The organism is Pararhizobium sp. LjRoot235, from assembly GCF_964254145.1.
Classification (GTDB): Bacteria; Pseudomonadota; Alphaproteobacteria; order Rhizobiales; family Rhizobiaceae; genus Pararhizobium.
The window spans coordinates 569,687-625,886 of record NZ_CAXUSP020000002.1; the positions used below are offsets into that span (position 1 = coordinate 569,687).

The window sequence follows — 56,200 nt, forward strand, 5'->3', positions numbered from 1 at the left end:
GCCCGTCATAGACGCCCAGTTGCAGGGTCTCGATAACCGAGAAGGCGAGCGCATGCGAGATATAGGCCTGCCACCAGCGGGCCGCAGCCGTCGCGACGATAGACGCAGCAAGCCCGAGGAAGACCGCGAACAATCCCCCCGGCGCCTCGCCTGCCATCACCCTTCCCGCCAGCCACCCGGCAATGCCGAGGCTGACCAGCATGGCACTGTGAGAGCAGACCGCCGAAAGGACAGTGAGGAAGAGCTTGAGGCGATGATCTTTCAGAAGTGGGATGAGGCCGAGGATGGATGCGGCGGAGCCAAGGAAATTCGCCTGGGAGGTGCTGTCCTTGCTCACTGTGACACCCTTTCCATTTCGGCTGCGAGAAGAGTGCCATAGGCACCTCCGCTTCGACCAAGCTCGGCCGGGGTTCCGGTCTCGACGAGCCGACCACCATCCAGGACAAGGATGCGGTCGGCGCGCGCGATTGTCGAAAGCCGGTGCGCGATGACCAGCATCGTCCGCTTGCCTGCGACGGCCTTGAGCGCGGCCTGTATCGCCTTCTCGCTCTGCGCATCCACATTCGACGTCGCCTCGTCGAGGATGAGGATGGGAGCATCCTTCAGGAGGGCGCGGGCGATCGAAAGGCGCTGCCGCTGCCCGCCGGAAAGATGCATGCCGCGTTCGCCGATTTCCGTATCGTAGCCCTGCGGCAGGCATTCGATAAATTCTGCGATATGAACCGCGCGGGCCGCAGCGCGTAGGTCGTCATCCGTCGCCTCTGGCTTGCCGAACCGGAGATTGTCCGCAATCGTGCCCCTGAAGAGGAACGTGTCCTGGGACACGACGCTGACTAGGGAGTGCAGGTCCTTCAGCGATAGGTCCCGTACGTCGACCCCCCCGACATAAATACGGCCGGATGAGGGGTCGAAGAAACGTAGGAGCAGCGCCATAACGGTGGACTTGCCCGCGCCCGACGCGCCGACCAGTGCTACGAATTCCTTCTCCCGCACGTGAAAGGAAAGAGAGGAGAGAGCAGTGCCGGTGCTTTGCGGATAGGTAAAGCTGACATCGGTAAACGCGACGTCGCCGGTGGAGGGCTTGTCAACCGATCTAGGTGGTTCGATGACTGCAGGGCTGAGGGCCAGAAAAGATTCGATCGGGGCGATGGCGCCACTCGCCGCCCAGGCCGTATGAAACTCCTTTTCGACGCGGCTCAGTGGCCGGAAGGCCTCGGGCGCAAGGAAAAACGTGACGAGCAGGACATGGGGTGCAAGATTGCCTGAATCGACTCGTAGCACATTGACGACGACCAGCAGGCCAATTCCCGACAGCATCACGAAGCCGGTCAGACCGCCACGCAACAGGCTGACCCGCAATGTAGCCATCGCCTGCTGACGCAACGCCGTTGCCTTCGCCGCCAGCACCGACCGGCGCGCGTCCGCGGCTCCGAAAGCCTTTATCGTAACGATCCCCTGCAGGCTATCGAGTAGATAGGCCGCGAACGCTCCCATGGCCGCAAAGACACCTGATCCCTTGGGCATCCGCCAGCGCATCCATGCCTCGTCTACCATCGGGAACGCAAGAAGAAAGAAGGCCAGCAGGAGAGCCGACACCCAGTCCAGGGCAGCAATCACGATCACGATGCCGGTACAGCCAATGATCGCGGTCGCCACCGCCGGAAGGTAGCGAGAGTAATAGCTCTCAAGTGCCTCCACGCCGCCGACGATCGTTGCCTGGAGCTCGCCGGTCTGTCGTACAAGCGTAACACCGGGACCGAGGATCAGGAGATGCGAGAAAAGCCTTTTTCTAAGATCGGTCTTGACTGCTTCGGCACAGGCCTGAGCGACCAACTCGGCGAGCCAGATCAAAACAGCCCGCAGGACCAGTATGCCACCAAGTCCGATTAGCAGGGGCGTGACGCTGGATGCGGTCGTATCGCTGAGCGCCTCGGCCAATATGGTGGCCAGAAGCATCGCCTGACCGGATCCGCTTGCCACGATCAGGAGACCGACCGCAACCGAAGCCAATGTCCAGCACGCAATTCCGCCGCTGCCACGAATTAGCTTCGCTCGCATCACGCGATCTCCAGGATTGTTACACCAATGTTGCTCGGCCGACTGATGCCGGTTGCGAGAGCGGGCGGACGGGGCGGAAAGTTAATAGCTTGCCACATGGTTGCGCCCTCCAGGAAGGCTTACGATGGCGTTTATGGCGAGCAAGGCAAGCAAGACGGCGACGGGCCAGGTCCATCCGCCGCTCCAGCCATGCAACGCCGCTGCAAGGACCGGCCCCGACGCCGCTATGAGATAACCGCCCATCTGCACCACACTGGACAGTTTGGCCATTTGCGCCGGGTCGACGGACCGCTTAGCGAAGAGAACGCTTGGAATGCCCTGCCCGGCCCCAAGGCCCAGGCCCAGGAGGATGACCCAGACCGGCGCCCACCACGGGGGCGACAACAACACACCCGCCAGGCCCACGATGCACAGACCAATGGAGGCGAGAATGTGCGAACGCTGGTCGTCATGCTTCGCAGCGATCATTGGCCCGAGAAAGCCACCCACCGCCACGGCGAAGATACAAATTGCAAGATTAAAGCCCGCGGCTGCGGCGTCCATTCCCTTGCTTACATAAATGGCTGGTAGCCACGCCAGGACGGCATAGAAGACGAGCGTCTGCACGCCGAAAAACGCGATCAGGCTCCAGACGATCCTTTTGCGGAGCATTGCACTCCAGTTTCTCCGCTGGGCAAGAACCTGAGTGGGCTTTGCGCTATCGAAAAGCGGAAGCAGAGCACCGAGCGCCATCAGGGCAGGCAGGACGGCGACCCCCAGAGCAAAAGCCCAGGAGTTGCCTGCGGCGTCGTAAAGCGGGATCGCAAATGCGGCCATGAGCCCGCCTCCCCCACCCATCATCATCGCATACACACCCATCATCACACCAATCCGCTCTGAAGCGAAATTATGGCGAATGAAGACAGGGGTGAGTACGTTGAGGGCCGCGATTCCGGCACTTGCGATAACCGTTCCGACAAGCAAGCCCGACAAGCCTGAGGAACGGACGAGAATACCCACGACGAGGATGAGCGTCGCCAGAAAAAGCGCTCGCGAATGACCGAACCTGCGGCTGAAAACGGGACCAAGGGGCGCGAAAAGTCCCATGCACAGCGGCGGGAACGCAGTCAAAGCGCTCGCGGTGGCAGCCGTCAGATGCATGTAAGGGATGAGAGGCCCCACACCCCCAAAGACGACCCGCAGGTTGAGGCATACAAGGACGACCGCGACGAGCACAAGAAAAGCGTGCCGCGGCCCCTGCCCGACTTTCTCTATTGAGACTAACATGATGCCCTCACGAACAGCCTAGCCACGCTGTTCCGCCGAATGCGACGGGAATTTCGACGGCGGCTGGGATCAGAATAAGGTCAGACTACAATTTGACTGACCGTCAGTCAATCGATTTCAGGAAATTTGAACAACGCCCCTCCGCATCGCGCACCGATCGTCCGCCGGCCGAGGCATGAACTCGAACTCGCTGGGGCGATGCCCGCATACCAAAACGGCGCCACTCTGGAAGAGCAGCGCCGAAAGGAGTGAATGTTGCATCGGCTCGCCGTGGGGGCGGCCCTCGGCTTAGTGTTCCGCGCGCTGGGGCAGACCATGCCGCTTGACCTGGGGAATCGGAATCCCAAGCGCGCGCAGTTGCTGATAAGGATTCATGAACTCCTTGCTCTGCTTGATCTTTCCATCCTCTAACAGGAAGAAGAAGATAAAGTGATTTTTGTAGTATCCGTCCGGATAGTCGGCAAAGAGTATCCGGCCCTCTCCGTCACATTCGACCCAGAATTTGTTCGGGTCTTGCGTCTCGTAGATCTCGACATTCTTCCATTCCCAATCCGGAAAGCACTTCAACGACCACTCTCCATGGGACTTCAATGCATCGCGCCCCTTTGCTACGATGGGATCGATGGTATCGGCGGTCCAGAGGCCACCCGTCCCGTCATCGGCAAACAACATATATCTTGTAAGCCGGCTCTCACCCTTCCGGCTCATGTAGTCTTTCACAACATTGCGGTTTTTCTCGCGCAGCACGCCATCATGTTCCAGAACGTTTTCCATTTTCCAGCTCTTCGAGTGTCCAAGATGCGTTTGGATTATGCCGACGGACGACGGTCGATCATGGCAATTTCAAGACGACCGATTGACTGACGGACAGTCATGTCGTAACATATCCACGATGAATTGCAACGTGAAAGGTTTAAAAACCTGAGGTAGAGCGCTCGCTGTCTCTCACCGGTTCAGCTGCAAGACGGCTTCCCGCCGAACATGGTTCGTCACCCCCATATCGCGCCGCAGGGTTGCAGCTCGCAGCGAACGCATGAGATCAGCCTGGATCAGGAGAGAATAGAATGCCTGCACGTTCCGCAAGCCGGAGAACCAAACCCGCAGGAGAGCGCCGCGAAGACTTGATCGCCGCGGCGGCCCAACTCTTTCAAACCAACGGGATCGAACCGACGACGGTCGAGCAGATCACGGCCGAAGCGGGCGTCGCGAAGGGAACCTTTTATCTCTATTTCTCGTCGAAGGACGACGTGGTCAACGCCCTGCGGGATCAGTTCGTTCACATCGTCCTCGCCGGCATCAACAGCGGCCTGAAGGGCAAACGCAAGGACGACTGGGACGGCAAGCTTGCAGGCTGGGTCCTTGGCTGTACGAAAGCCTATTTGGACGCCGCCCGGCTGCACGACATCATCTTCTCCGAGGGCCCGCCCCCGAGCCGGACGGGATTGAGCAACAATCCCATCGTGGACCAGTTGAACGAACTGCTCGCCGGCGGCGATGCCGCTGGCGCCTGGACGGTCAAGAATCCCCGTTTTACCGCGATCTTTCTCTTCAACGCGTTGCACGGGGTCGTCAACGACGCCAAAGTGTCATCCTCGCCGAACAGAACCCTACTGGTCCGCCAGATGCGTGAGCTGTTCGCCCGAACTGTCAGCAGCCGTGCCCAACAGCACGGTGTTCAGGATCAGCCTTAGTCCTCCCGCCGCAGCCGCGGGCCGTCTTGCAAGCAAGTACCGTGAGTTGCAAACGGCCTTCCCATGGAGTAAATGACTGTCCGTCAGTCATTTACTCCATGGGAAAGGGAGATGAACATGCCGCTGGAAATACGGCAGGCAGAAGTGGACGATGCCGGCACGATCGTCGAATTCGCGCGAGAGCTCGCACGTTACGAGGGGAGTCTCCAGGATGTCGTCGCGACCCCGGCCGATATCGCCTCTTCGCTTTTCTCACAGCGGCCGTCGGCCTATTGTGAGCTAGCCGAATGGAATGGCGAACCGGCAGGCTTTGCGATCTGGTCCTATAATTATTCGATCTTCCTCGGCAAAAGTTGCCTCTGGCTGGAAGATCTGTTCGTGGCGGAAAAGTTTCGCCGCAAGGGAATAGGCCATGCGCTGTTGTCCCATCTGGCCCGCAAATGCCGCGATGAGAGGCTGGGGCGAATGGAATGGTCCGTTCTGTATTGGAATGAGCCTGCCATCGGCTTCTACCGCGGGCTTGGCGCGAAAATCGATGAGGGACGCCATAAATGCCGCTGGACGGCTGCGGACATCGCCGCCGTCGCGTCATTGTGATAACTGTACTGGAGCAGTGCCGCGGCCAAGATGCCACGCCTACCGTAAGCGGGATTCCAATTCGGCTCCCGGGAACGAGGGTGGCGTCGGCGATCGTTGGATTGCCGATCATGTCGTGCCAGTGCTCGACAGGCTGGTTACAATGGTGGATCGTTTCTCATAGCGGTCCTCAACGATCTCCAGACAGGAGGTCGCGCCGCTGCTCGTCGCTGAGCTTCTATGGCCCCAGTCATCGAGAATGAGCAGGTCGGTTTTGGCAAGGGCCTGATCGAAATCGCGACCCAACCGGAGAGCAAGGGCGTCGGATTCCGATCCATTACCGAAAACATCGACACGACCCCTCCCGGCAGCCTTCCTCTTAGCTATCGCCGAGCACGAGCTCTCAGAACGAGACCGGCGTAGGATTGAACGTCATCTCGCTGAAGCAAGACTGCCGCCCGGCAAGACCATTGACAGCTTCGACTTCGATGCCGTGCCAATGATCTCGAAAGCCCGGGTCATAGCAATCACCGCCGGCGACGCATGGATCGCAAAGGGATGCCAATGTCTTGATGTTCGGCCCACCGGGCGGCGGAAAGAGCCATTTGGCTGCCGCCTGACGCTACAAGCTTAAGTATAATATCGATTAATAATTTCAACCATCTTGACATGAACGTACCAGATAGTACATTTTGCATGGCGAGCAGGCGTGTCTGGAAACCAGCCTGACCTCAGTATTCGGTCAGCCCCGGACGACGATTTATGTGGGCTATGCTGGCACACAGAACCGACACCGTAAGTATGCCTGGCCATTTTGCCGAACTCAGTTCTATCGCGGTGAGGAGCGCGGCTGAGCTCAAATTTTTTCAATCACAGACGACAAATGGAGGAGATATAAATGACAACCATCGGGACTTATTCACCAGGGCTGCAGGTAGAGGGATTAGAATCCCCCAACGTGAAATCGCCCAAGAAAGCCGCCCTCGCGAGCTGGATTGGTAGCGCCGTCGAGTACTATGATTTTTTCATCTATGGCACCTCCGCCGCGCTGATCTTCCCCAAGATATTCTTCTCTGCGGCGAATCCGCAGGTGGCGGCCGTTGCTTCATTCGCAACCTTTGGCGTCGCCTATATCGCACGACCTGTCGGGGCAGTTGCTCTCGGTCATATCGGCGACAAGTTCGGCAGGAAGAAGGTATTGACCTTCACGCTGCTGTTAATGGGCTTCTCGACATTCATCATCGGCTGCCTGCCAACCTTTGATCAGGTTGGCATTCTGGCGCCGATCCTCCTTGTGATTGCGCGCCTACTTCAGGGCATCTCCGCTGCGGGGGAACAGGCTGGCGCCAACTCAATGACTTTGGAGCACGCACCACCAAATCGGCGCGCTTTCTTCACCAGCTTCACGCTAAGCGGCACCCAGGCGGGGCTTATTTTAGCGACGCTCGTGTTCATTCCGCTAACCGAGTTGCCGGAAGCAGATCTTCTTTCCTGGGCCTGGCGTATCCCATTCTTCCTGAGCCTCGTCGTTGTCGTCGTCGGGTTCTGGGTGCGCCGCTCGCTGCCGGAAACGCCTGCGTTCCTTGACGAATCGAAGAGCCACGAAACTGCGAAAGTCCCGTTCTTGGCCTTGGTTCAAGACTACCGGGCTGACGTGGCGCGCGTAATCTTCGCCGCCCTCATCTCGGTGGTCAGCACGATCTTCACTGTGTTCACGCTCTCTTATGCGGTCAACACAATGCACATCGATCGCACCATGATGCTAACTGTTCTCGTTCTCGCCAATTTGGTAGCGCTCGGCGCAATTCCCGCCTGGGCGCTGCTTGCTGACCGTATCGGACGCAAGCCAGTCTTCCTCTTCGGTGCTGTCGGCTGCGCCATCCTGATTTGGCCCTATATGTGGGCGATCAGCCAGGGCAATCTCACGCTGATCTTTGTTCTTGGTATCCTGCTCTCCGGCGTGGTTTACAGCGCCTGCAACGGCGTCTGGCCAGCACTCTACGGCGAGATGTTCGACACTCGTGTCCGGCTCTCCGGAATGGCGATCGGCACGCAGATCGGTTTCGCCCTCGGCGGCTTCGCGCCGACCATCAGCGCAGCGCTTCTAGGCGACGGACCCAACGGCTGGGTTCCCGTCGCGGCTTTTACAGTGATGACCACGATCGTCGCAGCAGTCTCGGTGGCGACCGCAAGGGAAAACTACCGCACCCCGATGCATGAGCTGGGGAAGAAATAGACTCGACGCTCAATTCGATAGATGCAGGCTACCGAGCCTGAGCCGCGCTCCCTCTTCGCAAGCGGATAATCGCGTCAGCGATTCATCCGCTTGTTCTTCATTCGCCATCCGAGCTCACTCAGGTTGCTCTGAGGTCTGGCGGTCCGCGACGCTGAAGCACCGGCGTTGATCGTGGTGGGCATCACAGAACACCCGTCCATTCGACATGGCCTTGTGACGACGGTTCGGCCGCAACGTGTTTGGGCTGGCTATTTCCGGGCCAGATGAGCTGCAGCAGCGTTTCTCCAATCAGCTATCCGCTTGATTGATGTTCTCACGATCTCTGCGAGTCTCCCATAAATTCTCGAATGAGTAGATCATAAGCGCTATCCAAATCGCGCCATAACCGACGAGTTGCACATGGCCGAATGGCTCATCATAGACAAATACGCCCAATAGCAGTTGTAGTGTGGGTGTCACATATTGGAAAAGCCCCAGCGTCGACAACGGGATGCGACGTGCGCTGGCTGCGAATAGCAAAAGCGGTATCGCAGTCACGGGACCGGCGGCGGCGATCAGCAGCTGGATGCCGGCATGCACATCGCCAAAGTGGCTCTCCCCATGCGCTACGAGCCATAGCAGATAGAGAAACGCGACGGGAAAAAGGAGTATGGCTTCGAACGCCAGGCCCTCGAGCGGGCCGAGCCGCGCGGTCTTGCGCAGTAAGCCATATGCACCGAACGTGACGGCGAGCACGAGACTGATCCAGGGCGGCGAGCCGCTTTTCCACGTCAGCCACAGCACACCCGCTACGGCGATCGCGACTGTCCCCCACTGAAGAAGCCGCAGACGCTCGCGCAGGAACGCCAAGCCGAACAGGACACTGACGAGCGGATTGATGAAATAGCCGAGGCTGGCCTCAACGACGCGGCCAGTGTTGACCGCCCAGATATACAGGCCCCAATTCGCCGACAGTAGTCCGGCGCAGATCGCGAAACGAATTATGTTGCGCGGCTCTCGAACGGCAGTGAGGCACCAACGCCACTCACCACGTACCGCGAGCGCACTGGCTACGAAAACCAAGGACCACACCATCCGGTGCGCCAGCATTTCGAGTGGCGGGATGACCTTCAGCAATTTGAAATAGAACGGAAAGAGCCCCCAGATTGCGAAGGCAGCGAGCGCGTAAAGGGATCCTGAATTCATTCTATCCATCCGGTGAGGATTGCGTACCAGCATTCCTTCGGTCCGCAAATCCGTACCGGGTAGGCGCCAAGACCGGGGGCCTCCGCGATGATGTAGGCCCGCTTGGCTATCTCGCAGTCGTACCCATCATGGGGACTCCGACAGTCTGATCGATCGTGTTGCCATTTCCCGGTAGGCTCTTGCCGAACCAAATCAGGTCGGCGGGTCCCACTGCGGCGCGTACTCTGGGCTAACGACCCGCTGATCTTTCGGTAACGAAGCGATCACGGCACGATCGTCATCGTCGAGTTGCACGTTAAACGACGCCAAGTTGCTTGACTGGTTTGCCCTGCTGCTGGCCTTTGGAACGGCTGCAACATTCGGCTGCTCGAGCAGCCATTTAAGGGCTATTTGGGTTGGAAGCACACCATGCTTCTCGGCGATCCTGCGAATCGCGGGGATTTCGGCGGCTTTGTTGCGCATGAGAGGACTATAGGCAGTCAATGCCATGTCGTGTTCGCGGGCATATTGAAGCAGGGCTCGCTGAGCCAGTGAAACGTGATATTCGACCTGGATCACGGCCAAGGGGGCACCCATCACCTCAACAACTTCGCGGAGCAAAGGCAAGGGGAAGTTGGCAACGCCAATGTTGCGCGCGCCGCCTTGCTCTTTGATCGAGATCAGGGTCTCGATGGTGCGCACTAGGTCCCATCCCTTTCCCGGCCAGTGAATCAAAAACAGATCCACGTATTCGCTCTGCAAGGCCTGCAGCGTATTGTCGAATGATCGACGCATGTCTGACGGCGTCAATTTATCCCACCAGACCTTGCTGGTCACATAAATTTCCTTGCGCGGCAGGCCGGATTCGACGAGCGCTCGACCCACGGCATCTTCGTTTTCATAGGCCGCGGCGGTATCGATATGCCGGTATCCAAGCTCCAAGGCCTGCACTACGGCTCGGGTGCATTCGTCGCCTACCATAGGCCACGTGCCCAAACCAAGTTTCGGCATGTTCAGTTGGCGCGACTCGATGACGATATTTTGCATGGGCAGATTTTTCCCGTGGTTGAACTCAAACTTGGTTGGCTGATGGTTTGACCTTGGCGGCATGGGGCGGCTTGGTCAGGTCCTGCGCAGCTTCCATACCGGCAAGCGCTTGGCCCGCGAGATATCCGAACGTCATTGCAGGGCCAAGTGTTATGCCGCCGCTCGGGTAAAAGCCACCCATCATGCTGGCGCTGTCGTTCCCTACAGCGTAAAGGCCGGGAATGGCGCCGCTGTTCTTGTCCAGCACTCGTGCCTGCGCGTCGGTTGCCAGTCCCGCGAACGTGCCAAGGCTGCCGGGCAGCAGCTTGACTGCATAGAACGGACTCTTTTTAATCGGTGCAAGACAGGGATTCGGCTGATGTTCGGCGTCTCCCAGGACGCGGTCATAGAATGTCGAGCCCTTATGGAACTGGGGATCCGCGCCTTCTTTAGCGTTTTTGTTGTAGGCTTCCACCGTATTTTGCAACTCCTGCGGTTCGATGCCGCATTTCACAGCCAGTTCACCAAGGGTGGAGGCCTGGACGAGATACCCTGAGCGCCGATATGGCCAGACGGGAAAGGGAAATGGCTTCGAGAAGCCTAGGCCATAGCGTCGCTGGAAACGATGGTCGCAGATCAGCCAAGCGCACACTTCTTCGCCCGCTTGCGTGGCACTCAGCAGCGCAGAGATAAAATCCCGGTATGACGCTGCTTCATTGACAAAACGGCTGCCATTGCGTGTCACCGCAATCACGCCAGGCTTGGCACGGTCGATCAAATGCGGAAAGACTATGTCCGCAGCACCATTGCCTTGAGGGACCAGCGAGACGGGCGCCCATGCGGCAGGGGCGTCAAGTGCATTGCTGAAGTGACCGCCGACCGACTCCCCAAGTCGAATGCCGTCCCCGGTATTTGACCGTGGCGCTGCGGACCAATGATCGAGCCCGGAGGGAGTATAGGCGAAGGTCTGGGCTATTTTGGCAACGTCGTGTGGATATCCACCACAAGCAAGCACGACGCCGCGCGTTGCACGCACGTGGTGGATAATGCCGCCCGCGACTTCGACTTTTGCGCCCGTCAGGCGCCGGCCGTCCACGACCAATGACACAGCACGAGCGCAAGTCCGCAACTCGACTCCACGATTGACCGCCGACTTCAGCAGACGAGCGATGAGCGCATTGCCGTTGACCAAGTGCATTGATCGGCCGTGCCAAAGCCTGTGCCAAGCCAATGCGGTCAGTCGCCGGGCAACATAGAGGGCGGACCTCATGGAGCGCGTTGCACGATAGAAATGTGTGATATCCCGCCCAGCCGCAAGCCCCATGCCTTTTATCGTAATAACCGATAGGGGTTCACGTAGTTTGTCGATCAATGGACCGAGTTCGCGCCCATCGAACGGCATGGCACAAACCGACCGACCTCCCATCGCCGCGCCAGGCGTCGTATGAAAATCCGGGATGTGGTTGCCGTCAATGAAGCGCACCGAGGTGTGGTGTTCGAAGAACTCCACCATCTCAGGGCCGCGTTCAAGGAATGCGTCAATTTTCTCTGCGTCGAATCGCGCTCCTAGTTCGCTTTTCAGGTACGTGCGGGGCGTCTCAATGTCTTCTTGGAAGCCTGCCCGCACCGCGAGTGGGTTACGAGGAATCCACATCCAGCCTCCCGACCATGCGCTTGTGCCACCGAATACGCTTTCTTTCTCCAGGACTATCACCCGGAGGCCATGGGTAGCGGCCGTCACCGCTGCAGACAAGCCGCCTGCACCGGACCCAACCACCAACACGTCACATTCATCGGTTTTTTCGTGCTCCATGTCGTTCCATTCCAAGTTGCTTCAGCTTTCAACCGGTGGCCTGCACAGCCTGCTTATCAAGTTGCTATGGGGCGAAATCAGGCAAAGTTCCGCCTTACTGCAACAGTAGACGAATAACTGGTGGTACGCGGAAGGCCAATGATCGATCCAATACGCTTTATCTCAACTATTGGACAACTGATTTGTTCAGATAAAATTGTGTGTTAGATATTGCTTGGTAAATATATTCTCGAAATCCAATTTTTTTCACGGATTGTTCGCTGGGTATCTCAAGAGCATAGACAATGTCCTCTGGCAGGCATGCAAGAATACCTTTTATGTCTATTCCTCCTTGGCCAGGAAACAGTCTTTCGCAGCGTGCTGTATAGATCTGTATTTCGCGATTGATCGGCCGAATTGCCGGAGCGTCGCAGACATGCGCCCACTTGAACCAGTCCGGCGGCAGTCTTTTTAGAAATTCAAGGCTAGAAGCAGAGCGGTCAAAGTGCAGCGTGTCGAGCAGGATGCCGGCGTTCGGACGATTGACCGCGCGAAGGATGCGTGCCGCTTCAACTAGATTTGGCGTAGCAGTCCACGAGACAAACTCGAGACTGACGTTGAGATTAAGCGGCTTGGCCAGATCGCATAAAGAGCCGAAACGCTCAACCGCGCGGTTCCGCTCAGAATCGGGTAACTGGGCAAGTACATGCCGAGCTCCCAGCTCAGCACCGGCCTCCAAGAAAGCGCGATAGTGCAGATGGTCGCGCAGAGGATCCATTCGCGCGGCCTCAATGTCCCAGACCGTGACGCCGGAACCGGCAAGGCATGCCTTTGTTTCCCTCATCAGGGGTCGATCATTTATCAAATCATACAATGGCTCGTTTCGTGTCGTCCGGTTGAGCCGTAAACCTGCATATTGATAACCGGCATCGCTTGCAGCTTCGATTAGCTGGGGTGGAGTGAGTCCTAGGGCTGTCAGGTGTGCTATTGAATAGGAATTCTTCACGGTCGTTTTCCTGGATTAGCTAGCCCAGCACGGAGCGTGCTCGCTCCAACCGAAGTGTGGGAAACTCCAGCCTGAAGCGCTTCGTTGGTGCCGATGACCTTAGTCATCTGCTGCCACCACACGTAAACGTGGTATGTTGTGCAATCAACACTACTACAGCGTGCTTTGCAATAGCGAATGATTGCGCCGGTCAAATCAAATCAACTTTTAAGAGTGCCTCTTTTCGACCCTCGCCGACGTCGTCAACCTCTTCGATCCGGAGATCATCGGCGGCGGCGGCGAAGCGGTGCAATTCGGCGAGGCTTTGCTGGCGCCACCGACGAACGCGCCGCGGTCAATGGACAAATCCCGTCAGGAACGCCGTAAGATTGGCGCTTAACGCGTCGCAGAGATAACCGCCTTCCTGAACGATAACCGCCGGCAATCCGAGCCCGCTGATCGCCTCGGCGATCCGTGCAAAGCCGGACGTGGAAACGGAAAGCCCGCCGAAAGGATCGCCTTCGAAGGCATCGAGTCCGAGTGCGACGACCAGCGCGTCCGGCCCATAGGCCTCGATGCGGCGGTTGGCGGCCTCCAGCGCTTCCAAAAATCCTGCATCGGTCGTCTTGCGCGGCAGAGGCAGGTTGAAATTATAGCCGAGTCCTGGGCCTTCGCCACGCTCGTCCGCGTTGCCCCAGTAGAAGGGATAGAAGCGCACGGGATCGGCATGCAGCGACACCGTCAGCACGTCGTTGCGGCTGTAGAAAATCCCCTGCGTGCCGTTGCCGTGATGCAGGTCGACATCAAGGATCGCCACGCGCACGCGCTTGCACGAGCCTAGCAGATGTTGGGCGGCAATCGCTGAATTGTTTAGAAAACAGAAACCTCCGGCGACATCGGCAAAGGCGTGGTGACCCGGCGGGCGGCAAAGCGCATAGGCCGTACGCTCGCCGGCCAGCACGGCTTCCGCCGCCTCGACAGCACTCCAGGCGCTCCAGCAGGCGCTGCCCCATGTGTCGGCGGAAATCGGGCAAGCGGTATCGGCCATATGATAGCCGGCTTGACCGACGGCGGAGGCGGGATAGCGGTCAGTGCGGGCCAGCGGATGGATGTTCGGGATGACCTCTTGCGACGCACCCTCGATCCGCTGCCAGCGCAGGAAGATGTTTTGCAGGAATTCGATATATTCGGGCGTATGGATGGCGGCGATCGGCTTTACGCCGTGATCCCGCGGCCGGACGATCTCGCAGCCCGCAGCCTTGGCTCCGGCAAGCAGTCGCTCGATACGCTCCGGTTTTTCCGGATTTGGCTGCGCCGCGCCCGCAGACAGGAACATCTTCGGATCATGCTTCTTCTGTTCGTTCGCATAGAAAGTCCTCATGTCTTTCCCCTCGCCCTTCAGGTCGGCTTCGGCTTTGGCCCCCTGCAGATCCCCGTGGGCGCAGCCAGCGTCGAAGCGCGACTATTCCGGCAATTGCCGCGTTTGTGAAAACCCGCTTGTCGCCGATGTCTGCTCACACGGCGTCTCGCCCGCGGCAGCCGGCCCCGGACCATGCTCACCGCCGCCTGCCCGCCGCCATCGAGGTTGTGCCGCTCAGCGAGCGGAAGTGCCAGCTAGCCTGACGGGACCGGCGCACCGCCTTACTCCTTCGGTCAATGCGTCCAATGCCGGCTATTCCTCCTGGCCTCCCTTCTTGGCTGTCTCCAGCGCAGAAATGACCTCAGCGTCCGTGACCTGACGAAAGTCGTCATAAAAATACCCAACGGCGTCAAAGGCGAACGGCGCTTCCAGGCAGACGAACGCGTCAACACCTCTGCCCAGTTCCTCAAGCGATTCAGCCGGCGCAACCGGAACGGCGAGCACCAGTTCCTCCGGCTTCTGCTTTCGAATGGCCTGCAGCGCGGCCTTCACCGTCGACCCGGTTGCGATGCCGTCATCGACGAGAATGACCACGCGCCCGCTCAGCGGAATGTTGCTCCGGTTGCCGAGATAGATCTGCCTCCGCCGCTTGAGCTCCGCCTGTTCCGTTCGGCACATCGCTGAAAAATCCTGGGCGCCGACGCCCGCGAGCCGGATGACATTTTCGTTGCGAACGATCGTCGGCTCCGGGCCGTCCACGATAGCACCCATCGCCAGTTCCGGCTGGAACGGCACGCCGATCTTTCGAACCAGGAGAAGATCAAGCGGTGCGTCGAGCGCGTCGGCAATTTCGACAGCGACCACCACGCCGCCGCGCGGGAGTGCAACCACGATCGGGCGTTTCTCGCGATAGCTGGCCAATGCGTCGGCCAGCCTGCGTCCTGCGTCCTTGCGATTTGCAAATGACATATCGCACCCCTCCGTTTCGATCGCGGCCACACTCCGGCGCCAACGCGGAAATTGCACCGGGGCAGCTTACCTCATCCGAGACAAAGCCGCCATTTCAACGATAGACGAGCACCGGTATCTTGGAGTGAGTGAGCACTTTGGTCGTCACGCTTCCAAGCAGCAACGCGTCAATGCCGCGCCGCCCATGGGACGCCATGGCGATCAGGTCGCAGCCTTTGTTCTGAGCCGCATCGATGATCGCCCGGTAAGGCTCGCCGCTGCTGACCTGTATGGTATCGCAGCTGACGCCATAGCGGCTCGCCTTCCGTTCAGCCTCGGCAAGGTGCCTGACGGCGACGGCGCGCGCATGCTCTTCATATTCGTCGCGTGTGCTTGCAAGCTGCTCGCTGTCGGCCGTGAACAAATGGAATGGCTCAACGACCCTCAGATCCGTCACGCGCCTTCGCATCGCGAGCGAGCTCCATGCCAAGGTCGAGCGCCGTCGCCGACAGCTTCGAGCCGTCGATCGGGATGAGAATGTGTTGAAACATGAAATCCTCCTTCTGTTTTCGCGCAGCATAAGCGGTCGGGATTCGGCAACATTGATCGCGGTCAAACCGGCGCTTGGACTTTCGTCTGACGCGCCCGGCCCGTCTTCACTCCACCCACGTCACATCCCTTCAACGGGCTAGGAACCACAATGGCCTTGACGCGCCCGGCGTAATTTGTGTTATTGATCAGATGTCAGACCAATTATGGTGCCAGCCGGGATGCGGACGATGAAGCACATGGATGCAAGAGCGACCCTCATCCCCCTGCCCCCGGCGGACCGGGTCCGACAGGTGACATCAGCTCTTGCCGACTACATCCAGCGTTCCAATCTCGTTCCCGGCGACCGGCTTCCCGCCGAGCGCGAGTTGATGGCGGCACTTGCGGTCGGCCGCTCGACCATTCGCGAAGTCATCCGTCATTTCCAGGCGCTCGGCGTCGTCGAGGCCCGCAAGGGCAGCGGCACCTACCTCTTGAAGCCCATTTCAGGCGCCACCATCCACATGCCGCTGTCGCTCGAAACCACCCATCTGCGCGACGCGCTGCTGAAGACGCTGGAGGTCCGCCGCGGCATCGAGGCCGAGGCCGGCATGGTCGCCGCCCGCATGCGCACGCCGCAGGACCTGAAGACGATCGAGGAAAAGCTGAACGAGATGGAACGGGTGCATCTTTCCAAGGGCACATCCGGCCCGGAAGACCTTGCCTTCCATCTCGCCATCTACGACGCCACTCACAATCCGCTGTTCAGGCAGTTGCTCGAACAGATGCGCGAAGCCTTCGAGCGCTTCTGGGAAAGGCCCTTCGACCGGCCCGACTTCGCCCGCCGGTCCTTCCCATTCCATCGAACCCTCTTCAACGCGATCGCGGCGCAGAGCCCCGAGGCCGCGCGTGCAGAAACACTGAAAATCCTCGCCATCGTCGAGGAAGACATCAAGGAAATGTCCAAATGAGCAACGGGTTTGATCCGTTCGAAGATGCCTCCCTCATCGTCGCCCATGACGAGAGCAATGCCTATGACGCCGTCGTGCCGCCGATCGTGCAGACCTCGCTGTTCACCTTCACCGATTACGACGACATGATTGCCTCCTATCGCGGCGAGAAGATCCGGCCGATCTACACGCGCGGCCTCAATCCGACAGTGCGCATGTTCGAGGAGATCCTGGCCAGACTAGAAGGTGCGGAAGACGCGATCGGCTTTGCCAGCGGCATGTCGGCCATATCTTCCACGATCCTTTCCTTCGTCGAGCCGGGCGACCGGATCGTCGCCGTCAGGCATCTTTATCCCGACGCCTTCCGCCTGTTCGGCACGCTGTTGAAACGGATGCGCATCGAGGTGACCTATGTCGATGGCCGCGACGAGGAGGAAGTGGCAAGAGCACTGCCCGGTGCGAAACTTCTCTATCTGGAAAGCCCGACAAGCTGGATCATGGAAACCCATGACGTCGCAGCCCTCGCAGCCATTGCCAGGCGCCACGGCATCGTCACCACAATAGACAACAGCTGGGCGAGCCCCGTCTTTCAGCAGCCGATCTCGCTCGGTGTCGATCTGGTCATCCATTCGGCCTCGAAATATCTGGGCGGCCACAGCGACGTCGTCGCCGGCGTCGTGGCCGGCTCGAAGGAACTGATCGGCCGCATCCGTGGAGAGGCCTATCCCTATCTCGGCGGCAAGCTCTCGCCCTTCGATGCCTGGCTTCTGATCCGGGGCATGCGAACGCTACCGATCCGCATGAAGGCGCATGAACAGTCTGCCCTGTCCATTGCCCGGCGTCTGCAGACGCATCAAGCGGTCGAGACGGTCTGCTATCCCGGCCTCGCCAACCAGCTTCCGAATGGCCTCAAAGGCACATCCGGCCTGTTTTCCTTCATCTTCAAGGACGGCGTCGATGTCCGCGCGTTCTCGGATCACCTGAAGCTGTTCAAGCTTGGCGTGAGCTGGGGCGGCCACGAAAGCCTGATCGTGCCGGGCAATGTCGTTCTGGCGCAAAAAGCACAACCCAATTCCGCGGTCGCCTTCGGCATCAGTCCGCGGTCGGTACGGCTCCATGTCGGCCTGGAGGGAACGGAGGCCCTCTGGAGCGATCTCGAAGCGGCGATCGGCGCCGCTTCATCAGGCTGACGATACGGCAAGCAACCACCCAAACAATAAAGGGGATATGAAATGAGGAAACTGATTGCGGCGACATTGTTCGCCTCCCTGATGGCAGGCACGGCCCTTGCCGATACGAAGCTGAAGCTGGTCGAAGTCATCACCAGCCCGGAACGCACCGAAACGCTGAAATCGATCGTCGCCAAGTTCGAAGCCGCCAACCCCGGCACGACAGTCGAGGTTATTTCGCTGCCCTGGGGCGAAGCCTTCCAGAAGTTCGCCACCATGGTCTCTGCCGGCGAAATTCCAGACGTGATGGAAATGCCCGACACCTGGCTGTCGCTCTATGCCAATAACGGCATGCTCGAAAGCCTTGAGCCCTATCTCAAGGAATGGGAACACACCTCCGGCCTGACGGACCGGGCGCTCGAACTCGGCCGCGACGTCAAGGACACGGCCTATATGCTGCCCTACGGCTTCTATCTGCGCGCCATGTTCTACAACAAGAAGATCCTGGCCGAAGCCGGCGTCGAAGGCCCGCCGAAGACATTGGACGAGTTCGTCGCCGCCGCCGAGAAAATCAAGAAGCTGCCGGGCAAATATGCCTATTGCATGCGCGGCGGTCCGGGCGGCCTGAACGGCTGGATGATGTTCGGCGCCACCATGGCCGGCGACAATACCTACTTCAACGAGGACGGCACGTCGAAGTTCTCGGAAGAGGGTTGGGTCAAGGGCTTCACCTGGCTGACCGACCTCTACAAGAACGGCTACGCGCCGAAGGACAGCGTCAACTGGGGCTTCAACGAGATCGTCGCCGGCTTCTACACCGGCACCTGCGCCATGCTCGATCAGGACCCGGACGCGCTGATTGCCATCAGCGAGCGCATGAGCCCGGCCGATTACGGCGTCACCACCATGCCGAAGGGTCCTTCCGGCAAGACCTTCCCGACCATCGGCTATGCCGGCTGGTCGATGATGTCGGCAAGCGCCAACAAGGATCTCGCCTGGAAGCTGATCGCAACGCTCGAGGGGCCGGAAGGCAACATCGAATGGAACAAGCGCATCGGCGCCCTGCCCGCGCTCAAAGCCGCCGAGAAGGACCCCTTCTATGCCAGCGAGCAGTTCAAGGGCTGGTTCGAGGAGCTGGCCGACAAGGACGCCATTCCGACCGTCATGCCGACCTATCTCGAAGAGTTTGCCTTCTTCAAGGATTCGATGGCGATCAAGACCAGCCAGGAAGCCATGCTCGGCGATATCACGCCGGAAGAGATGGCCAAGCAATGGGCCGACTACATGACCAAGGCTCAGCAGAAGTACCTCGCGAGCAAATAGTCACAAGCCTTGAGCCGCAGGCAGCGGCCTCCCTTTCGCTGCCTGCGACTTCGTTCCTGACTGGAAACACGGCTTGTCCCGAAAGACACGCCGCGAAACGGATATCTTGACGATGGATTCACTCGCAGCCCGCAACAGCGACTCGCGCCGGGACCAACGGCCGCTGAAACAGCGCCTCGCCGACGCCTCCGCGCCCTACCTTTACAGCGCGCCGGCGCTGATCCTGATCGTCACCGTCATGCTGGTGCCGCTGTTGCTGGGCATCTCCTATGCCTTCCGCGATATCCAGCTGCTCAATCCCTTCTCCGGCGGCTTCATCGGGATAGACCACTTCAAGACGCTGTCTGAGGACCAGAATTTCTATCGGGCGCTGAAGAACACGCTGTGGTGGACCGGGTGGTCCGTCCTCCTGCAGTTCGTCTTCGGCCTCATCCTGGCGCTTCTGCTCGACAAGCCGTTCCACGGCCGCGCCATCGTGCAAGCGCTGGTCTTCCTGCCCTGGGCCGTCCCGAGCTTCCTTGCCGGCCTCAATTGGTCCTGGCTGTTCAATCCCGTCGTTGGTCCCCTGCCCCATTGGGCCTATGCACTCGGCCTGATGAGCGAGCCCACCAATATCCTGTCCGACCCGCAGCTTTCCATGTGGGGGCCGATCATCGCCAATGTCTGGTGGGGCATCCCGTTCTTTGCCATCACCCTTCTTGCCGCCCTCCAGGCCATTCCGCGCGACCTCTACGAGGCAGCGAGTATCGATGGCGCGGGACCGGTGCAGCGCTTCCTCTCGATCACGCTGCCGTTCCTCGCCCCGACGATTGCCATTACCGTTCTCCTGCGCACCGTCTGGATTTCCAACTTCGCCGACCTGATCATCGTCATGACCAATGGCGGCCCGGCCGACCGCAGCCAGATCGTTGCCAGCTACATCTTCACCCAGGCCTTCAAGCGATTGGATTTCGGCTATGCCTCGGCCATCGCGCTGGTGCTGCTGGTGCTCCTGATCACCTATTCGATGCTGATCGTGATCCTGCGGCAGTGGCTCTTGAGCAAGGATTGAGATCATGACCGCCAAACGCATTGTCTCCGTCCTCGCGCACCGACTGGCCATCCTCGCCTACGTCGCCTTCGCGCTGTTCCCGCTCTACTGGCTCTTGAAGGTTTCGGTGACGCCGAACAATCTGCTTTATTCCGAAGGCATCAGGATGTGGCCGTCGCGCACCAGCTTCGAACATTTCGAGTTCGTGCTGCGCCACAGCGAATTTCCAACCTTCTTCAGGAACAGCCTGATCGTCTCGGGTTCCACCGCCGTCATCGTCACGGTGCTTGCCTCGCTTGCCGGCTATGCCATGTCGCGCTTCAGTTTCCGCGGCAAATACTGGATCGTGACGCTGATGTTGCTGACGCAGATGTTTCCGCTGGTCATGCTGGTGGCGCCGATCTTCAAGATCCTCTCGCCGATGGGCCTGACCAACAGCCTGACCGGCCTCGTGATCGTCTATGCCGCCTTCAACGTCCCCTTCGCCACCTTCCTGATGCAGTCCTTCTTCGACGGCATTCCGAAGGATCTGGAGGAAGCCGCCATGATCGACGGCGCCACCCAGTTCGTCGCCTTCCGCCAGATCATTCTGCCGCTGACGCTGCCGGGCATCGCCGCGACGCTCGGTTTCGTCTTCACCGCCGCCTGGAGCGAGCTTCTTTTCTCGCTGATGCTGATCTCCGGCAACGATGCCGCCACCTTCCCGGTCGGGCTCCTGTCCTTCGTCTCGAAATTCTCGGTCGACTTCGGGCAGATGATGGCGGCCGGCGTCTTGGCGCTGATCCCCGCCTGCCTGTTCTTCCTGTTGATCCAACGTTATCTCGTGCAGGGCCTGACGGCCGGCGCCGTGAAAGGCTGATCCCATGGCATCCATCGACATCGCCCACGTCCAGAAGTCCTACGGCATCCATCCGGTGCTGCATGGCGTCGATCTTCAGATCAAGGACGGCGAGTTCGTCGTCCTCGTCGGCCCCTCCGGCTGCGGCAAGTCCACGTTGCTACGCATGATCGCCGGGCTGGAAGCTGTCACCGAAGGCGAAATCCGCATCGCCGGAAAACGTGTCAACGATCTCGCTCCGAAGGATCGCGACATCGCCATGGTGTTTCAGTCCTACGCGCTCTATCCGCATATGAGCGTGGCGAAGAACATGAGCTACAGCCTGCGCCTGAGAAAAACGGCCAAGGACAAGATCGCTTCCGTCGTCGCCGGCGCCGCTAGCAAACTCGGCCTCGATCCACTGATGGAGCGTCGCCCCAAGGCGCTCTCCGGTGGCCAGCGCCAGCGTGTCGCCATGGGCCGCGCCATCGTGCGGCAACCAAAGGCCTTCCTGTTCGATGAGCCGCTCTCCAACCTCGACGCCCGCCTGCGCGAGCAGATGCGCGCCGAAATCAAGAAACTGCACCGGGACCTCGGCGCCACCTCGATCTACGTCACCCACGACCAGATCGAGGCGATGACGCTCGCCGACCGGATCGTCGCCATGCATGCCGGCGTCATCCAGCAGGTCGGAAGCCCGCTCGAACTCTACGACCGGCCCGCCAATCTCTTCGTCGCCGGCTTTATCGGCTCGCCAGGCATGAACTTCTTCGAAGGCCGCTACAAGATAAGCGGTGAAACCGCGAACTTTTCCCTCACCGGTGGCATCGTCCTGCCGCTCGGCAGTACCGCCAATCTCGAAGATGGCAGCCGCGCCACGCTCGGCATCCGGCCGGAACACGTCGTTCTCGGCGCCGAAGGCCCGGATGTGCTGAAGGCAACCGTCGATCTCGTCGAACCGACCGGCTTCGGCATCATCATCCACCTGAAGCTCGGCCCTGTCGCCTTCAAGGCCTTCACGCTAGACCGCCGCTTCCTCGGCATGCACGGCGAGGTCGCCGTCCGGCTGCCCGTGGCCAATCTGCATTTTTTCAACGAGGAAGGCCGGAAGGTTTAAGGAGCGGCCATCAAGCCTCGACCGTATCAAGCGGCATCAGCGTGAACAGTTCCTGCGCCCGCTTGACGCCGCGCAGAGCATAGCGGCCGATCGAGACGACCTCGGCATTGCGTGGTGGTGGCGCTGCGGCGACGAATTGCGAAGACATGATGACGCTGCGATCGACAAAGCGGCACATGGAAGCGATGCGGCTGACCTCGTTGACGGCCGGGCCGATGACGGTGAAGTCCAACCGGTCGCTGGAACCGATATTGCCGTAAAAGACGTCGCCGATATGGAGGCCGAGATAGACCTCGGTAACCGGACGGCCTTGCGAGCGGCGCCGTTCGTTCAGCCCCTTCAGCTTTTCCCGCAACAGCTGCTCGGCGAGCAGCGCCCGGGCGCAGGCATCCTCGCTCTCTTCCGCCTTGAAGATCGCCAGCGTGCCGTCGCCGATCAGCTTGAGCACGTTACCACCCGCCTCGTGGATCGAGGAAATGACCGCGTCGGCATAGTCGTTGAGGAAGGGAATGATCTCGTCCGGCGGTAAGTTGTCGGAAATGCGGGTGTAGTTCTGCAGGTCGGAGAACCACAATACCGCCGAAATCCGCTCCGCCTTGCCGCGCGATATGCGGCCTTCCAGCACCTGCCTCGCTGCGTCCTCGCCGAGATAGACTTCGGCAATCGTGCGCGAGATACGGGTCAGCGAGCCCGACTTGATCGCCAGCGCCAGCACAGGCACCAGCTGCCGGAGCACCGAAAGGTCCTCGTCGCGAAAACCACCCTCGTCCGTCGTCGCCCAATGCGAATAGAAACAGTCCATGTCACCGATATGGCTGTCGTTGGCGAAGCGGTGGATCATCGCGAGGAAGTCCTTGTGGCCGGCGCCAAGGAGCGTATCGAGCGGGAAAAAATCGACGGGATCACCAAGGCCGATACGACGGCGAACTTCGTTCTGATTGTTTTCGCGCAGATAGAAGAACGCGGATCGCTCCCAGTTTTCGGCCGATACGCCTTCGTTGGTCGGGCCGTATTCGAACGCTCCCTTGCTCGGCTCGCGGCTATCCCATTGGAAGGCGCGGCCCTCGTAGACGGGATGCAGGGTGTCGATCAGTGCTAGACCACGATCGAGCCGCAGGCCGGCGGCGCGGGCGCGCTCGCAGAAGCCGTTGACGATCTCCATCTCGTCGGTGCCCTTGATGCCTTGAGCCGTCAGCCAGGCGGCGATTTCGCCGATATCATGTGCGTTCATGTTGATAGTCCTGAATCTTGCGCATTTTGCACCTCTAACGCATGGGCCCGCAACCCGGAACGGAACGAATCGCGGGTGGAGCCAAAGACATGCATCGGAAGCGTCCAGGAAACTGGACGACGAGGCTGGAGGCGCGGATGTGGGTAGCGGCAACCCGAAAGGCAACCCTGGATCCAGGATTTCTTTTTACTTTCCGTCAGGCCGCGCGGTAAATTCGCGTGAAAGCCAGTCGATGAAGACGCGCACACGCGGAGACAGCTGGCGGCTGCGCGGATAAAGCAGGGAAACCGGCGTGGGCGTCGGCGGATTGTCCGGTAGAATGACAACCAGCGTGCCGTTCCTCAGGTCTTCCTCCAGCGCATACCGCGGTGCCTGCATGATGCCGAGCCCCAGCCGCGCCGAAGCCGCCAGCGTATCGGCGCCATTGACCGATACGACCGCCGGCAGGGAGACATTGCGGATTGTTCCCGCTACCGTGAACTCGAGCGGCAATAATCCGCCGATAGCCGTCGACCAGAAGCCGATCATCTGGTGCCCGCCGAGATCGTCGAGGTTCTTCGGCATGCCGAATCGGGCGATGTATTCGGGCGAGGCGCAGGTGACTTCTTCCAGCAGCCCGACGCGGCGCGCGATCATCTCACTATCCTGCAGATCGCCGGCGCGCAGCACGCAGTCGATCCCTTCGCGGATCAGATCGACCAACCGGTCGCCCTCGCTCATATAGAGCTGGATGCCCGGATATTCCTTGAGGAACTCTGGCAATCCCGGCAGGACGAAGTGCCGCGCCAGCTTGCCGTGCACGTCCACACGCAACAACCCCTTCGGTTTGGCGCCGGCAAAGGCCCCCTCCGCATCCTCGATATCGGAAAGGATGGTCAGGCATCGCCGGTAGTAGGCTTCGCCGTCAAGCGTCGGACTGACGTGCCGCGTCGTGCGCTGCAAAAGCCGCACGCCGAGGCGCGCTTCCAGCTGCTTCACCGCATCGGTCACTGTTGACCGGGGAAGCCCTGTGTCCTCGGCGGCAAGCGTGAAGCTGCGCCGCTCCATCACGCGAGTAAACACCCGCATTGCCTCAAATCTGTCCATGATGATTGTTCGCCCTGGCCGAATAGTGATGTCGAAGAATGGATGATTATCCGAAGCAAGGAAAGGGTCATCTTCTCCTCATCGAAACCGCGCTGCGACGCAGAACATTCAGGAGAACGAAAGTGTCTAATGGCAATAACAAGGTAGCAATCGTCACCGGCGCCTCTCGCGGGATCGGCGCCGCCATCGCCCAACGTCTTGCCAAGGACGGCTTCACCGTCGTCATCAACTACTCCGGCGATGCCGCTCCGGCCGATGCACTGGCCCGAAGGATCGAAGAAAACGGCGGCCGCGCGCTTACCGCGAAGGCCGACGTCAGCGACACTGACGCCGTCCGCCGGATGTTCGACGCAGCGGAAGCCGCCTTCGGCGGCGTCGATGTCCTCGTCAACAATGCCGGTGTCATGACGCTTTCGCCGCTTGCCGAAAGCTCGGACACTTTGTTCGACCGCCAGGTCGCCATCAATCTGAAAGGCACGTTCAACACGCTGCGGGAAGCCGCAAAGCGACTGCGCGACTGCGGCAGGATCGTCAATTTCTCGACCAGCGTCGTCGGTCTGAAGCTCGAAACCTACGGCGTTTACGCGGCAACGAAGGCCGCCGTCGAAACGCTGACTGCCATCCTGTCGAAGGAACTGCGCGGCCGCTCGATCACGGTCAACGCGGTCGCTCCCGGCCCGACTGCCACCGACCTCTTCCTCAACGGCAAGTCGGATGAACTGATCGCCCGCATGTCAAAAATGAACCCGCTGGAACGCCTCGGCACGCCGGAAGACATCGCCGCCTCGGTCGCGTTCCTCGTCGGCCCAGACGGCTCCTGGATCAACGGCCAGGTCCTGCGCGCCAATGGCGGCATGGTCTGAACCGAAAAATCGCCACAGCGGAGCACAATCTCCGCCTCGGCCCGTCAAATGAATTTCAATAGCCTCATTCCCTCAGAAGGAACAGGACAATGTCCAAGCAAGTAATCCTCGTCACCGGTGCTTCCAGCGGCTTCGGGGCCATGACCGCCCGCGCACTGGCAACCGCCGGCCACATCGCCTATGCCGGCATCCGCGCCACGGAAGACCGCAACGCCAAAGCAGTTGCCGACGCCGCAGCCTTCGCTACCGAACACAATGTCGACCTGCGTTCCATCGAACTCGATGTCGCCAACGACGCCTCCGTCGAAGCAGGTATCGCGAAAGTCATTACCGATACCGGCCGCCTCGACGTCATCTTGCACAATGCCGGCCACATGTCTTTCGGCCCGGCCGAGGCCTTCACACCAGAGCAGTTCGCCGAACTCTACGATATTAACGTCCTCAGTACCCAGCGCGTCAACCGTGCGGCGCTCCCCCACATGCGCAGCCAAGGTAAGGGTCTGGTCGTCTGGATCTCCTCTTCCTCGACCCGCGGCGGCACTCCTCCCTATCTGTCGCCCTACTTCGCCGCCAAGGCTGCGATGGACTCGCTCGCCGTCTCCTATGCCGCCGAACTCTCCCGCTGGGGCATCGAGAGCTCGATCGTCGTGCCGGGCGCCTTTACCAAGGGCACCAACCACTTCGCCCATTCCGGCGCGCCGTCCGACCGGGCCCGCGCCGCCGAATACAATGACGGCCCCTACAAGGGTGTGCCGGAAAAGGCCTTGCAGGGTCTCGCAGCCCTTGAGCCGACCGATGCCGACCCGGCCTCCGTTGCCGCCGCCGTCGTCGATATCGTCAACAAGCCCTTCGGCACCCGGCCTTTTCGTATCCACATCGACCCGTCGCAGGATGGCGCCGAGATCGTCAACGGCGTCGCCGACCGCGTCCGAGCGGAAATGTTCCGCAACATCGGCTTGGCTGACCTGTTGAAGCCCGTCGACAACACCCGAGCTAAGATCGCCGCAGGCAATCGCGCCGAAACTGAGCAGAAACCTAAATAAAACACGTGTGTCCCAACCTGATTTTTTCGGGGTGACACGATAACCGAATGCTGTAAGCTGCCTGCAAACGACGCCGCCTGTTGGCCAGGCCAATGGGCGGCATGATTAATGATTTGAAACAATTGCAGCTTTCAACTACCGCAGCTTGGTCAAACCCGTGTCCCGACTGCCTGTAATACTTGACGTCCGATAAGGCTCGGCCACCTGCGCTCTCCACGAACCGACCCGTGCGCCAGCACGGAAATGATCCGCTTCATGCGCTTCAGAGGGCTTACACATGGCACGAAACTGGCTGATCCCGGCAATATTACTTTTTTCCACCGTTCTGTTTGCAACCTCTTCCCCAGCACAGCAACAACAGAAGCCTGCCGTCACGGTCGCCAAGCCGGTTGTCCGCGACGTCGTCGACGTCGATGAATTCATCGGCCGCTTCGAGGCCGTTGACGAAGTGACCATTCGCTCTCGGGTCGGCGGGTACCTCGATCAGGTGGATTTTACCGATGGCGCCATGGTGAAGAAGGGCGACCAGCTCTTCGTCATCGACCAGCGCCCCTTCCAGACCGCGCTGGACGTCGCCACCTCATCGCTTGAAGTTGCCAAGTCCACGCTGACGTTTGCCGAAGCGGAGTTCACGCGCACGGAATCGCTGGTGCAAAAAGGAACGCTTGCGGTATCCACGCTCGATGACCGTCGCCGAGAACTGCGGTCGGCGCAGGCCAATCTGCGCGGCGCGGAAGCGAGCCTCGCCAGAGCGGAACTCGATCTCGAATACACCAAGATCATCTCCCCGCTTGCAGGCCGCATCGACCGCCGGCTGATCTCCGTCGGCAACCTGGTGCAGGCCGACCAGACCGCATTGACGACGATCGTCTCGCTCGATCCCATCGACTTCTATTTCGACGTCGACGAACGCCGGGTGCTGAACTACGCTCGCGTGGCCCGTGAGCACGGCAGCGACCTGCAGGAGGGCGGCGGCTCCCTCGACGTCTTTGTGACCATCGCCGATTCCACCGAGAAACCCTTCAAGGGCAAGCTCGACTTCGCCGAAAACCGCGTCGACCGTGAGACCGGCACGATGCGGGTGCGCGCCCGGTTCGACAATCCGGATTTCGTGCTGCAGCCGGGCCTTTTCGGCCGCGTCGAGGTGAGCGCGTCCAACACCTACAAGGGCATCCTCGTTCCGGACGATGCGATCGGCTCCGACCAGGATCAGCGGGTCGTCTACGTCGTCGCCGAGGACGGCAGCTTCACGACGAAGCCGGTGCGGCTTGGCCCGAGGCTCTACGGCTACCGCGTCATTCGCGCGGGCATGAGGGGTGACGAGACCATCGTCGTCAACGGCCTGACGCGGCTCAGGCCCGGCGTCGTCGTCGATCCAAAAATGATCACGCTGCCGCCCGAAGTCGCCTCCACGGAGAACGGCCAATGAAATTTGCCCATTTCTTTGTGGACAGGCCGATTTTCGCGTCGGTGCTGTCTATCGTGCTTTTGCTCGTCGGCGGCATCGCCTATTTCCAGCTGCCGGTTGCCCAATATCCGGAAATAGCCCCACCGACCATCGTCATCCGAACGGCCTATCCGGGGGCCGATGCCGAGACGATCGCCAACACGGTCTCAACCCCGCTCGAGCAGGAAATCAACGGCGTCGAGGACATGCTCTATATGTCCTCCTATTCGACCGCCGACGGTTCGATGGCGCTGACGGTCACCTTCAAGCTCGGCACCGACCTCGACAAGGCGCAGGTGCTTGTCCAGAACCGTGTCTCGATCGCAGAACCAAGGCTGCCGGAAGAGGTTCGCCGCATCGGCGTCACCACGGCGAAAAGCTCGCCCGACCTGATGATGGTCGTGCATCTTCTATCGCCGAACGATCGCTACGACCAGCTCTATGTCTCCAACTATGCCCGCACGCGCGCCCGCGACCTCCTGGTGCGCCTCGACGGCGTCGGCGACGTCATCCTGTTCGGCGAACGCGAATTTGCCCTGCGCATCTGGCTCGATCCGGAAAAGCTCGCCTCCTACGGCATGACCTCCGGCGACGTCGTGCAGGCGCTGCGCGACCAGAATGTCCAGGTCTCCGGCGGTTCGATCGGCGGGCCGCCAACGGCCGGCACCAATGCCTTCCAGTATACGGTGACCACCGAGGGCCGCTTCAGCGACGCCCGCCAGTTCCGCTATGTCATCGTCAAGGCGACGGAAAGCGGTCGTCTCGTGCAACTGCAGGATGTTGCCCGTATCGAACTCGGCGCCAAGGATTACGTCACCAACAGCTACCTGAACGGCAAGGCCGCCGTCGCCATGGGCATCTTCTCGCGACCGGGCACGAACGCGCTCGACGCTGCCGATCAAATCAAGGCGACGATGGAAAAGCTGTCCAAGGATTTCCCGCCGGGCCTCGAATACACAATCGTCTACAACCCGACGGAATTCATCTCGGAATCAATCAACGAGGTCTACAAGACCATCCTCGAGGCGGCCATACTCGTTGCCATCGTGGTGCTCGTCTTCCTGCAGTCCTGGCGCACGGCGCTGATCCCGATCATCGCCATTCCTGTGTCGCTGATCGGTACCTTCGCGCTGCTGTTGGCCTTCGGTTTCTCGCTCAATATGCTGACGCTGTTCGGCCTGGTGCTAGCAATCGGCATCGTCGTTGACGATGCGATCGTCGTCGTCGAAAACGTCGAGCGCAATCTGGCCAAAGGCATGACACCGAAACTCGCAGCGCATGTGACGATGGACGAGGTCGGCGCCGCCGTCATCGCCATCTCGCTCGTTTTGATCGCCGTCTTCGTACCGACGGCCTTCATCCCGGGTATTTCCGGGCAGTTTTACCTGCAGTTCGCCGTCACCATTTCGGTGGCGACCGCGATCTCGGCGCTCAATTCGCTGACGCTTTCGCCGGCGCTGGCGGCGCTCGTCCTGCGTCCGCATCGGGAACATCACGAAACGCGCAACCCGTTCACGCGCATCGGCCGCGGCCTTGCCAACGGCTTCAACACCGGTTTCGACCGGATGACCCGCGGCTATTCCTGGGTCGTCCGCCATCTCGTCGCGACAAAGATTGCGCTCGGCGCCAGCCTGATCGTCTTTTTCGGATTGCTGGCGGGCACCTGGTACATGGCGCAGATCGTACCGCGCGGCTTCGTGCCTCCGATGGATCAGGGTTATGCGATCGTCGTCGTGCAACTGCCCGACGGCGCCTCGCTTGCCCGCACGGACGCGGTGGTAAAGAAGGCGACCGAGATGATCCGCAAGGTGCCGGGCATCAAGGATGCGGTTTCGTTCGCCGGTTTCAACGGCGCGACCTTCACCAACGCCTCGAATTCCGGCGTCATCTTCACACCCTTCGCGTCCTTTGAGGAACGCCTGAAGCATGGGCAGAGCGCCGACCAGATCATCGGCCAGCTCTACGGCACGATGCAGGCCATCCAGGAAGCCTTCATCATTGCCGTTCCGCCGCCGTCGATCCGCGGCATCGGCAATTCCGGCGGCTTCAAGATGCAGATCGTCGATCGCGAAAGCTCCGACATGCGCCGCGTGCTCGGGCTGGCCTATCAGATGATGGGTGCCGCCAACCAGACGGAAGGGCTGACGGGCGTCTTCACCACCTTCTCCGCCTCCAGCCCGCAATATTTCCTGGCGGTCGACCGCGACAAGGCACGGGCGCTGAATGTGCCCATCCCCAACATCTTCGAGACGCTGTCGATCAATCTCGGCACCTCCTATGTCAACGACTTCAATGCCTTCGGCCGCGTCTATCAGGTGCGCGCCCAGGCAGACCAGCAATACCGGCTGGAACGGGAGAATATCCTCGCGCTCAAGGTCCGCTCCGCCACCGGTGCGCTCGTGCCGCTCGGAACCCTGGTTGACATCAGGGACACCACCGGTCCGGCGCTGGTCCAGCGCTACAACATGTATGTCTCGGTGCCGCTCCAGGGCAATCCTGCTCCTGGCGTCTCGACCGGCACCGCGCTCGACAGGATGGAGGCGCTGGCAGCCCAGATCCTGCCGCCAGGCACTGCCTTCGAATGGACGGACCTTGCCTTCCAGGAGCGCAACACCGGCAATACGGCGATCTTCATTTTCGCGCTGTCGGTGATCTTCGTGTTCCTCGCACTGTCGGCCCAGTATGAAAGCTGGATCCTGCCGCTGGCAATCATCCTCGTGGTGCCGATGGCCGTACTCGCGGCCCTTGCCGGAGTGCATCTCAGGGGCCTGGACAACAATATCCTGACGCAGATCGGACTGATCGTCCTTATCGGCCTTGCGGCGAAGAATGCGATCCTGATCGTCGAATTTGCGCGGCAGGCGCAGGACGACGGAATGAACCCGGTCAATGCGGCGATCGAAGCTAGCCGGCTGCGGCTGCGGCCAATCCTGATGACAGCCTTTGCCTTCATCCTCGGCGTCGTGCCGCTGATGATCGCCACAGGCCCGGGCGCAGAAATGCGCCAGTCGCTCGGCACCGCCGTCTTCTCCGGCATGCTCGGCGTCACCATCCTCGGCATATTCCTGACCCCGGTCTTCTATGTCGCGTTGCGGTCTTTCCGCTACAAGCCGAAAGAGAAGCCCGTCGCGCCGGAAGCCGGCATGATCTGATCGGCATCGGGGGGACCTTTCAGACACGGCCGACCGAGACGAAAACCGGTCCGCCCCTCGCTGAGGCGCCGCCCCCACCCTCCGTCATAGCCGCCACAAAGGCGGGTATGATGGAGGTGGGGGGTGACCAGTTGCCATCACGCCACCCCGAGCGACGCTAACGAGGCGCGATCAGCTTCATGGTCGGAAAACAGGTTCGATAGCGCGCCGTATCGCGTGTCAAAAGATCCAGCTGATCGACGGCGGCGTGCGCGCCGATGAAGAAATCCGGCAGCACGCCCGCGCGCGACCCACCCGCCTTTCGGTATTTCTGAAATACCTTGCCGGCCAGGAAAAGCGCTGATCGCGGCATGGCCACCAGGTCGAGGCCAGCCTCGGCGAGAAAAGCCTCAAGCCGCTCGATGCGTTCGTAGCGCACGGCAAGCTCCCCATAGACGATGTCGTTGATGAGAAGCGGGCCGCGCAATGCGGCCGCTTCGAGCTGCTCGATCGACCAGTCCGCCCAGTTCGGATCGTCCGTCACCAGGTCGAGCAGGACGTTCGTGTCAACGAGGGTCACTCGTCACCGCGCGTCAGCGCCATGATGGCGTCGGTGCTCAGCCCCTTTCCGGCATGACCGCGCAGCTTGCTCAAGCGGCTTGCAGGCCGTTTTTCATCCGCCCGCGTCAAGACCACGGTGCCATCCGCCGCCCGCTGAAAATCGACCTGCGTCCCGGGCACGATGCCGAGGAAGTCGCGCACCGGTTTGGGAATGGTCACCTGCCCCTTCGTCGTCACAGTCGCGCTCATCATCTACCTCGGTAAGGATTGCTGGATATAAGGTATTACATCGGGCGGGCGGTTTCAAGAACCTGGCAGCTCTGTCACTCTCCGTCTATCCTCGCCGTCGTCCTCGGGCTTGACCCGAGGATCCAAGCTTCGTCCAGATGATACGTGTTGGCAGGTTTGGGGATGGATCCTCGGGCCGAGGAGGCAAAAAACATCCCCGCTGATCCCCATCCATCCCCGCCCTCAAAACCTGTGCGATGATCGTTGCGTTCCGTCATCGGCTACCCCGCGAGGCGTCGCGGCGAGGCGGAACCGGTGCCGGGTGCGGGAAGGACGTAAGCCTTCATCCGGTGGGCTGACAGAAAATGGTTTCCCTCTCGCTTGAAAAACAGCGAGGCGTGCCTGTGGGGCACACAGGAGACGATCGGTAAGGGCGGCAACGTCCTTCGTGGCGCGGAGGGCCCCAAGAACAGCACGGACCCCGCGAATACCATCCCCGCAAGGGCGTCGTCTCGCAGAGAAACCGGAGTTGCCAGTCGACAAACACGCGAACGGGGCGCTGGAAGGCGTCATATACATTACCTTCGTCTCGGCACCTTTCAGCGCCCCGGCCAGGTAAATGACAGGCAAAAACCACGGCGGAATTTTCCGCGCGTGGCTATCGGGCGTGGCAGCGACGGCTCCTCTGGAGGCCGCGTGGAACGCGCGGGCAATACCCGATCACCAATTGCTCTCTCTCTTGACAACGCTGCACTGCACAATTTATATATCTGCAAGACAGATTTTAGTTGATGTTGTTTTTGGTTTATCGCTATTGGTGTAAATTGACTTATACAAAAGTAGGCCGAATGACTGGTCCTTTGGTGTTTATAGTCACCGACATAGAATCGAACGGCCCTGATCCGGGGCTTAACTCAATGTTAAGTTTAGCCTCCGTTGCTGTGACACAGGATGGAGTTATATTAGACGATTTTTCTGTAAACTTGATGGAGTTGCCCGGAGCTAAACCGGATCCTGCGACAATGGAGTGGTGGAGGGGGCATTCTGAGGCGTATGCGGTTGCAACTGCCGCGCCGGACAGTCCTCACAATGCAATGGCATCATGGGTTCGTTGGGTTCAGTCGCGGAATGTCACGTCCATATTCGCTGCACACCCGCTGTCTTTCGATGGGGCCTGGATGGATTGGTACCTCCAGTATTGTGGAATGGGCCGTTTGTTTGATCGGCCACGCCAGCCAGGCATAACCTTCGCAGCCGGTCTCGATATTGTTTCTTTGTTTATGGGGCGGACTGGTTTCGCCTATGACCGCTGTAAGCGGGAGAATTATAGTCCAGAATGGCTTGGTGGCAATATTCATGACCACTCAGCTTTGGCGGATGCTCGCGGTTATGCGCATCTACTAAGCCGTCTTCTACGTGGTTTCTCTAATTTTTCCGTCGATAGTTCGACGGTTGAGCTTAATATTAAATAATAGCCGTTGTGCGGCAGGACGAGATGGCGACATCTCCTCCACATCAATTTTATAGCTTGAATGTAATAATGGGCTGACCGGCGAACAGCGACGGAAGGCGATTTTGAGAACTGGGGAACTGACTTGAGCCACAATATTGTTGCGCTGATGCCGATGCGTCATTCATCGGAACGGGTTAAGGGGAAAAACTACCGCGCTTTCGGTGACGGGCGGCCATTGTTCCAGCATATGCTTGACGCACTAGTATCTTCTGATCGCATCGACAAGGTCGTGATTGATACGGATTCCCCCGTCGTAACTGAGCTTTGCCAGAAACATTACCCTGATGTCATGCTGATTGAACGGCCGGAGCACTTGCGTGACGGTACCACGCCCATGAACAATGTTCTCCTGCACGATATCAGCATGGTCGATAGCCGGTTCTATCTCCAGACGCACTCGACCAATCCGCTGATGACCGTCAAGACGCTCAACAGTGCGATCGATACATTCCTGGCAAGATATCCGATCCACGATTCGTTGTTTTCGGTTACGAGAATGCAGACCCGCCTGTGGGATCAGCTTGCTCGCCCAGTGAATCACAACCAAGCTATTCTGCTAAGAACGCAGGACTTGCCGCCGATCTACAATGAGAACTCTTGCCTCTACATCTTCGAAAAGGCAACGCTCCAGGAGCGCCAGAACCGCGTTGGTCATCGCCCTTACATGTTCGAGATGGAACCTTTCGAGGCTCAGGACATCGACGAGGAGATCAATTTCCAGGTGGCGGAAGCCATTTTCCACGCAACGCGGGGGAAGCTGTGATGGGCGAGCTTCAAGTCTTGGTAACCTGCGGCCATCTCAACCGACATATCAAACTCTACGAATCCCGTCTCCACTCCCACGGGGTGAAGACATGGGTGCCGGAACTGAAAGGCCAGCAGTTCACCGCAGTCGAAATGCTGGAAATGATACCGCATGCCGACATCGCCATTGCTGGCGACGATCCGCTGGACGCGGAAATCCTCATGGCCGGAAAGGCTGGCCGCCTCAAGGGGCTGGTCCGTTGGGGCATCGGGACCGATAATGTCGATAAGCCTGCCGCGACGCGCCTCGGACTGCCGGTCTATAACACGCCCGGCATGTTCAACAACGAGGTGGCAGATCTTGCGCTCGGCCATGTCCTGAACTTGTCCAGACACATCCACAAGATGGATCGGGACGTTCGGCAGGGTAAGTGGACACGGTACGAGGGCGGGTCGCTGAGCGGCAAGACGGCGGGAATCGTCGGCCTCGGCGGCATCGGCCGAGAAACCGCGCGGCGCTGCGCCGCCTTCGGCATGCGCGTGATCGGCTCCGACGTGGTGTCCATCGGCGCAGCGTCGCTTGATGCCGTCGGCGCCCGGCAGGTGCCGTTCGATGTCGTCGTCCGTGAGAGCGACATCATCATCCTTGCCTGCGCGCTAACTCCCGAAAACTTCCACCTTCTGAACGCCGATGTCTTCAGCCGCATGAAGCGCGGCGTGGTCGTGGTCAATGTGGCGCGGGGCGCGATTATCGACGAAACGGCCTTGATCGGAGCGCTTGCCTCCGGTCATGTCGCGGCGGCGGGATTGGACGTCTTCGAGGTCGAGCCGCTGCCGTCCGAAAGTCCGCTGCGCCAGTTCGACAATTGCCTTTTCGGCACCCATTCCGGGTCGAGCACCCTTGAGGCGATCCAGAGGACAAATCAGAAGAGCATCGAAATCGCTTTGGCCATGCTGGGCGTGAACTCCGACATTCTGGCGACGTGCAATCGTGTTGCTTGATCCGACCAAAACGGGACGTAGATGCTTGGAACGAGGCGACGGCTCATGAAAATGATACGAAAGGCATTGGCTTCGCCTGGATTGATGCTTGCCTTTTCCAGTGTCGCCCGCTCCTTCGGCTTCGTATTTCCTGTCCCACTTTTCTACATCTACGGCTCGGCCGCCGAAAGCACCTTATGGTTGGCGATCGGGTCGATCGTTTCCTTGCAGAATCTGTTCTTTCTCGGGCTCCCGCAAGTTCTTGTAAGAACCCTGTCGACCGCCGACGTCGCACACGACAAAGCGCCTGCAGCCGCCGCGCTCGCCGCGCGCGAGCAGGCGCTTCAGGATGCCTGCCAGTTCATCCGGCTGATTTTCTCCGGCGTGTCGCTGTTGCAGTTTATCGGGCTTGCAACGCTCGGCACCTGGGTTCTGCTTAGGCCGTTCGGGCAGCTCGCCAATCCCGCCGATGGAATTGCCGCCTGGGTGGTCGTTGTCCTGTTCTCACCGGCGCGGGTGTTCACGCTTCGGCAGCTGACCTTTCTCAACGGCATGGGCGACCTCGCCACGCCTAGGCTAGTCGATGGGCTCGCCTGGAGCCTGGGCGGAACGTCCGCCGCCCTCGCTCTGTGGCTGTCGGGGTCAATGCTTCTGATGACGCTCGCTGTCTGCCTTCCGAGCCTGGTCGCCATCCCCATCCTGCGGTCGCGCGCCGCCCATCATGGCTGGAACCGCTTTACAGCGCGTTTCGAATGGCAGCGCGTCCGCTCGATCGCCGTGGAAATCTGGCGCCCGACCTGGCGCAGCGGCCTCGGCACGTTGCTGAGCACCGGCGCCCGGCAGGGTACTGGTCTGCTGTTCATTCAGGTCGGCAGCCCGGCGGCGGCCTCCGCCTACCTTCTCGCCCAGAATGTCATCACCGTGTGCATGGTCTTGAGTGCCGCTCCTGTCCAGGCAAAGCTGCATCTGATGACGCGAGCCTATGTTAAGGGAGAGCGACAGCTCCAAGCGACGCTCCTGCGTTCGACGATTGCGGAATCCCTGTGGGTGGCTTCATCATTGTGCGTGGCGATCGGCCTCGGCTTCATCCCCGCCCTTTCCCTGCTCGGCGAAAGTGCCGCTTTCGTCTCGCCCCAAATGTGGGCCGCGATGAGCATGGCGCTGCTTCTTCAGCGATACGGCGCGGTGCACTTGCAAAGCTACTCCGTCAGCAATCATATCATCTGGCATTGGCTGGACGGTATCACGGGGATGGTCAATGTCTGCTTTTCCATGGTGTTTCTTCCGTCGCTCGGCCTCTGGGCGATCGTCCTTGGAAATCTGGTCAGCATAGCCTTTTTCTACTGCTGGATACCGGCGGTCTACTCCCACCGGCTGCTGCGTATGACGTGGCCCAAGGACGATGCTGCGGCGTGGTGGCGCCCGGCTGCCTTCAGCCTCGTTAGCCTTTGTGTTTGCATCTGGGTCATTCCAATAGCCGTTTCGATGCCACCGTGAGGATGGCCACCGGAATTTCTCTCTGTCTCAGCGTACCAAGCACCATCGTCTATTTTTCACTTTGAGATCGTCTATTTTTTCAATTTGAGGTTGTCTGAAATGCCCCGGATTTCGATCATCATCCGTAGTTACAACGAAGGTGCGCATATTCAGAAGTTGCTGACGGGCATCGCGTCCCAGTCGGTGAAGGACGTCGAAGTCATTCTCGTGGACTCCGGATCAACGGACCGGACCGTGCTGATTGCGGAAAGCAACGGCGTCAGGATTGTGCATATCGCCAAGGAGGAGTTCTCCTTCGGCCGTGCGCTGAACAGGGGCTGCGCGGTGGCTACCGGCGACGTTCTGGTGTTTGCCAGCGCCCATGTGTATCCGCTGCGCACGGACTGGCTCGAAAAGCTGGTCCAGCCCTTCGACGATGCGGACATCACGCTGGCCTATGGCCGGCAGATCGGAAACAGCGTGACGAAATTTTCCGAGCATCAGGTATTCGCCTCCTGGTTTCCGGAGGTTTCTGTCCGGCGGCAGAACAACAGTTTCTGCAACAACGCCAATTGCGCGATCCGGCGCAGCGCCTGGGAAGGCCAGCCTTATGATGAGGTACTGACGGGCCTTGAGGATCTTGCCTGGGCGAAAAACATGCGGCGGCGCGGCGGACAGATTTCCTATGTCGCCGATGCCACGATCGTCCATGTGCACAACGAAACATGGATCCGCGTGCGCAGCCGCTATCAACGCGAAGCGATCGCGCTAAGCCAGATCGAGCCCAGCATTCGCTTTGGCTTCAACGACTTCGTCTCCCTGACGACGGCGAATGTCTTGCACGACTTGGTGGCCGCGCGGCGTCATGGAAAAATGGTCGATGAACTGGCGTCCGTCATCCTCTTCCGTTTCAACCAATTTTGGGGAACATGGAAAGGGTATCGCTCGCATGGCGAGCTCGACGCCGCGCTGCGCAGCAAATTCTACTATCCGAAAACAGACGTGCAGACCAAAGCGCCGCTGGAGACCGGTAAGTCCCGGGTCGACGGCCGGACGATCCAATACGACCATCCATAATCCGGACGTAACGGGCACCCTAAGCTTAAAGGTGTGCCCGCTTTTTTTATACGATTGAATTTTAACGACTTCAGGATGCTTTCAAATGGCTGGCCGTCACTTTTCCTTGCGCGAACTGACACTGAAACGAATCGTCGCTGCGACGTGGAGGCGCGTTGTCGATCAAAAGGAGGGGGTGGCCTGGAGATACGGGAGCGGAAAAACCAGCCGGGAAATGAACTTAAGGTTCAAAGACATCCATAAAGGCCAGAGGTGCATTATCATCTGCAATGGGCCGTCGATCAACAAGACGAACATGGACCTCGTCAAAAGCGAATATTCGTTTTGCATGAACCGCTCCTATTTGATGTTCGAAAGCTGGGGTTTCACGCCGAGCTTCTTCGTGGGATCGGCCATGCATGTCCTGCGGCAGTTCAAGACGGACATCCTCGCGCTGCCCATGCCCAAGTTCGTGGACTTCAAGTTCCGCAAGCTCTATCCCGTGGAGAAGGACTGCTACTATCTGCGGCTGCCGCCGGCATCGGACAACGTCTTCGTCGGCGACATCACCCTTCCCATGCGCGTTGGTGGCACGGTCACCTATTCGGCGCTGCAATTGGCCTACTACATGGGCTTTGAAACCGTCATCATCATAGGCATGGACCACCGCTTCTCGCAGCAGGGCGTTCCCTCGACATCTGAGGTGCGCAAGCAGGAAATCGACAAGGACCACATGCACCCCAATTATTTCCCCAAGGGAGTAAAGTGGGAGCTTCCGGATCTGGTCCGTTCCGAGATGGCCTATGCACAGGCAAGGGCAGCCTATGAAAAGGCGGGGCGCCGCATCATCGATGCGACGGTAGATGGCGCCTGCACCATTTTCGAGAAGGCGACGCTCGAAAACGCGCTTCGCAATGACGTTCTGTGACCGCGGACATGCGGTGAAACCCACACTTTGTATTTCAGGCGATTGGTGGAAAAGATGACACGGGTCCTGGCAATATGTTCGGGCGGGGGACATTGGGTCGAGATGCGCCGCATTATGCCGGCGTTCGACGGCCTTAACGTTTCGTATGCAAGCGTCTATCCTGAATATGCCGAGGAAATACCCGGCGAGCTCTATTACGTGTTTCAGGATTTCAGCCGGTTCAGAAAGATCGCGAGCATCAAGGCCGGTTTCCAGTTACTGAAGATCGTTCTGTCCGTCCGGCCGGATGTCGTGATCACCACAGGCTCTGCGCCGGCGCTTCTGGCCCTCATCCTCTCCAAGACCCTGCTGCAGTCGAAGACGATCTGGATCGACAGCATCGCCAATTGCGACCGCCTTTCGACATCCGGCTCCCTGGCGAAGTACGTCGCCGACATCTGGCTGACGCAATGGGAACATCTGGCGACCGATAAGGGGCCGGCCTGGTGGGGAGCCGTGCTATGATTTTTGTTACTGTTGGCTCGATGCTTCCGTTCGACCGCTTGATCCGCACGATGGATGCCTGGTCCGCGCGCCATCCGGAGGTCGAGGTCCACGCCCAGATCGGCGAAGGCGCTTTCGCCCCCCGCCACATGAAGTGGGACCGGATGCTCACCGGAACGCAGTTCAAGGCGATGGTCGCGGCAAGCGAGCTGATCGTTGCACATGCGGGGACCGGCAGCGTCTTCACCGCACTCGAAGCCCGCAAGCCGATTTTGTTGGTTCCGCGCTACGCGTCGCTCAAGGAGCACACAACCGATCACCAGCTTCACACGGCAAATTGGCTGCGTAACATCAGCGCGATCGCCATTGCGGAACTGAATGACAATATCGACCAAAAGATTGAGGAAACCAGGCTGCGGCAGGGTAATGCCGAAACCTTTTCAACTGCTGCCCCATCGTCTTTCCTGGAAAAAATCCGACAAGCCGTATCCGCAAAGTAAAGCACGCATTCTTTGACAAAAAATACATTCCGGCTCCTGGCCGACTATTCATGGAGATTTCAATGATACGTATAGCGCTGATTGGCCTTGGCAAAATGGGGATTTCACATCTTGCCATCATCCGTTCGCATCCGGATGTTGAACTTGTCGCCGTGTGCGATACGACCGGTTACGTGGTCAATACCTTGAGCAAGTACACCGGCGTCAAGACCTATTCGGACTATAATACCATGCTGGCCAAGGAAGAGCTCGACGCAGTCGTCGTCGCGACGCCGTCGCGTTTCCACGCCGAAATCGTCCGAGCTGCGCTGAAGAAAAATCTGCACATTTTCTGCGAAAAGCCGTTCTGCCTGGATCTTGAGGAGGCAAAGCAGCTCGCCCGCGAGGCCGCCGAAAATGGTCTGGTCAATCAGGTCGGCTATCACTACCGCTTCGTCGCCGCCTTCAAAGAGGCCAGGCGCCTGCTGCAAGAAGGCGTGCTCGGCCAAATCCACCATGTCCGCGCGGAAGCCTACGGCCCGGTGGTCCTCCGCGCCAAAGGCAGTACATGGCGCACCAACCGTACCGAAGGCGGCGGATGCCTGTTCGACTATGCCTCCCATGCGATCGACCTGATGAACTTCCTGGTCGGCCCGCCGACCGATGTTTCCGGCGCCGTCCTCAGCAAGATATTCTCAGAGGATGTCGATGATGAAGTCTACGGCACATTTCATTATCCAGGCGGCATGAGCGGCCAGCTCGTCGCAAACTGGAGCGACGACAGCTTCCGCAAGATGTCCATGAAGGTAAGCATCTGGGGTACCAAGGGGCGCATTCAGGCCGACCGACAGGAAGTGCAGATCTATTACCGGGGCGACGACGCGGAGAAATACGGCCTGAAGAAGGGCTGGAACGTCAAGTACACGACTGAGATGACGGAAGAGGTCTGGTACTATCTGCGCGGCGAGGAATATTCCTCGCAGATGGATTATTTCTTTAAGCAGATTTCCGAAGGCTTCAGAGATCCAGCATTCTCGTTCTCCTCCGCTCTTGAGACGGATATCGTCATCTCCAGGATTCAGAGTGCCGCAAGCGACACGGCCTCTGGGGATATTCGGTTTTCTCAGCCCACGACGACGGTCCGCCAGAAGGGCGGCGCGCTTCAGCGCATCCTGGCCAAGCTGGCCTGATCCGTTCATTCTGACACACGTTTTTTAAGGTATTTAGCTGTGGAAAAAGTCCTTTTTGGCGACAATCAGTTTTTTGGTGTCAACCATATGTCGGAAGACAAGGCGCGGGCGCAGGCGATGCGCTTTCAGGATGATGCGGAGGTCATCAAGGTCGTCGATATTGCCTGCGACGCCGGAATCAGGGCGTTTATGTGTACGACGCACGACCGGATCGGCGCGATCTGCGACCACGTGCGCGCGAACCCGGAGCGATACAGGGACTTCGTTTTCTACCCTTGCATGCCCTATGCCCACAAATATGCCAATGCTGTGACGGAACACGGGCCCGTGGAAGCGTTGCGGCGATTCCTGCCCCAGGGCAATGCCCTGTCGTCGCTGATCAAGAGCGGCGTCTCGCTCGCCAACAAGGACTTGGCGAGCCTTGGCAAGGTCCTGATCGACGCCGAGATGAAGATGTTCCATGGCCTCACTACGCCAGTGATCTTTCTACAAAACGTCGTCACCGACCTGCTTCTCGGGATCGGCTTCGAAGACGCCTTCGGCATTTTCGCCGAGCACGTTAAAAGCAAATACGGCGCGGAGCCAGGGTTCATCACGATGAACATGCCCCGCCTCCTGGAGGCTTTGGAACGCCAGGGGATCGACAATCCTATCGTCTGCTCCAACATTAACAAGATCGGCTTTCGCATGTGTGGCGGAATGGAGCTTTACGAGGAAACGATCCGCACCAAGCGGTTCCGGCCGATCGCCATGTCGGTGCTTGCCTCGGGCGCACTCACCGCCGACGAAGCGATCTCCTATGTCGCAGGCCTCGGCAAGGTGGAATCCATCGTCTTTGGCGCCTCGAGCGCACAAAACATCAAACAAACAAAGGCACTCATTGACCAGCACTTTAACAACATCTGACCATCAGCCTATTAGCTCCTCAACGGCCATCAGCCGCGAGCCACATCACGTCCATGGAGACGATCCCCTATTCCGCAAAGGCCGGTAGTCGCGTGTTTTCATACACGAAATGGGTGGCATTGCCGCATGATCTCGGCAAAGATGCCCTATCCGAAAAACAGGAACCGGGAGACCGCCATGAAACCCGCTGCCCGTGCCTTCGCCTCTTTCGCCCTCATCTTCTCCCTCGCCCTTTCACCCGCCTTTGCCGCCTCGCCCGAACCCGTCAAGGCCGAACACGGCATGGTCGTCACCGCCCAGCACCTCGCCTCCGATGTCGGCGTCGAGGTGCTGAAGAAGGGCGGTAACGCCGTCGACGCCGCTGTTGCCGTCGGCTATGCGCTCGCCGTCGTTTACCCTACCGCCGGCAATATCGGCGGTGGCGGCTTCATGACCATCCGGCTGAAGGACGGCAAGACCACCTTCCTCGATTTCCGCGAACGCGCACCGCTCGCAGCCACCAAGACCATGTACCTCGACGACAAGGGCGAGATCGTAAAGGGGGCCAGCACCAACGGCTATCTCGCCGTCGGCGTGCCCGGCTCGGTCATGGGACTGGAGACCGCCCGCGAGCGTTACGGCACGCTGCCGCGCGCCGAACTTCTCGCCCCGGCGATCCGCTTCGCCAAGGATGGTTTTATTCTCGAACAGGGCGACGTCGCCTCGCTTTCCAATGGCGCGAAGAAACTGGCGAAGGACAAGGCCGCCGCCGCAATCTTCCTCACACCCGACGGGAAGGCCTTTAAGATCGGCGAAAAGCTGGTGCAACCCGATCTTGCGGCGAGCCTCACAAGCATCTCCGACAGAGGTCCGGACGCCTTCTACAAGGGCGCCATCGCCGGCAACATCGTCAAGGCGAGTGCTGCGGCCGGCGGCATTCTCGCCAAGGCCGACTTCGAGCACTATGCGGTGCGCGAACGCAAACCCGTAGTCTGCAATTATCGCGGCTACGAGATCGTCTCCTCGCCGCCGCCGAGCTCGGGCGGGGTCATCATCTGCGAGATCCTCAACGTGCTGGAAGGCTATCCCCTGTCCTACCTGGGCTATAGCTCGTCCGAGACCGTGCACGCCATGGTCGAGGCCATGCGGCATGCCTATATCGACCGCAATTCGGCGCTCGGCGATCCGGATTTCGTCGCCAATCCGGTCGAAAAACTCACCGACAAGGCCTATGCCAAGGAGATCCGCGAAAAGATCAACCCGTTCAAGGCAGGCGTCTCAAAGGATCTCATGCCGAAGGGCATGGGCGAAAGCACTGAGACGACGCATTATTCGATCATTGACAAGGACGGCAACGCGGTTGCTGTCACCTATACGCTGAACGGTTCCTTCGGCGCAGGCGTCGTGGCGCCCGCAACCGGCATCCTGCTCAATAACGAGATGGACGATTTCACCTCCAAACCGGGATCTCCCAATCTCTACGGGCTGGTGCAGGGCGAGGCGAACGCGATCGAGCCGAAAAAGACGCCGCTGTCGTCGATGAGCCCGACAATCATCTCAAAAGATGGCAAGCCCTTCATGGTCATCGGCAGCCCCGGCGGCGCCCGCATCATCACGATTACGCTGGAGGCGATCATCAACGTCATCGACCACGGAATGAGCATCCAGGAGGCGATCGATGCGCCGCGCATCCACCATCAATGGCTGCCGGACAAGGTCTACATGGAGCCCTACGCATTGTCGGCCGACACGCTGAAACGGCTCACCGAAATGGGCCATGACATCCAGATGGACGCGAGCTGGCCGATCTGGGGCCAGGCTGCCGGCATTCTCGTCGGCGGCAAGAATCTCGCCGAAATCGAGGAAGGCGGCGGCGCGCGCTACAACGGCGCGATGGACAGCCGGGCGGCAGCGGGGGCAGCAAGGGGGTATTAAGGTCAATCCGTTAAGTTGGTTGCGCGAAATTTAGCTTCCCGTCATTCCCGTGCTTGTCAAAGGAATCCAGCCACGCGACGTCCGTCGCATGAAAGCCTTATGCGCGGCTCATGAAAAGTCCCCTCGCCGCGCAGACGCGCGGCGGCTGGATCCCGGCTCAAGGGCGGCATGACGGAGGACGGGATGTGCGTTTGCGGGCCGTAGGAGCGGTCACCCCAAAAACCGCTGCACCGCCGCGATCTCGTTCTGGCGGATATCATGCCCGCCCGTATGCCACTCGACATCCACCGCCGCCTTCTGGGTCGCAAGATAGTCGGCAAGAGCCTGCGTCAGCGGGGCCGGGCAGATCGGGTCACGCTGGCCGGCCGTGATCAGGATCTGTTTGCCCTCCAGCGCTGGATTGTCCTTCGGCCTGAAGGGAATGAGCGGATGCAAAAGAATGGCCTTGTCGAACAGGTTCGTCTCGATCAGCAGATTGGCAAGGATGTTGGCGCCGTTGGAAAAGCCGAGGCCGATCACTTCGGACGCCTGGCGCTCCCGGGCAAGCGTGCTGACGAACGCCGCCATCTTGTCGGTCGCCCGCGCAAGGTCGGCCATGTCGTAGACGCCCTCGCCGGTCCGGCGGAAGAAGCGCGCTGCCCCATGTTCGGAAACGTCGCCGCGCGGCGAGACGATCGTCGCATCCGGCAGGAGATCGCTGCCGAACTCGAAGAACTGCCGCTCGTCGCCGCCCGTGCCGTGAAAGACGAAAAAGATCGGATTTCCAGGTGCACCGGCCTTCAGCCGGTGCACATAGCCATAGTCGGTCATGATGTCTCTCCCTTAATCTTCCAGTTTCTGCAGATGCTGTTCTAGGATCGGCCGCAGGTGCTTGTGCTGCTGCGGAAGTTTCAGCGCTTCGCCGAGATGCGCGGTGTCCTCGTCGCGGTCAAATCCCGGTTCATTGGTGGCGATCTCGAACAGGACGCCGCCCGGCGTGCGGAAATAGATCGCCCAGAAATAGTCGCGGTCGATCACCGGTGTCACGTGATAGCCCGTGTCCATCAGCGCCTTGCGGACGTCCAGTTGCTTCTCGCGGTTTTCGACCGAGAAGGCGACATGGTGCACGGAGCCCGCGCCCTGCAAGCCGCGCTGGATGGTCGGCATGGTTTCCAGATCGACGATGCCGGCGCCGTTGCCGCCGGGGACGATCAGCCGAGTGACGCCATCCCTGCTCTCAAGCGTCTTGTAACCCATGAACTTCAAAAGTTCAGCGGTCGCCCCTTCATCGCGAAGACGCATGGCGACCGAGTGAAAACCGCGGATCGCATGATCCTTGGAAACGCCGTTCGCCGTCCAGACAGGACGGTTATCGTCCCTGACCTCGACCAGTGCAAAACCATCGCCATCGGGGCCAGCAAAGTTCAACCGCTTTTCGCCAAACGTTTCCGCCTTCAGACCGGTCACGCCGCGCTTGGAAAGCCGGTCGTTCCAGAAGCCAAGCGAGCCCTCAGGAACCGAGAAGACGGTCGTGCCGATTTCGCCGGTACCCGGGCGGCCGCGGCCCATATCCGGGAACGGGAAATAGGTCATGACCGTGCCAGGGGCACCGGTCTCGTCGCCGTAATACAGGTGATAGACGTCAGGCGAATCGAAGTTGACGGTCTTCTTCACCCGGCGCAGGCCGAGCGTATCGGTGAAGAACTGGTTATTGGTGCGGGCATCTGCGGCCATCGAGGTGACGTGATGCAGTCCCTTGATCTGAGTGAGCATGATCTGATCCCTTTCTGCCCGCCTGAAAACCCGGGCCTCGCTTCGCCTCCTTAGATGTGCCTCTTTCCTCCGTGGCGATAGACTGACATGGATGGACGCATTGTCTCCAATCTTTGAACAGTCAAAGGAAACTGTTCGGCGATTGGTTGGCTCAGGGAAACCGCGTTTGTCTAGGCGCTCGAGAATGCTGAGGCGACCATCGACGGGAAGAACGATCCTGAGCAACCGAAAGTAGACAACGAAAGAATAAAAACTAAAAGTTGACAAACGCGACGCGTCGATCTATAAGCCCGTCCATCGATAGTTGTTTGACCGATATTTGTTTCTGCCCGCGCTCGGCGCGTCTCTGACGAACTTCCCCCTTCAAAAATCGAGATTAGACCCGCCGTGCGTCGTACGGCGGTGGATATATGTTGCTACTGAAAGGGTTCGTTATGACCACTGGCACAGTTAAATGGTTCAATTCCACAAAGGGCTTCGGCTTCATTCAGCCTGATGACGGCGGCGCGGACGTTTTCGTCCACATCTCCGCTGTCGAGCGGGCCGGAATGCGCGAAATCGTCGAAGGCCAGAAGCTTGGCTACGAGATGGAACGCGATAACAAGTCGGGTAAAATGTCCGCTTGCCAGCTCCAGGCTGCCTGACTCGGACGGAGCCTCTCCGGTGACCACAGATGTACTGGCATCGTTGACGAGGCAACGCCCAATTGGAAGGTCAGGCAAATCGCCTGGCCTTTTTTCGTGGCCGATCATCGACCGCGCGGCATTCCGGAGAGAGACAAAGGATGTTCATTGTGACCGAGAATTCGACGAAGACCCGCGAACAGGCGGAATCCGCCTTCAGCAGGACACAGACACAGTTCATGGCCCGCAACCGGACGATTTCAGAAATCGACGATGTTGCTGCCGAGCGCGACGCGAAAACGCTCAGACTGCGGCAGTTGCGCCTCGAAAGGGAAGCCAGCACGCCAGTTAAACTTCCTGCATCAAGGAAGTCCGCAAAACGCTGATTGCTGCTGCGTTTTCCCTGCCGCCATATCGCTGCTGTTCTTCCACCGCAGTGAAACAGGACACGAAATTATAGTGGCCTATCTGTTTTTTTGGCGTTTCCGCTCTAGCTTGATGAAGCACAAAATGCGAAACGGCACCTGGTGTCGGTTTTCGCGACCCGAGCTGCTCTCCGGCCAAGGGCCGGTCAAACGATAAACCTACCAACAAGGACGACGACGATTGAGACACCCAACCGATAATGGCTTTGCCGATCGGCGCAAAGCTGCGGCCGAGGCCAAGCAGCAGCTTCTGAAGAAGTTTGCATCAGCACCGAAGGCGGACGATCCGGCTCTGGCCGCCAAGCTTGCCGAACGGCAGGCAAGCGCGGCAGCGCGCGAAGCCCGTCGCGCCGAGCGCGACCGCCTGAAGCAGGAAGAACACGAGCGCCAACTCGCCGAAGCCGCGGCCCTGACCGCAGCGGCGGAAGCAGAGCAGAAGGCTGAAGCGACGGCCCGCGAACAGGCCGAGCGCGACCGCATCGCCCGAGTCGTCGCCGACGAAGCCGAACGCAAGGCCGAACGCGACCGGCGTTACGCCGCCCGCAAGGCTCGCCAGCGCTAAGAACGCAATACTGAGCGAGGCTCTGGCTGATCACCATCAGGCGGCTCTTCTCCGCCGAGTCGTCCTTTGGAACCGGCCCGCTCTTCGTTACAACATTGTTGTAACCGACGCGTATGGATGATATAGAGATATCTCCAGCGAACGGGAAAGTGTGATGTTGAGCGCGGTAAAAAAAATCGGCAATTCGGCGGGGGTCATCATCCCAAAGCCGCTTTTGGCGGAGTTCGGCGTCGAGGCCGGCGACTGTGTCGAACTCAAGGTCGAGGCAGGCCGGATCGTCATCGAACGGGTGACAAACCCGCCGCGCAAGGGCTGGGCGGAGGACGCCAAGCGCCTTGCCGCCGCCGAGGACGACGCGCTCGAATGGCCGGAATTCGGAAATGAAGAGGACGCCGCGCTGAAATGGTAAAGCGCGGCGACGTCTGGCTTGCGGCGCTTGATCCGACAGTCGGTAGCGAAATCCAGAAAACCCGGCCCTGTTTGATCATTTCACCCGCCGAAATCCACGACCATCTGCGCACGGTCATCGTCGCGCCCATGACCTCCGGCAGCCGCCCCGCTGGTTTTCGCGTGCCCGTCACGTTTCAGGGCGTCAGCGGGCTTATCCTGTTGGAACAATCCCGAGCGCTCGACAAGCAACGGCTCGTCAAGCGCCTTGGTTCCGTGTCAGGCGGCGTTCTCAAACAGACGCTGAAAACTTTGCGAGAACTCTACGACGAGTAGGCTTCTTCAAGCCCCCGCGTCTCCGCCTTCGGCCAGTTTCTTCTGGTCCGTCGCAGCTTTCACGGTTGCAGCGGCCGCCGCCGCTGCAGATGGATCGTTGCTGGCGATCTGGACCGTCGGCGAAGCGAAGACGACGCCGTTCTGGACGAAGACTTCACGGATCATCATGTAGGCGCGCCGGCGGATCATCGTCTGATAGCCCGGCTTGGTCATCATGGCGAAGCTCAGATTGATGCCGTAGTCGCCGAACTGCTCCACGCCCTTCATCTTGACGGTTTCGATGATGAACGGTCCGAACTCCTCTTCCGCTAGCAGGGCCACGCCCACGCCCTTGACCATTTTCCGGACCTTGTTGATGTCGGTGTTATAGCCGACCGAGATCGTGAATTTATCGATCACCCAGTCGCGGCTCATGTTCTCGATGGCGCCGAGCTCGCCAAAGGGCACGGTGAAGATGGGGCCGCGATGGTGGCGAAGCTTGACCGAGCGGATACTGAAAGATTCCACCGTCCCCTTGTAGCTGCCGGCCTGAATATATTCGCCGACCCGAAAGGCGTCGTCCATCATGTAGAAGACGCCGCTGATCACATCCTTGACCAGCGCCTGCGAGCCGAAACCGATCGCTACGCCGAAGATGCCAGCGCCCGCAATCAGCGGACCTATCTGCACACCGAGGCCGGACAGCACCATCATGGCGGCAATCAGCGCAATGGCGATCGCCAGCATGGTCCGCAGAATCGGCAACAACGTCAGGAGGCGGGCGTTTCGAGCTTTGTGGGCATCGTCACTGGTGGCGATCCGTGCGTGCTCAACCGTTCGGTTGATGACCGCTTTGGCGATCTGCCAAAGAATATCGGCGACAAGCAGAATGATCGCGCCACCCAAAACACCTTGTATAAGAGTCGGACTCGAAAAGGCTTCAACGATATCCATATCTTGCAAGGCGTCTTGTGAGCATGCGGATGTGGGCGATGGTTATCCACGCTTCTGCTGAAGCGACGGATTTTTCGAAGTCCTTGGCCAGCCTGCGGCATCGCCCCAGCCAGGCGAAGGTCCGCTCGACGACCCAGCGGCGCGGCAGGATTTCAAAACCCTTGGCCTTGTCGGAACGTTTGATGATTTCGAGTGTCCATTTCCCGATTTTCTGTAGCCGCTTTTTGAGCTTGTCGCCCGCATAGCCGCCATCAGCGAAGACATGAAGCAACCACGGCCACCGGTTTTTGACGGATTTCAGGAGATCGGGAGCGCCGTCGCGATCCTGGATATCGGCGCTGTGCACCATGAGGCCGACCATCAGCCCGAGCGTGTCTACAATGATGTGGCGCTTGCGGCCCTTGATCTTCTTCCCAGCATCAAAGCCACGGATACCACCGCTTTCAGTCGTTTTAACGCTTTGGCTGTCGATCACGCCTGCTGTCGGCGAGGCTTCTTTCCCCTCCAGTTCCCGCGCCTCCATGACGAGGTGATGGTTGATCCGTGGCCAAAGACCCATTGCCCGCCATTCATAGAAATACCGCTGCACCGTCGAACAGGGCGGAAAGTCCTTCGGCAGCATCCGCCACTGGCAGCCTGTCGAAGCGATATAGAGAAGGGCGTTTAAAACATCGCGCAAATCAGTCTTGCGCGGACGGCCCAGACGCCGTGGCGCAGGCATGAACGGCGCAACAAAATCCCATTCCCGATCCGTGACATCGCTTGCATATCCGCTCGTCCGCCGGACATAATTGCGCCGGGTGGTTTCAGTCCAGGCCATCGTGATCTCCATCGAATCTTTGCAAATCCGACGGAATCACAACTGACTGAAATCACTCAAATCTTTTTGAGGCAGCCTCTAAGGCGATCCGTCATCGCTTCGCCGGTGAACATCGAGGTATGTTTGTTGACGAGGAAGGCGAGCCAGGCGATGGCGAGCGCAATGATCCCGGCCCGTGCGCCGCGTTCGACAAGAACCTCGAACACCGGATTGCCGCCTTGGGGGGCGTCGAGCTTGGCAGCGAAGGCATTTCGCGCCGTGGCGGTCGTCGTCTGCAAAAGACCGGGCAGGATCAGGGCGTAAATGCCGAGCCACAGAATGACGATCACGCCTGCAACCCACAGACCCCACAACAGGCAGAGAAAGGCCGTCAGTGCCCATTCCATCGCGCCGCGGCCCCGGGCCAGGGCCGCAGGGCGATTCCAGACGGTTTCGATGCCAACCAGCAGCAGGCCGAGGCCAAGCAGATAGACGACCACGCCTCGCACCGCAGGAAGAATATGAAGCGCCGTCATCACGCCGGCAAGCGCCCAGCCTGCAAAAAGGATGCAGGAGAACCAGACGATGCGTTTGTACCAGAAGGCGCCCGCGGCGGGATCGATCGCCGCAAGTCCCAGCGGGGCCCCCGGGCCCTCAGCGGACGGCGGGCCGACCAACAGCAACCGGGCAATACGGATCACGAAGCGGCATGCGATGACGCCAAGCAGCAAGGGCAGCATAATGGCGTCCAGAAGCGGCGGCCATGTCATCGCCATGAACAGCCCGAGGCTCGCAAAGCTGAACGCCACCAGTGGTGCCAGCACGGCAAAAAGATGATGGCCGACCCGGTATAGCGGCTTGACGCCCGTCCCATCGTCCAGTGTCAGCGCCGCGCGCGCCCGGCTGCGGCTGGCGATGCGGTGGAACAGCCATTCCGCCCCGAGACCGATCAGGATCAGCGTTAGGAAAAGCACAAACACGCCGAATGGGCCATGGCCGTTGATCTCGGCGGCGATCTTGCTACCGGCGCGCATGAATTCGGATGAAACCTGCGGGACGGCTTGCCCGATATCGCGCAAGTGTTGGCGGATCCTGTTGCCCCAGGCGCTGAACGTCGCCGCAGACATGTCCGCGGCGGGTTCTGCCGCTGGCGAGGCCGGCGCCGTCGCGCTCTTGCTCAGCAAGGCGCGGACTTCCGGGTCATCGAGCAGCTTGATCAGCTGATCGATCTTCTGCTCGGATACAGGAGTGGGCGTCTGTCCGAAAACGGGCTGGCCGCCATAGACCGCGGCAACAGCCATGACAACCACGATCAGCCACAGCCGCGACAAAACCGGCCGGATATTGCACGCCTTCCTCATACGCCGCCCCAATCCGTACCGCCCCATATGCACTTTCATGCAATTCAGTAAGTTAGAGCATCGCCGATGCACTTTGTCACCTGTCTGTGGCAACCAGGACGAGACACATCAGTTTTGATCATTAGCTGATTTCGCGACAAATATTATGCCGTCCGGCATTTCAACCTGTCGTCACAAACGCGATGGCAGCCGCCAGCGTCTCGCTGGAATACGGCTTGGCGACCAGCTCGATACCCGGTCCTGCCTTTATGCCTTCTCCCTCGCTGTGGCCGGTCACGAAGATTGCCGGCAATCCCGCAACCATCGCCTTTGCCCGGTCAGCCAGCAAGGGCCCCGACATGTCGGGCAGCCCGATATCGGTGACGAGAATATCGATCGAACGCTCCGACAGGATCGCCAGCTCACCAAGGTCGTGGATGTCGGCAACTGACGAGGCGAGTCGCTCGTGACGTCTAAACTGAAGGATTCCACATCGCTGAATCTAGTCACTTGAAATCTCTCTTCGCAGGCCCGATCGCCACATCGCTAATGTGTCCGAGGGGGCTGTTGTCATGCTGGTCGGGCCCGTCAAAGCGGCCAAGCATTTAAAGCGCCGCAGGCCAGCCGAGTGGGGACCCAGGCATGATAGGAAATGAGGCAAAGCAGCCCCATTTCAAATCAGGACTAGTCCTGAAGGGTGACAGGCATGGGGGGCCTCCTACCCGCCTTGCCGCCCCGCCGCTATGTTGGGCGGCGCTGGAGCCAAGCCGGGGCAAGGCTCATGAGGACTTGCAATGCCGACCTGCCATCGTGACCAAGGAACAACGCTGGTGCGCGCCAGCACAACAGCGCGCCGGCAGGGGCCGTGGAAAGCACGATCATTCCCAGCAGGGAGAGCGGCGGCGTGTGAAGTTCTCGCAATAAATGCGCAAAAATCCAAGCGCCGCCTCCCACCGTGACCGCGAGCGCCACGCCGGGTAAGTGCGCGACGGCAAAGTCCGACCACTGAAGCCCCGTAAGGCGGAGGCTGAGCTGCGCCATGAGAAGGAAGTTGCTCACCACCGCTATGACGACCCCAAGCGCCACTCCTGTCACACCCCAATGTTGCCCGATGAATGAGCCGGCCGCGACTGCGCAGGCAAAAACGGCTTGCCGCCACGCCCGGGCGTATACGGCCCCCGTTGCCCGGGCAATCGAATCACTGAGCTTGTAACTTGTGCGGAATAGCATCCCCCCCCCCAGGACCTGAAGCGGGAGCACCGCTTTCTCCCATCCGGGGCCGAGCAGCACCTGTACCAGTTCCGGCAGAACAGCCATAACCACCACGCTGGCGGGAAGTACAAGCAATGCACAGGACGCGACTGCGCTGCGAAAAGCGCGTGCCAATCGCGCCGGCTCCTGCTGGACCAGCGCCATCGTCGGAAACAAGACCATATCGAGGGTCTGGCCGACAATCACCGCGGGTGCTGTCATCAGCTGCGCTGCAAGCGCATACAGCCCCAGCGACTCAGCTCCTAGCCAACGACCGACCACCGCCTTGTCGGCCTGGCCGGCCAGGTAGTTGAATATGCGAGCGATGGTAAAGCCGCCTCCAAAATAGAGCAGGTCTCCGATCGCGGGTCGTTCCAGCAGAAGCCGTTTCGGGTGCGGCTGGCCGATGAGCAGCGCCAGCATGCGCACGAAATGCTGGCACACCAGCGCACCAACAAGGGCCCAGATCCCAAGGCCGTGCCAGGCTAATAGTGGACCGACGAGAACGAACCCGACCGCAAAGGCTCCTGCTTCGATGCCCGCGAGCCAGCGAAACCGCAACTCGCGCTGGGCCGAGGCCTGCGCCACCATCGATATTCCACGGCACAGGAATACGCCGCAGGTCGCCCGCACCACGGGAACGAGTTCGGTTAGGCGGAATAGGTTCGCGATAATGGGCGCTGCCCACCAGACGAAACCAGCCACGGAAAAGCTGAAAATGAGCGACAGGGTAAACCCAACACGTAGATGGGATTCTTCCACAACAGGCCGCTGCACAATCGCCGGAGCGACGCCCAGGCTTTCGAATATCGCGGAAAAGTTGATGACAACCAGCGCTGCAGCATAGAGGCCAAACTCACTCGGAGCAAGCAATCTGGCCAGAACTATGAGGGCGACGAGTTCCGCAACGGCTAGCCCGCCCATGGAAAGGCCAGTCCACATCAGGCCCACCGCGCTGCGCGCTGCCAAGCCTCGCCGGTCACTCGTCATGACGCGTTTCCTTCTTGGCAACTGGGGTTTGCAAGTGATATGCCGAGACTGTTTCTAGCCAGGACAACCGGGCAACGTAAGCCGCAACAGGTCCACCCGGCTGGCCCCAATTGCTCGCCCAAATGACCTGCGAGCCATCAGGCGAGGGCGATGCATGCGCCTCGCTCAGATAGTCGTCCTTCGCACTTCGATGATGGACGATACGCCGGATTTCGCCGCTTCCGTCAATTTTCAATGCTACGATTTCCCCATACAAGGGCGTCGCTCCGCTTCGCCCCGCCCGCTCGTATGAGCCGCTATATGTCAGGAATACCCAGCCCGGCCGGTTGATGCTGCGCGCTGATGCGTGCTGCGCAAAGCCGCGCGGTGTCAGAACCGTCACCTTACCGTCTGAGAGGCGGCGCTTGATGACTTGATATTTGTCCGGCTCGCTCTTGCTTATTCCGACATAGACATCACTGCCGTCGCTGTCGATCGTCATGTCGCCGTGGCCAGGTCGATGATGCTCAGCCCAGTGCTGGACCTGATGGCCGTCAAAACTGAAGATGTCGGCGATGTCCCTGCCGTCAGGTAATTCTTGATGGCAGAAGATGTACTGGCCCGAAGGCGAAATGGTGCAGTAGTTGTTGGTGCTCTCATGGTCAAGCTGGATATCGGGGTATTTTGTTGCGGATTGTATGTCGTATGCAAAGGCGACCCGTTCGCCAGACGGTTTGACAGCCCGGATCGCCAATCGGTTACCATTCTGCGAAAGGTTGTTCTTCCCGGGGCCGAATTCCAACTTTCGGTACTCTGGGGGAGCGTAGATCGTCATCCGCTCATCGCTGAGCACTTTCCAACGAAATATCTCAGTAGTGCTGACGCAGATCATTTGCGCAGGATCTGTCGGGTGCCACTCGCAGACACCGGATGGGCGGCGCTGGAACAGCGGCTGATAGTTCTGCCCGTCCAGAAAGCACAGCCCAGGGCAGCCTTTTTGGACAACCAGCAGACTCTGATCGGCATTCCATGCCTGCGCGCTGGAATAGCGGTGCCTGCAAAAGGCTGGGTCACAGGCGACTCCGGCCATGATCTCCTTACCCGGATCCGTGACTCGAACGAAAGCAGTACCAAACGCTGGATCGGTGCTCCGCTCGAGATAGCCAGGGACAATCATTTCTGGCACCGCGACCACCCGTGTGTCCGCCAGATTGTCAAAGGCAAGCACATTGCCGCTGCCCGACAGCGCCAAAATCGAGCCCGCCAGCAGTATCGACCCAAGCAATCTGGGCTTGTCTAGGTTCATTGTGGCCTCCGGCGGTCTCTAAGGCCAGAGACCTTTATCGGGGTTGCTGCAGCAATCTCAATAAGATGCTGGCGCAGCATAGTGGAGTAAATACCCCCTTAGTGGGTAAGCGGCTGTCGCGATCTAGCCCTTTTTGGGGATCGTCAGTATCCGATTTGCACATTCCCGACAGAGGCGAATGTGAGAAGATTGGGCTGTCGCCTCGTGCGCTCGCAGGTCAAAGGGCGAGCACTTGCTGCTTCGGGTTTGGTCTAATCACCGGTCGTGTCAATGATTAAAGATGGACTGCTCGCATTTGGACTGTTGTTGTCGACTGCGACGCAGCTCCGTCTGCCCGGCACGCCTTTAGGAGCCGGCGAGTCGCTGCTCACGATATGGATTGTTGGAGCGCTGGCTGACCTCGCATACCGGGGCGCTCCGGCGCTGACAAGGCCTGTTTCCCATATGCTGCTATTCTGGGCGGTGTTCACCTTCGCCCAGAGCATAGGTTTGCTTTTGGGATTAGCCACAGACAATATCTATGCTTCGGGCGTCCTGCACACCGGACAGGCTTACGCCTTCGTGGCAATTCTGTCGCTTCTCGTGGTCATTCTCCCTGCTTGGCGGCTTCACCGCGTGGCGTGGACAATCTCGGTCTGCGGCGCCGCCACGGTCATTCTGTTGCTCGCCGGCGGCTATGGCATGGTTCCCATGTCAGGCCTTGACCTTTGGATGTGGAACCGGTTCATCGGCTGGTCAATGAATCCAAACCAATTCGGACTTCTATGCACCGTACTTGTGCTCCTGTCGCTTCAAAGCGCAGAAGCGGAGGCTCGCCTGCGCACCAAAATTTTCGCGCTTAGCTGCATGGCCCCTCCTTTCATTGCCGGAATTCTGACCCGAAGCGACTCGTTTACCCTGGCCATTGGCTTTGCGGCACCGCTTTTCGTGGGGAGCAAGTTTCTAATCAGGTTCGTGCGCGCCGAGCGTCAGCCGTCTCTGGTCACGACCGTCGCCTGTCTGATGATCCTGTCACTTCCATTGCTGCTTGCGTCCGTAACCCCGTTCACTCCGAAGATCGCGGAGAATGCGCGCCAAGCGATCGTCGAGACCATGACAGAAAATGATCAAGCTGAAGATCGATTTCGACTCTGGAGTGAAGCGGTGGAAATCGGCCTGAAATCAGGAATGTTGGGCCTCGGACCAGGTCCGCATCTTCTCGGAAAGCGGACGAAACTACCGCCCCCTGAAAAGGCAGAAGCGCATAACACTGCCCTCGACTTGATCACTCAGGGCGGCATCCTAGCTGTGCTGATCTTTTTCTGGATCATTACGGCGGCACTCATCGCTGCCTACCGGGCTGGGCTCATAGCGCTGGCAAGTCTGATTTTCTCGCTATTCGTATATTCCAACTTTCACCTGGTTGTTCGTCACCCGATTTTCTGGTTCTCGGTCGCGTTCGGTCTGGCGGCCATGCATTCAGTCGCACCGCGAAAGTCGACGCGTGTGCGACCGCTCGATATCAGCCCCAGCGCCCCTCGCACCCGAGCCCAAATCAACTGACGAATATTCGCTCACAGCGCTGCCAACGGCGATTCACGGCCCCAGACACCCGTCCCGTCTGCTCCCTCGGCGCCATCCACCAAATTGCCGTCCGCGGTGCCGCTAGTGGTTTCCGCTTTAACATAAGAGTCCGTGTTTTTCTTTGGCGAGTGCGTATGCGAGTGGGCGCATGCGCACAGGAATATCCTTCACCGTTGCGCCGACCGATTCGCAATGCGCCGCAGAAGCACTTCTGGTGCGCCGAGATCATCCTGCTGAGTGCTGACGGCGTCGGCACCGTCGAGATCATGTGACAGACCGGCAAGTCGAAGACCTGCGTGTGGCGCTGGCAGGAGCGCTTCGCCACAGAAGGGTTCGAGGGTCTCTTGCGCGACAAGACGCGCCCCTCGCGCTTTCGCCGCTCGGGCCGGAGATCAGCGAGCAGGTGGTGTGGCGCTTTCGCTTGCCGACCCGCACGGGCGAAACGACGCACTGGACTGCCGACATGATGGCGGCCGAGGTGGGCGTTAGCGCCAGTGCGGTGCGCCGCATCTGGAAGGCGCACGGTCTCCAGCCCCGCCGCTGGCGGGCCTTCAAGCTCTCCAACGACCCTGAGTTCGTCGCCAAGCTCAACGTCGGCCTTTCGTCGATCCTCCCGCCCACGCCATCGTGCTGTCGGTCGATGAGAAGAGCCAGATCC

Annotated in this window: 55 protein-coding genes and 2 pseudogenes (2 of these 57 cut by a window edge); 32 read left to right on the forward strand and 25 right to left on the reverse strand. The window is 59.8% G+C overall.

Annotated features, from left to right (window positions below; all coding sequences use genetic code 11):
• From ACSQ2Z_RS23415 to ACSQ2Z_RS23430, 4 genes are all read right to left on the reverse strand, one after another.
• Window positions 1-337, reverse strand: partial view of an ABC transporter ATP-binding protein gene (locus tag ACSQ2Z_RS23415; protein ID WP_436083622.1) — the 5' end (the start) only. Its footprint begins 1,427 nt before the window's first position; 337 of the gene's 1,764 nt are visible here — the first part of the coding sequence; it begins with the start codon at window positions 335-337; the stop codon falls past the left edge of the window.
• On the reverse strand, window positions 334-2,058 hold the full coding sequence (locus ACSQ2Z_RS23420) for an ABC transporter ATP-binding protein/permease (RefSeq protein WP_436083623.1): 1,725 nt from the start codon (window positions 2,056-2,058) through the stop codon (window positions 334-336). The genes ACSQ2Z_RS23415 and ACSQ2Z_RS23420 overlap by 4 nt, the downstream gene beginning before the upstream one ends.
• A gap of 81 nt (window positions 2,059-2,139) precedes the next feature.
• Window positions 2,140-3,324: an MFS transporter gene (locus ACSQ2Z_RS23425; protein ID WP_436083624.1), complete on the reverse strand. Its 1,185-nt coding sequence runs from the start codon at window positions 3,322-3,324 to the stop codon at window positions 2,140-2,142.
• 288 nt (window positions 3,325-3,612) lie between these two features.
• Window positions 3,613-4,098: a PhzA/PhzB family protein gene (locus ACSQ2Z_RS23430; protein ID WP_436083625.1), complete on the reverse strand. Its 486-nt coding sequence runs from the start codon at window positions 4,096-4,098 to the stop codon at window positions 3,613-3,615.
• 347 nt (window positions 4,099-4,445) lie between these two features.
• Between ACSQ2Z_RS23430 and ACSQ2Z_RS23435 the strand changes: the two genes are divergently transcribed.
• Complete coding sequence (locus tag ACSQ2Z_RS23435) at window positions 4,446-5,015, forward strand: TetR/AcrR family transcriptional regulator (RefSeq protein ID WP_436083626.1); 570 nt, start codon at window positions 4,446-4,448, stop codon at window positions 5,013-5,015.
• Between the two features lie 111 nt (window positions 5,016-5,126).
• A complete protein-coding gene (locus ACSQ2Z_RS23440) occupies window positions 5,127-5,612 on the forward strand; it encodes an N-acetyltransferase family protein (protein ID WP_436083627.1) in 486 nt (161 codons plus the stop codon).
• 108 nt (window positions 5,613-5,720) lie between these two features.
• Here ACSQ2Z_RS23440 and ACSQ2Z_RS23445 read toward each other — a convergent pair whose 3' ends face one another.
• Window positions 5,721-5,897: an ATP-binding protein gene (locus ACSQ2Z_RS23445; RefSeq protein WP_436083628.1), complete on the reverse strand. Its 177-nt coding sequence runs from the start codon at window positions 5,895-5,897 to the stop codon at window positions 5,721-5,723.
• A 118-nt stretch (window positions 5,898-6,015) separates the two neighbouring features.
• On the opposite strand from ACSQ2Z_RS23445, the gene ACSQ2Z_RS23450 reads away from it, so the two are divergent.
• On the forward strand, window positions 6,016-6,225 hold the full coding sequence (locus ACSQ2Z_RS23450) for a hypothetical protein (RefSeq protein WP_436084136.1): 210 nt from the start codon (window positions 6,016-6,018) through the stop codon (window positions 6,223-6,225).
• 264 nt (window positions 6,226-6,489) lie between these two features.
• Window positions 6,490-7,827, forward strand: coding sequence for an MFS transporter (locus ACSQ2Z_RS23455; protein ID WP_436083629.1), 1,338 nt, complete (start codon window positions 6,490-6,492; stop codon window positions 7,825-7,827).
• Between the two features lie 288 nt (window positions 7,828-8,115).
• Here ACSQ2Z_RS23455 and rarD read toward each other — a convergent pair whose 3' ends face one another.
• From rarD to ACSQ2Z_RS23495, 8 genes are all read right to left on the reverse strand, one after another.
• Window positions 8,116-9,012, reverse strand: coding sequence for an EamA family transporter RarD (gene rarD / locus ACSQ2Z_RS23460; protein WP_436083630.1), 897 nt, complete (start codon window positions 9,010-9,012; stop codon window positions 8,116-8,118).
• A 192-nt stretch (window positions 9,013-9,204) separates the two neighbouring features.
• A complete protein-coding gene (locus ACSQ2Z_RS23465; protein ID WP_436083631.1) occupies window positions 9,205-10,038 on the reverse strand; it encodes an aldo/keto reductase in 834 nt (277 codons plus the stop codon).
• 25 nt (window positions 10,039-10,063) lie between these two features.
• Window positions 10,064-11,830 carry an FAD-dependent oxidoreductase gene (locus ACSQ2Z_RS23470; protein WP_436083632.1) on the reverse strand — a complete coding sequence of 589 codons (1,767 nt, stop codon included), beginning with the start codon at window positions 11,828-11,830 and terminating at the stop codon, window positions 10,064-10,066.
• A 166-nt stretch (window positions 11,831-11,996) separates the two neighbouring features.
• Window positions 11,997-12,815 carry a sugar phosphate isomerase/epimerase family protein gene (locus ACSQ2Z_RS23475; protein WP_436083633.1) on the reverse strand — a complete coding sequence of 273 codons (819 nt, stop codon included), beginning with the start codon at window positions 12,813-12,815 and terminating at the stop codon, window positions 11,997-11,999.
• A gap of 334 nt (window positions 12,816-13,149) precedes the next feature.
• A complete protein-coding gene (locus ACSQ2Z_RS23480) occupies window positions 13,150-14,175 on the reverse strand; it encodes a histone deacetylase family protein (protein WP_436083634.1) in 1,026 nt (341 codons plus the stop codon).
• A 291-nt stretch (window positions 14,176-14,466) separates the two neighbouring features.
• Entirely contained in the window at window positions 14,467-15,123 is a 657-nt protein-coding gene (locus tag ACSQ2Z_RS23485) for a phosphoribosyltransferase (RefSeq protein WP_436083635.1), read from the reverse strand.
• A gap of 94 nt (window positions 15,124-15,217) precedes the next feature.
• Complete coding sequence (locus tag ACSQ2Z_RS23490; protein WP_436083636.1) at window positions 15,218-15,559, reverse strand: universal stress protein; 342 nt, start codon at window positions 15,557-15,559, stop codon at window positions 15,218-15,220.
• On the reverse strand, window positions 15,537-15,653 hold the full coding sequence (locus ACSQ2Z_RS23495; RefSeq protein WP_436083637.1) for a universal stress protein: 117 nt from the start codon (window positions 15,651-15,653) through the stop codon (window positions 15,537-15,539). The genes ACSQ2Z_RS23490 and ACSQ2Z_RS23495 overlap by 23 nt, the downstream gene beginning before the upstream one ends.
• Before the next feature lie 228 nt (window positions 15,654-15,881).
• Here ACSQ2Z_RS23495 and ACSQ2Z_RS23500 point away from each other — a divergent pair, with 228 nt between their 5' ends.
• The 6 genes from ACSQ2Z_RS23500 to ACSQ2Z_RS23525 all read left to right on the forward strand — a co-directional run bounded on the left by ACSQ2Z_RS23500 (window position 15,882) and on the right by ACSQ2Z_RS23525 (window position 22,036).
• A complete protein-coding gene (locus tag ACSQ2Z_RS23500; RefSeq protein ID WP_436083638.1) occupies window positions 15,882-16,601 on the forward strand; it encodes a FadR/GntR family transcriptional regulator in 720 nt (239 codons plus the stop codon).
• On the forward strand, window positions 16,598-17,770 hold the full coding sequence (locus ACSQ2Z_RS23505) for a PLP-dependent transferase (RefSeq protein ID WP_436083639.1): 1,173 nt from the start codon (window positions 16,598-16,600) through the stop codon (window positions 17,768-17,770). Before ACSQ2Z_RS23500 ends, ACSQ2Z_RS23505 begins: the two co-directional genes overlap by 4 nt.
• Before the next feature lie 42 nt (window positions 17,771-17,812).
• A complete protein-coding gene (locus ACSQ2Z_RS23510) occupies window positions 17,813-19,072 on the forward strand; it encodes an ABC transporter substrate-binding protein (RefSeq protein WP_436083640.1) in 1,260 nt (419 codons plus the stop codon).
• A gap of 112 nt (window positions 19,073-19,184) precedes the next feature.
• Window positions 19,185-20,123, forward strand: coding sequence for a carbohydrate ABC transporter permease (locus ACSQ2Z_RS23515; RefSeq protein ID WP_436083641.1), 939 nt, complete (start codon window positions 19,185-19,187; stop codon window positions 20,121-20,123).
• 4 nt (window positions 20,124-20,127) lie between these two features.
• Window positions 20,128-20,961 (forward strand): carbohydrate ABC transporter permease, encoded by an 834-nt coding sequence (locus ACSQ2Z_RS23520; protein WP_436083642.1) that lies wholly within the window; start codon window positions 20,128-20,130, stop codon window positions 20,959-20,961.
• Between the two features lie 4 nt (window positions 20,962-20,965).
• The gene (locus ACSQ2Z_RS23525) at window positions 20,966-22,036 is read left to right on the forward strand and encodes an ABC transporter ATP-binding protein (protein ID WP_436083643.1); all 1,071 of its coding nucleotides are present in this window, start codon (window positions 20,966-20,968) and stop codon (window positions 22,034-22,036) included.
• Window positions 22,037-22,046: 10 nt separating this feature from the next.
• On the opposite strand, the gene ACSQ2Z_RS23530 is transcribed toward ACSQ2Z_RS23525, so the two are convergent.
• Both ACSQ2Z_RS23530 and ACSQ2Z_RS23535 read right to left on the reverse strand, forming a co-directional pair.
• Window positions 22,047-23,267, reverse strand: coding sequence for an adenylate/guanylate cyclase domain-containing protein (locus ACSQ2Z_RS23530; protein ID WP_436083644.1), 1,221 nt, complete (start codon window positions 23,265-23,267; stop codon window positions 22,047-22,049).
• Between the two features lie 186 nt (window positions 23,268-23,453).
• Window positions 23,454-24,353 carry a LysR family transcriptional regulator gene (locus tag ACSQ2Z_RS23535; RefSeq protein ID WP_436083645.1) on the reverse strand — a complete coding sequence of 300 codons (900 nt, stop codon included), beginning with the start codon at window positions 24,351-24,353 and terminating at the stop codon, window positions 23,454-23,456.
• A gap of 122 nt (window positions 24,354-24,475) precedes the next feature.
• Between ACSQ2Z_RS23535 and ACSQ2Z_RS23540 the strand changes: the two genes are divergently transcribed.
• The 4 genes from ACSQ2Z_RS23540 to ACSQ2Z_RS23555 all read left to right on the forward strand — a co-directional run bounded on the left by ACSQ2Z_RS23540 (window position 24,476) and on the right by ACSQ2Z_RS23555 (window position 30,858).
• Window positions 24,476-25,216 (forward strand): SDR family oxidoreductase, encoded by a 741-nt coding sequence (locus ACSQ2Z_RS23540; RefSeq protein WP_436083646.1) that lies wholly within the window; start codon window positions 24,476-24,478, stop codon window positions 25,214-25,216.
• Between the two features lie 89 nt (window positions 25,217-25,305).
• Window positions 25,306-26,259 carry an SDR family oxidoreductase gene (locus ACSQ2Z_RS23545; protein ID WP_436083647.1) on the forward strand — a complete coding sequence of 318 codons (954 nt, stop codon included), beginning with the start codon at window positions 25,306-25,308 and terminating at the stop codon, window positions 26,257-26,259.
• A gap of 277 nt (window positions 26,260-26,536) precedes the next feature.
• Window positions 26,537-27,688 (forward strand): efflux RND transporter periplasmic adaptor subunit, encoded by a 1,152-nt coding sequence (locus tag ACSQ2Z_RS23550; RefSeq protein ID WP_436083648.1) that lies wholly within the window; start codon window positions 26,537-26,539, stop codon window positions 27,686-27,688.
• A complete protein-coding gene (locus ACSQ2Z_RS23555) occupies window positions 27,685-30,858 on the forward strand; it encodes an efflux RND transporter permease subunit (protein WP_436083649.1) in 3,174 nt (1,057 codons plus the stop codon). The genes ACSQ2Z_RS23550 and ACSQ2Z_RS23555 overlap by 4 nt, the downstream gene beginning before the upstream one ends.
• A gap of 157 nt (window positions 30,859-31,015) precedes the next feature.
• On the opposite strand, the gene ACSQ2Z_RS23560 is transcribed toward ACSQ2Z_RS23555, so the two are convergent.
• Both ACSQ2Z_RS23560 and ACSQ2Z_RS23565 read right to left on the reverse strand, forming a co-directional pair.
• Window positions 31,016-31,417, reverse strand: a complete 402-nt coding sequence (locus ACSQ2Z_RS23560) for a type II toxin-antitoxin system VapC family toxin (protein ID WP_436083650.1) — start codon at window positions 31,415-31,417, stop codon at window positions 31,016-31,018.
• The gene (locus tag ACSQ2Z_RS23565) at window positions 31,414-31,647 is read right to left on the reverse strand and encodes an AbrB/MazE/SpoVT family DNA-binding domain-containing protein (RefSeq protein WP_436083651.1); all 234 of its coding nucleotides are present in this window, start codon (window positions 31,645-31,647) and stop codon (window positions 31,414-31,416) included. The genes ACSQ2Z_RS23560 and ACSQ2Z_RS23565 overlap by 4 nt, the downstream gene beginning before the upstream one ends.
• A gap of 770 nt (window positions 31,648-32,417) precedes the next feature.
• Between ACSQ2Z_RS23565 and ACSQ2Z_RS23570 the strand changes: the two genes are divergently transcribed.
• The 11 genes from ACSQ2Z_RS23570 to ggt all read left to right on the forward strand — a co-directional run bounded on the left by ACSQ2Z_RS23570 (window position 32,418) and on the right by ggt (window position 43,296).
• Window positions 32,418-33,098, forward strand: coding sequence for a DNA polymerase III subunit epsilon (locus tag ACSQ2Z_RS23570; protein WP_436083652.1), 681 nt, complete (start codon window positions 32,418-32,420; stop codon window positions 33,096-33,098).
• A gap of 123 nt (window positions 33,099-33,221) precedes the next feature.
• On the forward strand, window positions 33,222-33,902 hold the full coding sequence (locus ACSQ2Z_RS23575) for a cytidylyltransferase domain-containing protein (RefSeq protein WP_436083653.1): 681 nt from the start codon (window positions 33,222-33,224) through the stop codon (window positions 33,900-33,902).
• Window positions 33,902-34,885 carry a phosphoglycerate dehydrogenase gene (locus ACSQ2Z_RS23580; protein WP_436083654.1) on the forward strand — a complete coding sequence of 328 codons (984 nt, stop codon included), beginning with the start codon at window positions 33,902-33,904 and terminating at the stop codon, window positions 34,883-34,885. The genes ACSQ2Z_RS23575 and ACSQ2Z_RS23580 overlap by 1 nt, the downstream gene beginning before the upstream one ends.
• 45 nt (window positions 34,886-34,930) lie before the next feature.
• Window positions 34,931-36,361 carry a hypothetical protein gene (locus ACSQ2Z_RS23585; RefSeq protein WP_436083655.1) on the forward strand — a complete coding sequence of 477 codons (1,431 nt, stop codon included), beginning with the start codon at window positions 34,931-34,933 and terminating at the stop codon, window positions 36,359-36,361.
• Between the two features lie 99 nt (window positions 36,362-36,460).
• Window positions 36,461-37,417 (forward strand): glycosyltransferase family 2 protein, encoded by a 957-nt coding sequence (locus tag ACSQ2Z_RS23590; protein ID WP_436083656.1) that lies wholly within the window; start codon window positions 36,461-36,463, stop codon window positions 37,415-37,417.
• A gap of 214 nt (window positions 37,418-37,631) precedes the next feature.
• A complete protein-coding gene (locus tag ACSQ2Z_RS23595; RefSeq protein ID WP_436083657.1) occupies window positions 37,632-38,324 on the forward strand; it encodes a 6-hydroxymethylpterin diphosphokinase MptE-like protein in 693 nt (230 codons plus the stop codon).
• Window positions 38,325-38,426: 102 nt separating this feature from the next.
• A complete protein-coding gene (locus ACSQ2Z_RS23600; protein ID WP_436083658.1) occupies window positions 38,427-38,828 on the forward strand; it encodes a UDP-N-acetylglucosamine--LPS N-acetylglucosamine transferase in 402 nt (133 codons plus the stop codon).
• On the forward strand, window positions 38,825-39,307 hold the full coding sequence (locus ACSQ2Z_RS23605) for a glycosyltransferase (protein WP_436083659.1): 483 nt from the start codon (window positions 38,825-38,827) through the stop codon (window positions 39,305-39,307). The genes ACSQ2Z_RS23600 and ACSQ2Z_RS23605 overlap by 4 nt, the downstream gene beginning before the upstream one ends.
• A gap of 62 nt (window positions 39,308-39,369) precedes the next feature.
• Entirely contained in the window at window positions 39,370-40,476 is a 1,107-nt protein-coding gene (locus ACSQ2Z_RS23610; RefSeq protein ID WP_436083660.1) for a Gfo/Idh/MocA family protein, read from the forward strand.
• Between the two features lie 39 nt (window positions 40,477-40,515).
• Window positions 40,516-41,382 (forward strand): hypothetical protein, encoded by an 867-nt coding sequence (locus ACSQ2Z_RS23615; RefSeq protein WP_436083661.1) that lies wholly within the window; start codon window positions 40,516-40,518, stop codon window positions 41,380-41,382.
• Between the two features lie 177 nt (window positions 41,383-41,559).
• On the forward strand, window positions 41,560-43,296 hold the full coding sequence (gene ggt, locus ACSQ2Z_RS23620; protein WP_436083662.1) for a gamma-glutamyltransferase: 1,737 nt from the start codon (window positions 41,560-41,562) through the stop codon (window positions 43,294-43,296).
• Between the two features lie 210 nt (window positions 43,297-43,506).
• Here the strand turns inward: ggt and ACSQ2Z_RS23625 are convergent, their stop codons facing one another.
• Both ACSQ2Z_RS23625 and ACSQ2Z_RS23630 read right to left on the reverse strand, forming a co-directional pair.
• On the reverse strand, window positions 43,507-44,106 hold the full coding sequence (locus ACSQ2Z_RS23625) for an alpha/beta hydrolase (protein ID WP_436083663.1): 600 nt from the start codon (window positions 44,104-44,106) through the stop codon (window positions 43,507-43,509).
• A 12-nt stretch (window positions 44,107-44,118) separates the two neighbouring features.
• Window positions 44,119-45,048 (reverse strand): VOC family protein, encoded by a 930-nt coding sequence (locus tag ACSQ2Z_RS23630; protein WP_436083664.1) that lies wholly within the window; start codon window positions 45,046-45,048, stop codon window positions 44,119-44,121.
• Window positions 45,049-45,467: 419 nt separating this feature from the next.
• On the opposite strand from ACSQ2Z_RS23630, the gene ACSQ2Z_RS23635 reads away from it, so the two are divergent.
• The 5 genes from ACSQ2Z_RS23635 (at window position 45,468) to ACSQ2Z_RS23655 (ending at window position 47,381) form a co-directional block, all read left to right on the forward strand.
• Window positions 45,468-45,692 (forward strand): cold-shock protein, encoded by a 225-nt coding sequence (locus ACSQ2Z_RS23635; protein ID WP_085995086.1) that lies wholly within the window; start codon window positions 45,468-45,470, stop codon window positions 45,690-45,692.
• Window positions 45,693-45,832: 140 nt separating this feature from the next.
• Window positions 45,833-46,057, forward strand: a complete 225-nt coding sequence (locus ACSQ2Z_RS23640; protein ID WP_436083665.1) for a hypothetical protein — start codon at window positions 45,833-45,835, stop codon at window positions 46,055-46,057.
• Between the two features lie 220 nt (window positions 46,058-46,277).
• The gene (locus ACSQ2Z_RS23645; RefSeq protein WP_436083666.1) at window positions 46,278-46,658 is read left to right on the forward strand and encodes a DUF6481 family protein; all 381 of its coding nucleotides are present in this window, start codon (window positions 46,278-46,280) and stop codon (window positions 46,656-46,658) included.
• Between the two features lie 154 nt (window positions 46,659-46,812).
• Window positions 46,813-47,067, forward strand: a complete 255-nt coding sequence (locus ACSQ2Z_RS23650) for an AbrB/MazE/SpoVT family DNA-binding domain-containing protein (RefSeq protein WP_436083667.1) — start codon at window positions 46,813-46,815, stop codon at window positions 47,065-47,067.
• Entirely contained in the window at window positions 47,061-47,381 is a 321-nt protein-coding gene (locus ACSQ2Z_RS23655) for a type II toxin-antitoxin system PemK/MazF family toxin (protein ID WP_436083668.1), read from the forward strand. The genes ACSQ2Z_RS23650 and ACSQ2Z_RS23655 overlap by 7 nt, the downstream gene beginning before the upstream one ends.
• Before the next feature lie 6 nt (window positions 47,382-47,387).
• Here the strand turns inward: ACSQ2Z_RS23655 and ACSQ2Z_RS23660 are convergent.
• The 6 genes and pseudogenes from ACSQ2Z_RS23660 to ACSQ2Z_RS23685 form a co-directional block, all read right to left on the reverse strand.
• A pseudogene (locus tag ACSQ2Z_RS23660) lies at window positions 47,388-48,281 on the reverse strand (mechanosensitive ion channel family protein); the annotation flags it as partial.
• Window positions 48,282-48,300: 19 nt separating this feature from the next.
• The gene (locus tag ACSQ2Z_RS23665) at window positions 48,301-49,134 is read right to left on the reverse strand and encodes an IS5-like element ISRm4-1 family transposase (protein WP_436080270.1); all 834 of its coding nucleotides are present in this window, start codon (window positions 49,132-49,134) and stop codon (window positions 48,301-48,303) included.
• Between the two features lie 56 nt (window positions 49,135-49,190).
• The gene (locus tag ACSQ2Z_RS23670) at window positions 49,191-50,474 is read right to left on the reverse strand and encodes a hypothetical protein (protein WP_436083669.1); all 1,284 of its coding nucleotides are present in this window, start codon (window positions 50,472-50,474) and stop codon (window positions 49,191-49,193) included.
• A gap of 160 nt (window positions 50,475-50,634) precedes the next feature.
• Window positions 50,635-50,955: a response regulator gene (locus ACSQ2Z_RS23675; protein ID WP_436084137.1), complete on the reverse strand. Its 321-nt coding sequence runs from the start codon at window positions 50,953-50,955 to the stop codon at window positions 50,635-50,637.
• Between the two features lie 239 nt (window positions 50,956-51,194).
• Complete coding sequence (locus ACSQ2Z_RS23680; protein WP_436083670.1) at window positions 51,195-52,694, reverse strand: lipopolysaccharide biosynthesis protein; 1,500 nt, start codon at window positions 52,692-52,694, stop codon at window positions 51,195-51,197.
• On the reverse strand, window positions 52,684-53,979 hold the full coding sequence (locus ACSQ2Z_RS23685) for a hypothetical protein (protein WP_436083671.1): 1,296 nt from the start codon (window positions 53,977-53,979) through the stop codon (window positions 52,684-52,686). Before ACSQ2Z_RS23685 ends, ACSQ2Z_RS23680 begins: the two co-directional genes overlap by 11 nt.
• Before the next feature lie 270 nt (window positions 53,980-54,249).
• Here ACSQ2Z_RS23685 and ACSQ2Z_RS23690 point away from each other — a divergent pair, with 270 nt between their 5' ends.
• Both ACSQ2Z_RS23690 and ACSQ2Z_RS23695 read left to right on the forward strand, forming a co-directional pair.
• Window positions 54,250-55,521 (forward strand): O-antigen ligase family protein, encoded by a 1,272-nt coding sequence (locus ACSQ2Z_RS23690; protein WP_436083672.1) that lies wholly within the window; start codon window positions 54,250-54,252, stop codon window positions 55,519-55,521.
• A 169-nt stretch (window positions 55,522-55,690) separates the two neighbouring features.
• Window positions 55,691-56,200 (forward strand): annotated as a pseudogene (locus ACSQ2Z_RS23695) (IS630 family transposase) (its annotated part continues 160 nt past the right edge of the window); the annotation flags it as partial.

Excerpts from the sequence above, each read along its gene's own strand:
- ACSQ2Z_RS23570 (WP_436083652.1), top strand. The coding sequence starts at position 32,418 with ATGTTGTTTTTGGTTTATCGCTATTGGTGTAAATTGACTTATACAAAA.
- ACSQ2Z_RS23525 (WP_436083643.1), top strand. The coding sequence starts at position 20,966 with ATGGCATCCATCGACATCGCCCACGTCCAGAAGTCCTACGGCATCCAT.
- ACSQ2Z_RS23565 (WP_436083651.1), bottom strand. The coding sequence starts at position 31,647 with ATGAGCGCGACTGTGACGACGAAGGGGCAGGTGACCATTCCCAAACCG.
- ACSQ2Z_RS23465 (WP_436083631.1), bottom strand. The coding sequence starts at position 10,038 with ATGCAAAATATCGTCATCGAGTCGCGCCAACTGAACATGCCGAAACTT.
- ACSQ2Z_RS23440 (WP_436083627.1), top strand. The coding sequence starts at position 5,127 with ATGAACATGCCGCTGGAAATACGGCAGGCAGAAGTGGACGATGCCGGC.
- ACSQ2Z_RS23500 (WP_436083638.1), top strand. The coding sequence starts at position 15,882 with ATGAAGCACATGGATGCAAGAGCGACCCTCATCCCCCTGCCCCCGGCG.
- ACSQ2Z_RS23670 (WP_436083669.1), bottom strand. The coding sequence starts at position 50,474 with ATGAGGAAGGCGTGCAATATCCGGCCGGTTTTGTCGCGGCTGTGGCTG.
- ACSQ2Z_RS23510 (WP_436083640.1), top strand. The coding sequence starts at position 17,813 with ATGAGGAAACTGATTGCGGCGACATTGTTCGCCTCCCTGATGGCAGGC.
- ACSQ2Z_RS23480 (WP_436083634.1), bottom strand. The coding sequence starts at position 14,175 with ATGAGGACTTTCTATGCGAACGAACAGAAGAAGCATGATCCGAAGATG.
- ACSQ2Z_RS23535 (WP_436083645.1), bottom strand. The coding sequence starts at position 24,353 with ATGGACAGATTTGAGGCAATGCGGGTGTTTACTCGCGTGATGGAGCGG.
- ACSQ2Z_RS23455 (WP_436083629.1), top strand. The coding sequence starts at position 6,490 with ATGACAACCATCGGGACTTATTCACCAGGGCTGCAGGTAGAGGGATTA.
- ACSQ2Z_RS23685 (WP_436083671.1), bottom strand. The coding sequence starts at position 53,979 with ATGAACCTAGACAAGCCCAGATTGCTTGGGTCGATACTGCTGGCGGGC.
- ACSQ2Z_RS23595 (WP_436083657.1), top strand. The coding sequence starts at position 37,632 with ATGAACTTAAGGTTCAAAGACATCCATAAAGGCCAGAGGTGCATTATC.
- ACSQ2Z_RS23420 (WP_436083623.1), bottom strand. The coding sequence starts at position 2,058 with ATGCGAGCGAAGCTAATTCGTGGCAGCGGCGGAATTGCGTGCTGGACA.
- ACSQ2Z_RS23600 (WP_436083658.1), top strand. The coding sequence starts at position 38,427 with ATGCGCCGCATTATGCCGGCGTTCGACGGCCTTAACGTTTCGTATGCA.
- ACSQ2Z_RS23495 (WP_436083637.1), bottom strand. The coding sequence starts at position 15,653 with ATGTTTCAACACATTCTCATCCCGATCGACGGCTCGAAGCTGTCGGCG.
- ACSQ2Z_RS23625 (WP_436083663.1), bottom strand. The coding sequence starts at position 44,106 with ATGACCGACTATGGCTATGTGCACCGGCTGAAGGCCGGTGCACCTGGA.
- ACSQ2Z_RS23630 (WP_436083664.1), bottom strand. The coding sequence starts at position 45,048 with ATGCTCACTCAGATCAAGGGACTGCATCACGTCACCTCGATGGCCGCA.
- ACSQ2Z_RS23470 (WP_436083632.1), bottom strand. The coding sequence starts at position 11,830 with ATGGAGCACGAAAAAACCGATGAATGTGACGTGTTGGTGGTTGGGTCC.
- ACSQ2Z_RS23550 (WP_436083648.1), top strand. The coding sequence starts at position 26,537 with ATGGCACGAAACTGGCTGATCCCGGCAATATTACTTTTTTCCACCGTT.
- ggt (WP_436083662.1), top strand. The coding sequence starts at position 41,560 with ATGAAACCCGCTGCCCGTGCCTTCGCCTCTTTCGCCCTCATCTTCTCC.
- ACSQ2Z_RS23680 (WP_436083670.1), bottom strand. The coding sequence starts at position 52,694 with ATGACGAGTGACCGGCGAGGCTTGGCAGCGCGCAGCGCGGTGGGCCTG.
- ACSQ2Z_RS23530 (WP_436083644.1), bottom strand. The coding sequence starts at position 23,267 with ATGAACGCACATGATATCGGCGAAATCGCCGCCTGGCTGACGGCTCAA.
- ACSQ2Z_RS23515 (WP_436083641.1), top strand. The coding sequence starts at position 19,185 with ATGGATTCACTCGCAGCCCGCAACAGCGACTCGCGCCGGGACCAACGG.
- ACSQ2Z_RS23585 (WP_436083655.1), top strand. The coding sequence starts at position 34,931 with ATGAAAATGATACGAAAGGCATTGGCTTCGCCTGGATTGATGCTTGCC.
- ACSQ2Z_RS23505 (WP_436083639.1), top strand. The coding sequence starts at position 16,598 with ATGAGCAACGGGTTTGATCCGTTCGAAGATGCCTCCCTCATCGTCGCC.
- ACSQ2Z_RS23580 (WP_436083654.1), top strand. The coding sequence starts at position 33,902 with ATGGGCGAGCTTCAAGTCTTGGTAACCTGCGGCCATCTCAACCGACAT.
- ACSQ2Z_RS23520 (WP_436083642.1), top strand. The coding sequence starts at position 20,128 with ATGACCGCCAAACGCATTGTCTCCGTCCTCGCGCACCGACTGGCCATC.
- ACSQ2Z_RS23545 (WP_436083647.1), top strand. The coding sequence starts at position 25,306 with ATGTCCAAGCAAGTAATCCTCGTCACCGGTGCTTCCAGCGGCTTCGGG.
- ACSQ2Z_RS23665 (WP_436080270.1), bottom strand. The coding sequence starts at position 49,134 with ATGGCCTGGACTGAAACCACCCGGCGCAATTATGTCCGGCGGACGAGC.
- ACSQ2Z_RS23590 (WP_436083656.1), top strand. The coding sequence starts at position 36,461 with ATGCCCCGGATTTCGATCATCATCCGTAGTTACAACGAAGGTGCGCAT.
- ACSQ2Z_RS23655 (WP_436083668.1), top strand. The coding sequence starts at position 47,061 with ATGGTAAAGCGCGGCGACGTCTGGCTTGCGGCGCTTGATCCGACAGTC.
- ACSQ2Z_RS23485 (WP_436083635.1), bottom strand. The coding sequence starts at position 15,123 with ATGTCATTTGCAAATCGCAAGGACGCAGGACGCAGGCTGGCCGACGCA.
- ACSQ2Z_RS23425 (WP_436083624.1), bottom strand. The coding sequence starts at position 3,324 with ATGTTAGTCTCAATAGAGAAAGTCGGGCAGGGGCCGCGGCACGCTTTT.
- ACSQ2Z_RS23605 (WP_436083659.1), top strand. The coding sequence starts at position 38,825 with ATGATTTTTGTTACTGTTGGCTCGATGCTTCCGTTCGACCGCTTGATC.
- rarD (WP_436083630.1), bottom strand. The coding sequence starts at position 9,012 with ATGAATTCAGGATCCCTTTACGCGCTCGCTGCCTTCGCAATCTGGGGG.
- ACSQ2Z_RS23610 (WP_436083660.1), top strand. The coding sequence starts at position 39,370 with ATGATACGTATAGCGCTGATTGGCCTTGGCAAAATGGGGATTTCACAT.
- ACSQ2Z_RS23690 (WP_436083672.1), top strand. The coding sequence starts at position 54,250 with ATGATTAAAGATGGACTGCTCGCATTTGGACTGTTGTTGTCGACTGCG.
- ACSQ2Z_RS23640 (WP_436083665.1), top strand. The coding sequence starts at position 45,833 with ATGTTCATTGTGACCGAGAATTCGACGAAGACCCGCGAACAGGCGGAA.
- ACSQ2Z_RS23430 (WP_436083625.1), bottom strand. The coding sequence starts at position 4,098 with ATGGAAAACGTTCTGGAACATGATGGCGTGCTGCGCGAGAAAAACCGC.
- ACSQ2Z_RS23555 (WP_436083649.1), top strand. The coding sequence starts at position 27,685 with ATGAAATTTGCCCATTTCTTTGTGGACAGGCCGATTTTCGCGTCGGTG.
- ACSQ2Z_RS23650 (WP_436083667.1), top strand. The coding sequence starts at position 46,813 with ATGTTGAGCGCGGTAAAAAAAATCGGCAATTCGGCGGGGGTCATCATC.